The following is a 48,170-nucleotide window of genomic DNA, read 5'->3' as shown; positions in this document are numbered from 1 at the left end:
GCCCTTCGCCGTGTCCGGGCCCGCGGCACGCGGGAGGTCATCGGGCGCGCGGCGCCCGTGCGGGTCTAGCGTGGGCCGCAGGAGGCCCCCATGGAGTTCGGCCAGATCATCACCCGAGCCGGCGAGGTCATCGACGTCATCGGTGTCATCGCGATCGTCGTCGGCGTGCTCTACGCGATGATCGACGCCGCGATCCGGCGGGTGCGGAACACCGGCCCGGTCTACGAACGCTTCCGGCGAGTGCTCGGGCGCGGCATCCTCATCGGCCTGGAACTCCTCGTCGCCGCGGACATCATCCGCACGGTCGCCGTGACCCCGACGCTCGAGTCGGTCGGCGTGCTCGGCATCATCGTCCTGATCCGGACGTTCCTGAGCTGGTCGCTCGCGGTGGAGATCACGGGGCGGTGGCCGTGGCAGCGCCATGGCGCGACCGTCGACGGCGAGGCCGCCGACGGTGGCGCCGAACGGGTCCCGGTACCGGGGCGATAGCGCCGCTCGTCGCCGTCGCCGTCACCGCCGCCGCCGCGCCCGGCAGCAGCCCGGTTAGACTCGCCGGATGGCGCGCTTCGTGGTCGTGCTGCCGCTCTCGCCGCTCACCGTCGGCGACGAGTTCACGGTCGCGCAGTGGCCGTTGCACGTGACCCTGGTCGAACCGTTCGAGACCGAGCTCGACGCCGACGTGCTCGGCACGGCGCTCGCCGCCGTCGCGGGCTCACCGGGTGCCCGCGCGATCACGGTCGCGGTCGGCGACGACGCGATGTTCGGGCCCCGCCGCGACATCCTCGTGTCGCTCGTGCGCGACGGCGGCGCCATCGCGGCGCTGCGGGCCGCCGCGATCTCGGCGCTGCGCGGACAGGGGATCGATCTCGTCCGGATGCGCCAGGACTTCCGTCCGCACGTGACGGCGAAGCGGCACGGGCGCGTGGACCGCGGCGACCGCCTGCAGCTCGGCAGCCTCGCGCTCGTGCGGCTCCGCCCGCCGGAGACCTCGCACCACGGCCGGATCGTCGGATCCTGGCCGCTCGGCGAGGGCACGGCGGGCGGAGGCTGAGCGAATGCGCCTTCAGTCGGCCGTGTGCGGGTCGTCGAGGTGGCCGATGACGCGCAGCACGGCGGCCGGCGCGTAGCGGAACTCGACGGTGCCGCTCGCGCCCGGCTCGGCCGGGCCGACCCAGGTGCTCGACCCCTCGTGCAGACGCACCCAGCCGTCCTCGAAGAGCACATCGGTGCCGATGACGAAGGCCATCGCCGGGGTCTCGCCCTGCCGCACGGCGATCGATCCCTCGAACACCTGCGTCGCCTGCGCGTCGACGTCGGCGCGCGCCTGCACACCGACGAGCGGACGCGCGATGGGCGTCGCGAACCCGGGAGCCTGGAAGGGGCTCTGCTTGGCCGCGTCGGCCACGATGCCGAAGTTCACGCTCGTCGAGACGAGGCTGAGCGACGCCTGGCCGTCGAGCACGAGTCGGCTCGACACGCTGAAGCGGTAGAAGAGCCGGCCCGATTCGCGGGCGGGCGGCAGCACCGCGGCACTGGCCCAGTTGCGCGACCAGGCGAGGGGCTCGCCGTGGCGGTTCGGCGGGTCGTAGAGGCTCGCCGTGAGACGCACCGACCCGTCGGGGCGGGCGGGTGCGGCCTTGAGCGAGCTGCGGCCGCGGTCGTCGTCGGGCATGACGTCGCGCACGGGGGTGAAGGCCGGGAGTTCGAGCGGCTCCCAGTGGCGCAGCCAGCCCTGGACGGCCGATTGCACGCGGTCGAACGAACTGCCGAGGCCGGTGCGGCGGATCGTGGGGCCGTCGGTCGCGACCTCGGGCAGGTCGTCGATGAGGCCGACGGGAATCCCGTCGAACGGGTCGAGGTCGCGCGCGGTGGGCACGGTCGCGATGGTCATGGTGGGTCCTCCAGGGGGCGTGGGCTCAGGGCATCCGCTATCGGATGCGATGACTCCACGCTAGGAAGACGATCGCCGTCGTCCATCCGAGCAGGCACTGAGGTTCGCTCGGGATACCCCTGAACCGGCCGGGATGCCTCGGGGCCGCGCCGCGCCCGCCGAGGCAGCCGAGACGTGCCTCAGACGAGCAGCTGGTGCTCGGCCAGCTCGCGGTACAGCGGCACGGTCGCGACGAGCTCGGTGTGGGTGCCCTCGCCGACGACCCGCCCGTCGTCGAGCACGACGATGCGGTCGGAGTCGATCACGGTCGAGAGCCGATGCGCGATCACGATGAGCGTGCGCCCGGCCGCGACGGCATCGATCGCCTCGCGCATCATCCGCTCGTTCACGCCGTCGAGCGACGAGGTCGACTCGTCGAGCAGCAGGATCGGCGGCGCCGCGAGCAACGCGCGGGCGATCGCGAGGCGCTGCCGCTCGCCTCCTGAGAGCATGATGCCGTCGTCGCCCACGGCGGCCCCCAGGCCGGCGGGGTCGCGGTCGAGCACCGTGCCGAGGTTGACCGCGCGCAGCACGTGCTCGCACTCGGCGTCGGTCGCGTCGGGCGAGCCGAGCAGCAGGTTGTCGCGCAGCGTTCCGGCGAGCACGGGGGCGTCCTGTTCGACGTACCCGATCTGCGCGCGCAGCTCGGTGCGGTCGATCGACCGGAGGTCGAGCCCGCCCATGCGCACGGCGCCGACCGACGGGTCGTAGAACCGCTCGATGAGGGCGAGGATGGTCGACTTGCCGGCCCCCGACGGCCCCACGAGCGCGATGCGCTGACCGCGAGGCACGTCGAACGACACGCCTCTCAGCACGGGCTGCCGCTCGGTGACGTCGGGCTCGGGAAGGTGCTCGTCAGGGGAGTCGTTGGCCGGGTCGGCCGGGTCCTGCCGGGTCGCGGCGTAGGCGAAGTGCACGTCGTCGAAGGCGACGGCGGGGGCGTCGGGGAGGAGGCCCTCGTTCGCGTCGCCGACGATGAGGGCGCGCGGGGCGAGCTCGCGGTCGTGCTCGTCCTCGTCGGGCAGGTCGAGGATCTCCTGGATCCGGCCCAGCGCGCCGAGCGCGAGGTTGACCGACGTGATCGCCCCGAACGCCTGCCCGAGCGGCAGGATCATCATGAAGAGGAACAGGATGAACGCGACGAGGTTCGCGACCGTGATCGCCCCCGAGGCGACGCGGTATCCGCCCACGCCGAGCACGACGAGGAACGACACCTGCATGGCGATGCCGGCGATCGGCACGATGAGCGCCGAGATCTTCGCGACGGCGACGCCCATGCGCCATGCTCCCTCGGCCTCGCCTTCGACGGCGGCGATCTCGCGCTCGGTGGCGCCGGCGGCGCGGATCGTGCGCACGGCGCCGATCGCCCGCTCGACGCTCGCCGCGACATCCCCGACCTTCGCCTGCGCGGCGTGCGACGCCTCGCGCACCCGCTGCGACAGCAGGGTCACGGTCGTGATCGCGATGGCGACGACGAGCACGGTGAGCCCGAGCAGCACGGGATCGATCACGAGCATGAAGATGAGCGCGCCGAAGAACGTCACGGTGCCGCCGATCGCCTCGACGAGCCCCTGGGTGAGCACGGCGCGAAGCATGGTCGTGTCGCTGCCGACGCGGGAGACGAGGTCGCCCGTGCGGCGGGTGTCGAACTCGGCGATCGGCAGGTGCAGCAGCTTCGCGATGAGCTTCTTGCGGCTCGAGAGCACGACGCCCTCGCCGGTACGCTGCAGCAGGTAGTGCTGGTAGCCCGAGATGACGCCGCTGACGACGACGAGGGCGACGAGGGCCCAGACGATCCAGCCGAGCGAGTCTCCGGCCTCGACGACCGTGATCACGCGGCTGACGAGCAGCGGCTGCGCGAGGCTCGCCAGTGCGCCGACGACCGAGAGCACGGCGACCCAGATGAGCACCGGCCGGTGCTCGAAGATGAACGGCAGCAGCTGCCGGAACGTCGCGCGCGGACCCGGTGGCTGCTCGCCGCGCCGCCCGAACGGCGAGGTGCGGGCGGGGCGTTCGGCTGCGCCGTCGGCCTGGTCGCGAGTGCGTGCCGGTCGTGGGGTGCGCCGGCGCGCTTCGCGCTCGGCTCGGCGGGTGGGGGTCTCGCTCGTGCTCATCTTCACTCTCTGGTCGCTGGCAGCCTGACGACGGTGGCGATCGGATGCCTCGCGCCCCCGTCGCTCGCGTCGTCGCCGCATTGCAGCCTACGCGCCCCGGCTGCGCCGGGCTCCCAGCCCTGTCGGCGGGAGGGCCCGTCCGGGCGCGCTCAGGAACGGCCGTACTTCTTGTGCACCGCCTGCTTCGAGACCTCGAGCGCGAGGGCGATGAGCTGCCAGCTCGACCCGCCGGCGCGCGCGCGGCGCACCGCAACGGCTTCGGCTCGGTCGAGCTCGCGGTTGAGCTCGATGCGCACGTGGTGCAGCTCGCGCAGGGCGCGGTAGGGGTCGTCGCCGTCGGCCGCGGCGATCGCGGTGCGGAGGGTGCGGTCGTCCATGTCGTCAACCGTAGTTGACGTGAGTCCTGCTCGTCAACGTGAGTTGACGATCCGCTGCGGAAGGTCCGTTCGGCTCAGCCGGCGGTGCCCGGGGCGGTGATCACCCGGGCGGCGACGCCGTGCCCGCCGAGCACCGCATCGCCGGTCGGTCGCCCGGCGAGGCGCGCCGCGAGGAACCCCGCCGCGAATGCGTCTCCCGCGCCGGTGAGATCGCGCGCGCCGGGAACCGGTGCGACCGGGACCTCGGCGACGAGGGTGCCGCCCTCGAACACCTGCGTCGGCTCGGGTCCGTGCTTCACGACGATCGTTGGGGTGATCGACCCGGACCCGGGCCCGGGCCCGAGCCCGAGCAGGGCCGCCTCGGTCTCGTTCGCGAAGAGCACGTCGGGGGCGAGCGAGGCGAACAGGTCGAGCACCTTCGGCACCCCGAGTCCGGTGAGCAGGCCCGTCGACGACGCGTCGATCGAGACGCCGGCTCCGTGCCGACGTGCCTCGCCGATGAGCGCGAGCACCGCCGAGCGTGCCGGCTCGAGCTCGAAACCGTAGCTCGGCACATGCAGCCATGAGACGCCGTCGAGCCAGGCGGGGTCGACCGTCTCGAGCAGGGCCGACGCCCCGCGATCGGGGAACATCGTGCGTTCGCCCGCCGGATCGACGATGACGACGACGGCGCCCGTCGTGCCGTGTCGCTGCACCCGGACCTCGGCGCCGCACCCCTCGAGTGCTGCGACCAGCGCGTCGCCCGCGGCGTCGGGCCCGACGCAGCCGATGAACCGGGTCGGCACGAGCGGTGCGGCGAGTGCGGCGACGTTCGCGGCGCTGCCGCCACGAGTGCGGAACACCCGTGCCGCCGTGTCGGTGCCGTGCCGCACCGGCTCGGAGGTCCAGACGACGATGTCCTCGACGAGGTCGCCGACGACCGCGAGGAGCGGCGGGGCCGAGGCATCCGCCCGCTCAGCCGGCGAGCTCACGCGCGATCTCCGCCCCGAGGGCGACGTTCGCCCGATACAGCTCGAGGTTGACCTCGAGGCTCTCTCCGCCGGTCGCCCGCTGGAACCGGTCGAGCAGGAACGGCGTCGTGTCGTGGCCCGTCACTCCTGCGGCCTCGGCTGCCGCGAGCGCCTCGCCGAGCACCCGGTCGTGCAGCGCCGGATCGAGCTGCCGGTCGGCCGAGATCGGGTTCGCGACGAGCACGGCCGCCCGCTGCCCGAACTCGTCGCGCGCCCGGGCGAGCGCTGCGGCCTCCGCGGGGGAGTCGACCCGGTAGTCGAGGGCGAATCCCGAGTCGGCGACGGTGAAGGCCGGAAACCGCGTGGTGCGGTAGCCGACGACCGGCACGCCGAGCGTCTCGAGCCGTTCGAGCGTCGCGCCGATGTCGAGGATCGACTTCACTCCGGCGCTCACGAGCGTGATCGGCGTCTCGGCGAGCACGGGCAGGTCGGCCGACTCGTCGAAGCTCTCGGCGGCGCCGCGGTGCACGCCGCCGAGTCCGCCGGTCGACATCACCCGGATGCCGGCACGGTGCGCGAGCCAGGCCGTCGCTGCGACCGTCGTGCCCGCGTCGAGCCCCTTCGCCCGAGCGATCGGCAGGTCGCGCACGCTCGCCTTCACCACCTCGGCGGCCGTGCAGAGCCGCTCGATCTCGCCGCGGGAGAGGCCGACGACCGCGACGCCTTCGACGACGCCGATGGTCGCCGGCACGACGCCGGCGGCGCGCACCTCGGCCTCGCTCCGCAACCCGACCTCGAGGTTGCGCGGCTGCGGCAGGCCGTGGGTGAGGATGGTCGACTCGAGGGCGAGCACCGGCCTCCCCTCGTCGAGGGCGGCGCGCACCTCGTCGGACACGCGGATCGCGGCGGGCAGGGTGGGGTGCACGTCGGCGGGCATGCCGCAATGCTAGGCGCGGCGCCCGATCCGGCGGGGATGCCTCGCCCGGGGCGCACGCTCGGCTCTGTTGCCGGGTGTGACGGCCCGCCGGGACATCCGCACCCGCCGCGCGTATCGTCGCCTGCACGAACCGACCACGAGGAGCCCTCATGTCGCACCGCGAGCCGCACGCCGTCACCGAGCCCCGCACGGGCGCGGTCATGGGCATGCGCGGCTGCGAGCGGGCGCACGAGTGCTCGAGCGACCGCCCGGGCCATGGGCTGCACGCGATGCAGCTCCGCCTCTCGACGGCGACGCCCTCGAAGTGGGTCGACGCGATCGTCACGGCAGTCGACGGCGACGGGTTCGCGACGCTCGCCGCGATCGACGGCGGCGGAACGCGTCGCGTCTGGCACCACGACGCGTTCGCCGGCACGCTGCGGCTCGGCGACCCGGTCGCCGTGCACGCGGTGTACGGCGTGCTCGCGGCGGGCGGGCAGCGCTTCAGCGTCGCGGAGTAGCGCAGGGGTTCCGAGGGCTCGCTGCGCTCGCCCCCTTCGACCGCAGGGGGTCACGCCATGGGCATCGCCCCGCTCATCGAACTCATCATCTTCTCCATCGCCGCGACGCACTGATCGCATGCCATCGCGCACATGCGGCAGTGCTCGCTCATGTCGGCGTGCTGCATGCACTCGGCCGAGCAGGCGCGGCACATCAACACGGTCGTCTGCATCATCGACGTCATCACCTGCAGGTCCATGCCGCGCATCCGCAGCATCATGCGCATCATCGTGTCGCAGACGTCGGCGCAGTTCGCGCACATGCCGGCGCACCGGCCCATGCCCTCGCCCGCGTCGGCATCGGCGCACATGAGGCACGCCTGCATGCACGCGGAGAGGGCCTCCATACACTCCTGCATCATCGCGGCGTCCATGCCCTGCATCGGCATCTCCGTCGACGACATCGCGTCCTTCATCATGTCCATCGTCATGTTCACCTGCGCACCCGTCCGCCCCGGGCGGCCGAGCGCCGACGGTGCCGGCTGGAGCGGTTCGGCGGCCCTGATGCGGGCCATGCTACGCCGGGCGCCACCCTGCCAGAAGGGGCCGGGCGTGACGTTCTCGTGACGCTCGCGTGACGGTGTCCGAGTACGACGGAGGGCGGACGGCCCTGCCCGCGCGCGGCGAGGGGAGCGGCATCCGCCCTTCGGCGACCGAGGTGCCTACAGCACCGCCGACGACTCGAGCCCGGCCTCGTCGAAGTCGACGTCGCGGGTCTCCTTCGAGACCAGCAGCGCGACGAGCGTGAGCACGCCCATGACCGAGAGGTAGACGCCGACCCAGAACGGGCTGCCGCCGCCGGCGCCCCAGAGCGCGGTGCCGATGAACGGCGCGACGGCGGCGCCCAGGATCGACGACACGTTGTACGAGATCCCCGAGCCGGTGTAGCGGACGTTCGTCGGGAACAGCTCGGGCAGCAGGGCGCCCATCGGGCCGAAGGTCATGCCCATGAGCGCGAAGCCGATGATGAGCCATCCCATGACGCCCGCGAAGCCGGCCGAGAGCAGCGGCACCCAGAGCAGCCCGAAGACGATGATCGCCGACGTGACCCAGATGAGCGTCTTGCGACGGCCCCAGCGGTCGGCCCACGGGCCCGAGAGCATCGTGAAGATGCCGAAGAACACGACGCCGCCGATGAGCATGAGCACGAAGGTGTTGTACGCGTAGCCGAGACCGGGCACGGGGGCGTCGCCGGGCTTCGTGCCGTAGCCGAGCGAGAAGGTCGTCATCAGGTAGAAGAGCACGTAGGTCGCGAGCATGAAGAACGTGCCGAGGATGAGCTCCTTCCAGTAGCTCTTGAACACGCTCGCGAGCGGCAGCCGCTGGAGCTTGCCGCGCTTGGAGGCGTTGGCGAACGCCGTCGACTCGACGAGGCGGAGCCGCACCCACAGGCCGACGATCACCATCACGGCCGAGAAGAGGAAGGGGATGCGCCAGCCCCATTCGAGGAACTCGGTCGACGGCAGGGCGGAGTTCGGGTCGTCCGACGGCAGCAGCGCCGCGATGATGAGGAACAGGCCGTTCGCGATGATGAAGCCGATCGGCGCGCCGAGCTGCGGGAAGGTGCCGTACCAGGCGCGCTTGCCCTTCGGGGCGTTCTCGGTCGCGACGAGCGCCGCCCCCGACCATTCGCCGCCGAGCGCGAAGCCCTGTGCGAGGCGCAGGATCACGAGGAGGAGCGGTGCGAACCAGCCGACCGCGGCGTAGGTCGGCAGCACGCCGATGAGGAACGTCGCGATGCCCATCGTGAGCAGTGCGCCGACGAGCGTCGCCTTGCGACCGACCCGGTCGCCGAGGTGGCCGAAGAAGACGGCGCCGAGCGGGCGGGCGACCATGGCCGCGCCGAACACGGCGAACGACGCGAGCAGCGCCGTCGTCGGGTCGCCTGCCGGGAAGAACAGGTAGGGGAAGACGAGCACGGCCGCGGTCGCGTAGACGTAGAAATCGTAGAACTCGATCGTCGTGCCGATGAGGCTGGCGAGGACCACGCGACTGCGTGGATTGGCGGGTGCTGCTGCTGCGGCCGTGGCCGCTGACGATGACGACATCGTTGCGAAGACTCCAAGGGTGATGCGGGTGACGCTGCACTCGGGCACGTCGGTCTGGCGCTCAGCCTGGGGCAGTGATGGAATCGTCGCTTGTGGCAACCCGGATACGATACGGCAGGGGTGCCTCGCCACCCCGCGATCGGGGGTGATCGGGGCCCCTCGCTGCGACGAACGGCGGTGATCGTGCGACGAACGGCGTCGGTCGGTCGGCCGAGGAGGGCCGAAGCGTCGGGTCCGAAGCCACCGCCCCGAGCCATCCGCCTCAACCGAAGGATCGACGCGTTGGGAGCCTCGGCCTCGTTAGGCTGAGCCCATGGATACCCTCTTCAGCGTTCTGCACGTCACCGCGGCCGTCTTCATCGTGGGCCCGATGGCCATCCTGCCGATGACGGCGATGCGCGCGGTGCGCGCCGGAAACGGCGCACAGGTCGCCACGCTCGCGAAGTCGACGATGATCTTCAGCTGGCTGTCGCTCGCCGTCTTCGTGTTCGGCTTCGGCGCGATGAGCATGGCGCCCGACGAGTACGACCTGTCGGTGACCACGCCGTGGATCCTCTGGTCGATCATCCTCTACGTCGTGGCCTTCGGCCTCAGCCTCTTCGTCGTCGTGCCCGCCATGAACAAGGCCGCCGCGGCGCTGCAGCCGAGCGGTGCGGATGCCTCGGGCGCGGCGACCGCCGAGGGCAAGGGCTACCCGGCGATCGCGGCGGGCAGCGGCATCGTCTCGCTGCTGCTCGTCGCGGTCGTCGTGCTCATGGTCTGGAAGCCGTAGGCCTCAGAGCGCGCGCAGCGCCCTCGCCGTCGCGATGGCGGCCTCGGCCGCCTCGCGGCCCTTGTCCTCCTTCGAGCCGGGGAGACCTGCGCGATCGAGCCCCTGCTGCTCGTCGTCGAGGGTGAGCACGCCGAAGCCGACCGGCTTGCCCGTGTCGATGGCGACGCGGGTGAGCCCGTCGGTCGCGGCCGACGACACGTACTCGAAGTGCGGCGTCCCGCCGCGGATGATCACGCCGAGCGCGACCACGGCGTCGGCGCCGGCCTCGAGCGCCGCCTTCGAGACGACCGGAAGCTCGAAGCTGCCCGGCACCCGTACGAGCGAGTAGTCGGCGCCGGCGCCCTCGAGCGTGCGCGTCGCACCGGCGATGAGGCCGTCGGTGATCTCGTCGTGCCAGCTGCCGGCGACGATCACGACCTTCAGGCCGCTGCCGTCGATGTCGAGGATCGGGGATCCCTGTCCGCTCATGATGCGTGTCCTTCCAGGAGGGCTTCAGCCGCGGCATCCGCGAGCTGCTGGTCGTCGATGGCGTGGCCCATGCGGGACGCCTTGGTCTCGAGGTACCCCTGGTTCACCGCGCCGACGCCGACGACGAGCGGCAGTCGCTCGGTCACGTCGATGCCGTGCGCGGTGAGCTGGCGCACCTTCTCGGGGTTGTTGGTGAGCAGGCGCACCCGCTCGATGCCGAGGTCCGTGAGGATCGCGGTCGCGGACGAGTAGTCGCGGGCGTCGATCGGCAGGCCGAGCGCGACGTTCGCGTCGAGCGTGTCGAGGCCCTGCTCCTGCAGCCGGTAGGCGCGCAGCTTGTTAATGAGGCCGATGCCGCGGCCCTCGTGCCCGCGCAGGTACACGACGACGCCGCCGCCCTGCCGGATGGTCTGCAGCGCCGCGTCGAGCTGCGGGCCGCACTCGCACTTCAGCGATCCGAATGCCTCGCCGGTCAGGCACTCCGAGTGCACGCGCACGATCGCGCCGGCCGGATCGGCGGCGGGGTCGCCCGCGATGATGGCGACGTGGTCGGCGCCGGTGCCGCGGTCGCGGTACGCCCGCACGCGGAAGTCGCCGTGCACGGTCGGCAGCGTCGTCTCGACCTCGAAGGCGACGGGCGAGGACTCGGGCACGGCGGCCGCGGCCGCCGAGTCGAGGTCGTCGCCGTCGTGCCACTCCCGCAACCAGTCGATGAGCGCGGCGACCGTCGTCACGGGAAGCCCCTCGCGCTCGCCGAGCGCGATGAGGGCGGGCAGGCGCATCATCTCGCCGTCGTCCTCGACGAGTTCGCCGATGACGCCGACGGGGGAGAGGCCGGCGAGGCGCATGAGGTCGACCGCGGCCTCCGTGTGACCGGCGCGCTCGCGCACGCCGCCGTCGACGGCACGCAGCGGAAGGATGTGGCCGGGACGGACGAGCCCCTCGGGGATCGACGACGGGTCGGCGAGCACTCGCAGGGTGTGCGCGCGCTCGGCCGCCGAGATGCCCGTCGAGTTGCGGTCGGCGGCGTCGACGGAGACCGTGTACGCGGTGCCGCGCAGGTCCTCGTTGCGCTCGACCATGAGGGGCAGCGACAGCCGGTCGGCGACGGAGTTCGGCATCGGCGCGCACAGGTAGCCGCTCGTGTGCCGCACCATCCACGCGATCCACTCCTGGGTCGCGAACTCGGCGGCCATGATGGCGTCGCCCTCGTTCTCGCGGGCCTCGTCGTCGGCGACGATGACGGGCTTGCCGGCGCGCAGCGCGTCGAGCACTTCGGGGATCGTGGCGAGGCTCATGCCGCACCTCCTTCGCGGGTCGGTGCGGACTCGGGCGTCCGAGCGGGTTGAGGATCACCGGGCCGCGTCTCGAAGCCCACCGACGAGGGCAGGGTGCGGTGGTCGCCGAACCGCAGCATGCGCGCCACCTGCCGCGCCACGATGTCGGTCTCGATGTTGACGAGGTCGCCGACCTCGCGCTCGCCGAGCGTGGTGGCGGTGAGCGTCTCGGGGATGAGCGAGACCTCGAACCAGTCGCCGTCGGCGTCGGCGCCGACGCTCGACACGGTGAGCGAGACCCCGTCGACCGCGATCGATCCCTTGTCGACGACGAGCGGCGCGTGCTCGGGGTCGAGCGAGAACCGCACGTAGCGCCACGCCTCACCGGGGCGGACCTCGAGCACCCGTGCGGTGCCGTCGATGTGCCCCTGCACGATGTGCCCGCCGAGGCGGTCGCCGACGCGTGCGGCGCGCTCGAGGTTGACCGCGAGGCCCTCGTGCGCGCCGTCGAGGGTCGACATCGCGAGCGTCTGCGCCATCACGTCGGCCGTGAAGCCCTCGTCGTCGAAGTCGACGACCGTGAGGCAGACGCCCGACACCGAGATCGAGTCGCCGTGGGCCACGCCCTCGACCGCGAGCGGGCCGCGAACGGTGAGGCGGGCGGCGTCGTCGGTGCGTTCGATGCGCGTGATGCGGCCGAGCTCCTCGATGATTCCGGTGAACATGTCAGTTCCCTCCAGGGTGGGTGGTCGGGTGGGCGACGAGCAGCACGTCGTCGCCGAGCCGCTCGACGGCGGCGAAGCGGAAGCGCCTGGCGTCGGCGATGGTGGGGATGCCGAGATCGCCGACGGCGAGCCGCGGGCCGCCGAGCAGCGCCGGCGCGACGTAGACGAGAAGCTCGTCGACGAGGTCGGCGGCGAGGAGCGCGCTCGCGAGCGTCGGCCCGCCTTCGACGAACAGGGAGCGGATGCCTCGGCGCTGCAGCTCCTCGAGGTCGGCGGCGAGATCGTCGCCGGTCGGGAAGATCGGCGGGTTGGGGTGCCGACGCACGGCGGCGTCGGCGGGGACCGTGCGGTGCCCGAAGACGACCGGCACGGGCTGCGCCTCGAGGAGGTGCCCGCGGTCGTCCCGCGCCGTGAGCGACGGGTCGTCGGCGAGCACCGTGCCGGTGCCGACCGCGATCGCGTCGGCCGCGGAACGACGTCGGTGCACGTCGGCGCGGGCGCCGGCACCCGTGATCCACTGGCTCGTGCCGTCGGCCGCCGCGGCCCGGCCGTCGAGGCTCGCGGCCCACTTCACGATCACGCGGGGGCGATGGCGGCGGGCGGCGAAGAGCCAATCGTCGAGCATGGCCTCGACCTCGTCGGCGAGCACGCCGGGCACGACCTCGACGCCGGCCGCGCGGAGCCGGTCGGCACCGCCTGAGGAGTGGTCGCCGGGGTCGGCGACCGCGTAGACGACACGTGCCACGCCGGCCTCGACGAGGGCGACCGCGCAGGGGCCGGTGCGCCCGGTGTGGTTGCAGGGCTCGAGCGTCACGACGGCTGTCGCGCCACGTGCGGCGCCGGGCGCGAGCTTCGAGAGCGCGTCGACCTCGGCGTGCGCGGTGCCTGCGCCGCGGTGCCAGCCCTCGGCGAGGATCTCGCCGGCGGGGGAGAGGACGACGCAACCCACCCGGGGGTTCACGCCCCTGGCCGGGCCGAGCTCGGCGAGCTCGAGGGCGCGGCGCATCGCCGAGGCATCCGCCCCGTGCTGTTCATCGACCGTCGTCATTCCCTCGTCCTGTCCGAGGCTCCGGGAATGCTCGGGTCGCCGCGGTGCGATCACCGCGGAGCCGGCCGCGCGCACGGCGCCGCCGACACGTGCCGCCTCCCATCCGGACTTTCACCGTCGGTACCGGATTTCCACCGGTTCAACCGTTCGCGTCGACCTCTCGATCGAACGCGCCCGGCTCGCGGACTGTCACCGCCGGCTCGGAATTGCACCGACCCCGGAGCACGTTTCTCGTGTTCGATCATAGGTCAACGCCCGCGGGCCCGGACTATTCCCGCTCCTCAGCCCGCGGTCGGCTCCACCAGCGCCCGCGCCGTGCCCTCGTCGACGATGAGGTCGGTGATGAGCCCGGCGGCGAGCGCGCCGCGCAGGCTCGCGAGCTTCGCGCGGCCGGCGACCACGCAGATGCGACGGGGGGCGTGCCGCAACACCGAGAAGTCGGGGCCGGTCGCACGTTCGTTCAGCGCGATTCCGTCGGTCGAGCCGTCGGCACGGTAGAAGACCGTCGCCACGTCGCCGACGGCGCCGTCGCGGCTCAGCCCCTCGTAGTCGGCCCGCTCGAGGTAGCCGCCCTGGTAGACGTGGCTCGGCACCTCGGCGAACGGCGAGCCGATGCCGAAGAGCGCGAGGTCGAGCCGGCCCTGGAGCTCGAGCAGGCGCCGCGTCGAGCGCTCGCGCCAGAACGCCTGCTTCGTCGCGGGGTCGTCGAAGAAGGCCGGCACCGGGAACTGCTGCACGCGGGCGCCGAACGCGTCGCCGAAGCGGCGCAGCAGCTCGCTCGCGTAGACGATGCCGGTCGTGCGCACGTTGCCGGCGCCGTTGAGCTGCACGATCTCGGTGTTGTGGGTGGCCTTCGGCACGAGGTGGCGGCTCATCGCCCCCATCGTCGAGCCCCAGGCGACGCCGACGAGCTGGTTCGAGTCGACGAAGCGGCCGAGAATCCGTGCAGCCGAGAGCGCGACGCGGTCGAGGCGGTCGACGTCGCTCGCATGGTCGGGCACCGGGATGACGTGGGCCGAGACCTCGAAGCGCTCGAGGATCTCCTGTTCGATGCGGCTCGGAAGGTCGAGCGGCGAGTGGATCGAGATCTCGACGAGCCCGCTCGCCCTGGCGTGGCTGAGCAGGCGGGAGACCGAGGATCGCGAGGTGTGCAGCTCGTGCGCGATCGCATCCATCGTGAGGTCCTGCATGTAGTACAGGTGCGCCGCGCGCAGCGCGTCCCGGGTCTTGCCGGGCACGGCCTCGTCGGCGTCCACCGTCGCGAGGAGTTCCTTGTCGATCATCCGTCCACCTTGCACATATGTTCACGCGGCTTGCAAGTTCGTGCTGCCGTGTTCACGATGTATTCATCCACACCCGGCAGGCTCGTGCAAGCCCGCCGTTCGCTCCCGAGAGGACAGTGATGTCAGCGCAATCGATGAACCGGAACCGCCGGCAGCCCGCACCCGCAGGTGCCGTCTCGGCCCGCGAAGCGGTCGCACGCCTGCGCGAGCGCCCGCAGGCCGCGGTGCTCGTGATCGGCGGCGGCATCAACGGCATCGCGACGTTCCGCGATCTCGCACTGCAGGGCGTCGACGTCGTGCTCGTCGAACGCGGCGACTTCGTCTCGGGGGCGTCGTCGGCGTCGTCGCACATGATCCACGGCGGCATCCGCTACCTCGAGAACGGCGAGTTCCGACTCGTCAAGGAGTCGGTCGAAGAGCGCAACGGACTCATCCGCATCGCCCCGCACTACGTCAAGCCGCTCGAGACGACGGTGCCGATCTTCTCGACCTTCTCGGGCGTCCTCTCGGCCCCGCTGCGCTTCCTGACCCACAAGTCGGGCAAGCCCACCGAGCGCGGGGCCGCCCTCATCAAGACCGGCCTCACGATCTACGACGCGTTCTCGCGCGACGGCGGCGCGGTGCCGCGGCACCGGTTCCACGGTGCGAAGCGCTCGCTCGCGGAGCTGCCGGCGCTGAACCCCGGCGTGAAGTACACCGCGACGTACTACGACGCGAGCATGCACGACCCCGAGCGGCTCGCCCTCGACGTGCTGTTCGACGGCCTCGCCGCGGGCCCCCTCGCCCGGGCGGTGAACTACGTCGAAGCGATCGGCCACGACGGGGCGGGCGTGCGCCTGCGCGACACCACGACGGGCGAGGAGTTCTCGGTCGCGGCCGACGTCGTCGTCAACACGTCGGGTCCGTGGACCGACCTCACGAACGCCGACCTCGGCGAGGAGACCCGGTTCATGGGCGGCACGAAGGGCTCGCACATCGTGCTCGACCACCCAGAGCTCCTCGCCGCGACCGCCGGCCGCGAGATCTTCTTCGAGCACGAGGACGGCCGCATCGTGCTCATCTACCCGCTCAAGGGCCGGGTGATGGTCGGCACGACCGACCTCGAGCACGACATGCGCGAACCCGCGATCTGCACCGAGGAGGAAGTCGACTACTTCTTCGACCTCATCGCGCACGTTTTCCCAGCGATCCGAGTCGACCGGTCGCAGATCGTCTACCGGTTCTCGGGCGTGCGCCCGCTGCCCCGGCACGACGACACGCAGCCCGGGTTCGTCTCGCGCGACTACCGCATCGAACGGGCGGATGCCTCCGGCCGGCCGGGCACGACCGTGCTCAGCCTCGTCGGCGGCAAGTGGACGACCTTCCGGGCGCTCGCCGAGCACCTCTCGGGCGAGGTGCTCGCGCTCCTCGGCGGCGAGCGGGTCGTGTCGACGAAGGGACTCGCGATCGGCGGCGGCGCGGGATACCCGGCGACCGACGACGCGCGACGCGTCTGGCTCGTCTCGCACGGCGACGAGGTCGGCCGCGCCCGTGCCGAGGAACTGCTCGAGCGCTACGGCACCCGGGCTGCGGCCTATCTCGCCGACATCGAGGGCGAGCCCGAGACGCCCCTGGCGCACCACGACGGCTACAGCCGGAACGAGATCGCCTGGCTCGCCCGAAACGAGCGAGTCGTGCGTCTGCAGGACGTCGTGCTGCGGCGCACGAGCCTGGCCTTCACGGGTTCGCTCACCGCGCCGCTGCTCGACGAACTCGCCGCGGTCGTCGGCGCCGAACTCGGATGGCCGGCCGGGCGCATCGCGGCGGAGGTCGCAGCGACCGCGTCGCTGCTCGCCGAGCGCCACGGGGTGGAGCTGGGGGTCCCGGCGCCGGTCGAGTAGGCGCACAGCGCCGTGTCGAGACGACGGCGACGTGGTCTCGATACGCGCTCTCCTCCGTCGAACGCTCCTCGACCGACGGGTGCCGGAATCTGCACGGATGTGCACGCGGAAACGCCTCGCACCGGCCATTCCGGCGGGTACGTTTCATCGGGGCCGAATGCGGCCCGTTGCTCGGAACGGGCGGATGAGGCATCCGCCCCGCCTCTTGAAAGAAGGTCAACGTGGACAATCTCGGTCTCGTCTTCCTCTCGGAAGTCGTCGGCACCGCACTGCTCGTGCTGCTCGGCTGCGGCGTCGTCGCCAACGTCGCGCTCGCGAAGAACAAGGGTCACAACGGCGGCTTCCTGATGGTGAACATCGGCTGGGGCCTCGCCGTCTTCGCCGGCGTCATCGTCTCGTACGCCTCGGGCGCGCAGCTCAACCCCGCCGTCACGCTCGGGCTCGTGGCGAACGGCGCCCAGGAGTTCGGCTCGGGCGTGCCGGTCAACGTCGTCTCGGTGCTCACCTACATCGGCGCCCAGATGGTCGGCGCGTTCATCGGCGCGGTGTTCTGCTGGCTCGCGTACAAGCAGCACTTCGACGCCGAGCCCGAGGCCGGCAACAAGCTCGGCGTGTTCTCGACCGGCCCGGCGATCCGCTCGTACGGCTGGAACCTCGTGACCGAGATCATCGGCACCTTCGTGCTGGTGTTCGTCATCATCGGCTTCACGAACGGCGGAACCCCGGCGGAGCTCGGGGCGATCCCCGTGGCGTTCCTCGTCATCGGCATCGGCGCCTCGCTCGGCGGCCCGACCGGCTACGCGATCAACCCGGCCCGCGACCTCGGCCCGCGCATCGCGCACGCCCTGCTCCCGATCAAGGGCAAGGGCGGATCGGACTGGTCCTACTCGTGGGTGCCGGTCGTCGGCCCGATCATCGGCGGCATGCTCGCCGGGTGGGCCGCGCTCGTGCTGCTCCCCGTCCTCGGCTGACGCCGAGGCCTCCGCACCCACCAACATCACCACCATTCACTGACAGCAACGGAGTTCTCAGATGGCTGACTACGTCCTCGCGATCGACCAGGGCACCACCTCGTCGCGCGCGATCATCTTCGACAAGGCCGGATCGATCGTCTCGACCGGGCAGCTCGAGCACGAGCAGATCTTCCCCCGCGCGGGCTGGGTCGAGCACGACCCGGCCGAGATCTGGCGCAACACCGGCGAGGTGATCGGCCAGGCGCTCGGCAAGGTCAACCTGACCCGGCATGACATCGCCGCGGTCGGCATCACGAACCAGCGCGAGACCACGGTCGTCTGGGACCGGACGACCGGCGAGCCTGTCTACAACGCGATCGTCTGGCAGGACACCCGGACGCAGCCCATCGTGGACCGGCTCGCCGCCGACGGCGGCGTCGAGCGGTTCAAGGCGAAGGTCGGCCTGCCGCTCGCGACCTACTTCTCGGGCACGAAGGTCGTCTGGATCCTCGACAACGTCCCAGGGGCTCGCGAGAAGGCCGAGGCGGGCGACCTGCTGTTCGGTACGACCGACACCTGGGTGCTGTGGAACCTCACCGGCGGCGTCGACGGCGGCGTGCACGCGACCGATGTCACGAACGCGAGCCGCACGATGTTCATGGACCTCGAGACGCTGCAGTGGGACGACGAGATCCTCGCCGCCTTCGGCGTACCGCGCTCGATGCTGCCCGAGATCAAGAGCTCGTCCGAGGTGTACGGCGTCGCGAACGAGCACTCGCTGCTCCGCGAAACCCCGATCGCGGGCATCCTCGGCGACCAGCAGGCGGCCACCTTCGGCCAGGCCGCGTTCGCGACCGGCGAGGCGAAGAACACCTACGGCACGGGCAACTTCCTGATCTTCAACACGGGCGAGGAGATCGTCCACTCGAAGAACGGCCTGCTCACGACGGTGGGCTACAAGCTCGGCGACGCGCCGGTGCACTACGCCCTCGAAGGCTCGATCGCGGTGACCGGTTCACTGATCCAGTGGCTGCGCGACAACCTCGGCCTCATCTCGTCGGCCGCCGAGGTCGAAGAACTCGCGAAGTCGGTCGAGGACAACGGCGGCGCCTACTTCGTGCCCGCGTTCTCGGGCCTGTTCGCCCCGTACTGGCGACCCGACGCGCGCGGTGCACTCGTCGGCCTCACCAGGTTCGTCAACAAGGGCCACGTCGCACGGGCCGCCCTCGAGGCGATCGCGTTCCAGACCCGCGACGTCATCGAGGCGGTCAACGCCGACGCCGGCGTCGACCTCACCGAGCTCCGCGTCGACGGAGGCGCAACGGCGAACGACACGCTGCTGCAGTTCCAGGCCGACATCCTGGGCGTGCCCGTGGTGCGTCCGGTCGTCGCCGAGACGACCGCCCTCGGCGCGGCCTACGCGGCCGGTCTCGCCGTCGGATTCTGGTCGAGCCTCGACGAGCTCGCGCAGAACTGGCAGGAGGACAAGCGCTGGACGCCGTCGATGGACGACGCCGAGCGCGAGCGCCTCGACCGCAACTGGAAGAAGGCCGTCTCGAAGACCCTCGACTGGGTCGACGACGACGTCATCTGACGTCGAATGCCCCCACCGCAGGTTACGGTGGGTTCTCGGGCCGAGCGCATGGGGGTGCGCTCGGCCCTCTCTCGTACACGCGCGCGAGGGTCGCGAGCGCCGCCCGCCGGAACGGGGGATCAGTCGACGGCGGGGTCGAGCCGCGCGCCGAGCACGGGCGCGAGCTCGTCGAGCGATGCGATCTCGATGACGCCGGCATCGGCAGCGGCCTCAGCGTCGGCGGCATCGGGCCGCGCACCGGTGCGATTGAGCCAGACGCCGACGAGCCCGGCACGGGCGGCACCGATCGCGTCGGTGACGAGGCGGTCGCCGACGTACGCGGCGCGGCCGACCGGGCCCGCCTCGCCGAACCGGGCAACCGCGAGTTCGAAGATCGCGGGATCGGGCTTCGCGACGCCGACGTCGCCGGAGGCGATCACGAGCTCGAAGCGCTCGCGCAGCCCGAGCCGGTCGAGCTTCGTCAGCTGCAGGTCGAGCTCGCCGTTGGTGATGACACCGAGTCGGACTCGGGGCAGGGCGGTCGCGACGGCGTCGAGCGCCGGCAGTGCGTCGTCGTGCAGCGACCAGGATTCGCGGTAGCGCTCGAAGTACCGCTCGAACCAGGCGCTCGCCGCCAGGTCGTCGAGCTCGTCGTCATGGGCGAGGGCGAAGTCGCGTGCCCGTGCCCTGCGTTGCCCCTCGTAGGTCGCCCGACCGGCGAGGTATTCGTGATAGTGCTGCTCTTCGAGTTCGTGCCAGAGGCGTTGCGCCGAGACGTGGTCGCCCGTGTATGCCCGCTCGCGCATGTGCAACACGATCGCCATGGCGACCGCCTCGCGATGCGCCATGAGCGTGTCGTCGAGGTCGAACAGCACGAGCGGTGCGGCCCCGGTTCGCGGAGCCGTGCTCGGGTCGTCGATCGAGGTCATGCCCCGTCGCCGAGGAGCGGCGCCCAGCTCGAGGGCGCGTCGGCCTCGGGTGTCGGACCGCGCTCGCCAGACCAGCCCGGCAGGTCGACGCCGTCGCGGCCGGGCACGGTCGTCGACCCGGTCGTGGTGTTGCGGAACCCGGCGGCCCTCGCGACCATCGCCGAGGCGACGTTGCCCCGGTTCGCGCGCCACGTGACGGGGTCGGTGCCGGCGAGTCCGACGAACGCCCAGTCGCAGACGGCGATCAGGGCTTCGGTCATGTACGCCGAACCGCGGTGGTCGGCACCGAGCCAGAAGCCGATCTCGCGCGCCTTCGTGCGGAGACCGATCACACCCATCAGCGGGCCACCCGACTCGGTGCGGATGGCCCAGGTCAGCTCGGTGCCGGCCTGCCACGCCTCGGGTACATACTCGTCGAGGAATCCACGGGCGTGCGACTCGGTGTACGGCCAGGGCGTCGTGAGGAACTGCTCGAAGATCGGGTCTTGGCAGTAGCGGGCGACACGCTCGGCGTCGGCCGGCACGGGCAGGTCGAGCACGAGCCGGGGAGTCTGCAGCGTGACGGGGCGCACGTCAGCCCTTTCGCACGAAGCCGACGCGGTCGTAGACCTCGCGCAGCACCTTCTGAGCGCGTTCGGCTGCCCGGTCGGCGCCGATCGCCAGCAGGCGATCGAGCTCGGCCGGGTCTTCGAGGAGCTCGAGCGTGCGGGCGCGGATCGGCGTGAGCCGGTCGACGACGATCTCCGCGAGGTCCTTCTTCAGGTCGCCGTAGCCGCGCCCGGCATACCGGTTCTCGATCGCGGCGATCGACTCGCCCGAGATCGCGGCGTAGATGTCGAGCAGGTTCGAGATACCGGGCTTCGCCTGCGGGTCGTAGCGGATCTCGCGCTCGGCGTCGGTGACCGCGCTCTTGAACTTCTTCGCGGTGACCGCTGGGTCGTCCATGAGCTTCACGAGCCCGGCCTCGGAAGCCGCGGACTTCGACATCTTCGCCGTCGGGTCCTGCAGGTCGTAGATGCGCGCCGACTCCTTCGGGATGAACGCCTCGGGCACGACGAAGGTCTCGCCGTAGCGCGAGTTGAAGCGGCCGGCGAGGTCGCGGGTCAGCTCGAGGTGCTGGCGCTGGTCGTCGCCGACGGGCACGAACTGCGTGTCGTAGAGCAGGATGTCGGCGGCCATCAGCACCGGGTAGGTGAAGAGCCCGACCGTCGTGGCGTCGGCGCCGTACCGGCTCGACTTGTCTTTGAACTGCGTCATGCGGCTCGCCTCGCCGAAGCCGGTCATGGTGCCGAGCACCCAGGCCAGCTCGGTGTGCGCGGGCACGTGCGACTGCACGAAGAGCGTCGAGCGCTCGACGTCGACGCCGGCGGCGAGGTACTGGGCGGCGGTGCGGCGCACGTTGTCGTGGAGCGCCTTCGGGTCCTGCTGCACGGTGATCGCGTGCAGGTCGACGACGCAGTAGATCGGGTCGTACTCGTCTTGCATCGCGACCCAGTTGACGAGCGCACCCAGGTAGTTGCCGAGGTGGAGCGAATCGCTCGAGGGCTGCATGCCCGAGAAGACGATGGGGCGGGCGGAGTTCATGTATCGGTCCTCAGAGAAGAAAAGTCAGATGGCGTAGTCGACGACGACGGGAGCGTGGTCGGACCATCGCTCGTCGTAGGCGGCCGCACGGTCGACGACGTACGCGGCGACGGTGTCGGCGAGCGCCGGGGTCGCGAGGTGGTAGTCGATGCGCCAGCCGGTGTCGGTGTCGAAGGCCTTGCCGCGCTGCGACCACCACGTGTACGGACCGGGCACCTCGCCCGCGTCGCGGCGGCCGACGTCGACCCAGCCGAGCCCGGCGCCGGCGTTGTACGCATCGTCGCCCTCGGCGCCGATGAACCGGTCGAAGTAGGCGCGCTCGGTGGGCAGGAAGCCGGCCTTCTTCACGTTGCCCTTCCAGTTCTTGATGTCGAGCGTGCGGTGGCCGACGTTGAGGTCGCCGACGACGACGGCGAGCTCGGAGTGGGCGGCGAGCTCGGGCAGGCGCTGCTCCATCGCATCGAGGAACTTGTACTTCTCGACCTGCTTCGGGGTGCCGTCTTCGCCCGAGTGCACGTAGGCGCTCACGACCGTGATCACGCGGTCGCCGACCTCGTAGTCGGCCTCGAGCCAGCGGCCGGCGCTGTCGAAGTCGGCGGCACCGAGCTCGACGCGGTGGATGTGGGCCGGGCGACGGCTCGCGATCGCCACACCGGCCCGGCCCTTCGCGGTCGCGGGGTCGTGCAGGATGTCCCATTCGTCGCCGAGCAGGCCCTGCAGGTCTTCGGTCGAGGCGCGCACCTCTTGGAGCGCGAGGATGTCGACGTCGCGACCGGCGAGCCAGTCGCCCATGCCCTTGCGGAATGCGGCACGCACTCCGTTCACGTTGACGCTGGCGAGACGGAGGGGCTTCGCAGAGGGCATGTCCTCGATCCTACGGGAGCCCTCCGACGTGCTTCGTCGTCGGTGCGCCGTCGTCCATCGCCTCGAGGTCGGCGAGGTCCTGCTCGGCACGCGCGAGCCGGCGCTTGGCGCCGAACTGCTCGAACCAGTTCGCCGAGGCCGTCTCGTTGCGGGCCTCGCGCACGCGGACGCGCGCCGCCGTGAGCAGCGCTTCGCGCTCGCGCTGGCGCGCCTCGGCTGCGAGCTGCTCGGCCGACACCACCCGCAGGCTCTCGTTCGCGTCGGAGGCCTCGACCGCGATCCAGCTCGCGGCGACGAGGATCACGATGCTCGTGAGGTGGAACCAGAGCAGGAGGCCGACGAAGACGGCGAAGGTCGCGAGGAGGGGATTGCTCGTGACACCAGACACGAGGAGACCGCTCAGCATCTGCATCGCCGACAGGGCGGCCGAGCCGAGCAGCGAACCGACCCACATGCGCTTCCACGGCATCGCGGCGCCCGACAGGAATCGGAACATGACGGCGAGGGCGAAGGTGTCGATGGCGAACACGACGAGGAGCGTGCCGAGCTGCACGCTGAACGCCTCCCAACCGTCGGCGTAGGGCAGGTTCAGCGCGTCGAAGACGGAGCTGATGAACGACGTCGTCGCGACCGAGAGCACCGATGCGAAGATCAGGATCGCCCCGAACGCGAGGCCGGCGAGCAGGTCGCGCGCCTTCAGCAGCACGTAGGCCCTGGTGTCCTTCGGCAGGCCGAAGATGCTGCGCACCGCAGTGCGCGCGTACGTGATCCACCCGATGGCGGTCCAGATGAGGCCGATGACGGCGATCGCACCCGTCCACCCGAGCACACCGCTCGACTGCTCGACGATCGCGTTGAGGTCGTCGCTGGAGATCACGCCGGTCGTGTCAGCGTCGCCGATCAGGCCCGGTGCATAGGTGTTGACGAGCTTGACGAGCGCGGCGAGCGTGTCGGGGTTGCTCGTGAGCCAGAGCCCCGCGACGGCGAAGAGCACGTAGACCGCGGCGAACACCGCGAACAGCGCCTGGTAGCTGAGGCCGGCGGAGAGCAGGAACCCGTTGCGGGCGAGGAAGTGCCGCCACACGCGTACCGGGAAGAGCGCCATCGTCTTCCGGGTGAGCGTCGACACCGTGCTGATCGGCTCTTCGAAGCGGTCGAGGATCGGCTGGCTGATCGCGTCGAACCGCTCCTTCGCGCTGGGCCCAGCATCGGAGGTCGCTCCCGGCTCGGCGGCGTCCGCCAGCTCGTCGCTCGGACCGGCGGCGGCCCCGCCCTTCGGCGTCGTCCTGCCGCGACGTCGGGGGGTTCGCTCACTCACGGTCCCAACGATAGCGAGCCGCACGCCCGCGGCCTCGCACGGCTCGTCCGACACGGTGGACGCCTCGGCCGAGGCCGCTCAGGGACTGCACTGAGGCGGCCTCCGCGTGTACCCCGAAATCGCCACATTCTGTACCCCGACTTCGGGGGGTCAGACGTGAGGATCCCTTGAAAACGGGGGACAGGCCGAGGAACATCGGCCGGGCCGACCCGAAGGCCGAGCCGGTCGAACCAGCACGAGATGAGCGAAGTCATGCAACAACGCAGGAGAACCCGACCCGAGCACCGTAGGGGTGTTCGGGGGACAGCGAAGCGGAACCTCGGCGGCCTCGTCGCCGTCGTCGTGACCGGTGCGCTCGTGTTCGCCGGAGTCCCGGTGATCGCCTCAGCCGACGAGCCCGTCGCTCCCACTGCCGCGGCGAACGACGCGGGCATCGAGGCGGCCGTCGCCGCTGCCGGCGATTCCGCCGCAGACCAGGCGGGGACCGACACGAGCGACCCGGCCCCCGACCCGTCGGCGGAGCCGTCGCCGGCCGCGCCCGCGGACCCGGGATCCGCGCCGGCCGGAGGACCCGAGCCGGCACCGGAACCCGAGACGGCGCCCGGGCCGTCGCCCGCGGAAGAGCCGGAACCGGCGCCGGAACCCGCTCCGGCCCCCGGTGCGGAATCGCCGCCCGGTACCGCGCCGCCCGCCGTCGAGACGCCGTCCCCGGCCGAGGCGACGACCACGCCGCGGGCGAAGGCGGCCACGCCGGCCGACTGCGCGTCGATCCCGATCGCGAACGACGACCGCAGCGCGCGCGACGACTGCCTCGCGAAGCAGCCCGGTCTCCGCGCCGCCGCAGCGGCTCTGGCCGCCACGGCGACGAACCCCGACCTCCAGCCGAGCTGCGGCATCGACATCGCGCTCGTGCTCGACAAGTCGGGATCGATCGGCGGCGACGGCATCGCGAACCTCACGTCGGCCGCCGACGCGTTCACGACGGCGCTCGTCGACACCGGCTCGCAGGTGTCGGTCACCGCGTTCGACCAGGACGCCACGGTGCTCCTCGGCGCGACCGACCTGACGAGCGCGAACCTCGCGGCGGTCCAGGGGTCGTACGCAGGCCTCACGAGCGACGGCTGGACGAACTGGAAGCGCGGCCTCGAGGTCGCCCACGGCACGTTCGGCGGCTTCGACGATGCCGTCGAGCTGACCGTGGTGATCACCGACGGCAACCCGAACACGGTGGACCCGTCGATCGGCGGCGAGTTCCCCGACGGCTCGGCCGCGGCGCTCGACCCCGCGATCGCCGAGGCGAACTCGATCAAGGCCGCACCGTCGCACCTCTTCGGCATCGCCGTGGGCAGCGACCTCGACCTCGACCCGATCCGTGCGATCACGGGCGACGACGGCTACGCCGGCGACCTCGCGAGCGCCGACCACGTCGTGACCGCCGACTACGGCACGCTCGGCGCGCAGCTCAAGCAGATCGCGTTCGAACTCTGCGGCGGTTCGGTCTTCGTGCACAAGGAGATCGCCGGTCAACCGACCGCCGGCTGGGAGTTCTCGACCGGCGACGCCGCGGTGGCGCCGTCGTCGCAGACGACCGACGGCAGCGGGGCGACCGCCGCGTTCGAGGTCACCGGCTTCACGAGCGACGCGCGCACGGTCGAGTTCTCCGAGGAGGACCGGCCCTTCCACCACCGCACGAGCGTGGTGTGCCAGGACGCCGACGGGCCGCTGCCGGTCACCCTCGTCGGCGACCTCGGCTGGCGGGTCGAGGTCGGCATCGAGGCGATCGTGCACTGCAACGTGGTGAACGAGCTCGAGGCGCCGGTCTGGCGCGTCACGAAGAGCGCCGACCCGCCGAGCGGAACGGCCGTGGAGCCGGGCGACGAGATCGAGTACACGCTCGCGATCGAGCACGTCTCCGGTCCCGCCGCGACCGACCTCGAGATCTTCGACGACGTGTCGCAGCTGGCGCCGTACGTCGACTTCGACGGGTTCGTCGGTGCACCGCCCGTCGTCGAGTCGAGCTGGAACGTGCTGCACCCGGGGCGCCTCTTCCTGAAGCTCGCCTCGCTCGAGCCCGGTGAGACGCTGCAGGTCGCGTATCGCGTCGTCGTGTCCGACGACACGGCGCCGGGAGCGGTGCTGCGCAACCACGTCCTCACGAACTGCCCGGGCGGGGGGCCGGTCATCGTCGGTCCCGACGAGCCAGATCCCGTGGCCGACGAGTGCGTGACCGAGCATCCGACGCCCGGATTCGTGCTGTGGAAGACGAGCGATCCCGCCGACGGGCTCGTCGAACCCGGCGAGACGATCGAGTACACGCTGCACGCGTGGAACTTCTCGCAGGCCGAGGTGGAGGGCGCGACCGCGGTCGACGACCTCGCCGACGTGCTCGACGACGCGGCGCTCACCGAGCCGCTCGACCCGTCGCTGACGCTCGACGGCACGAGCCTCGAGTGGGCGGTGCCGACGCTGGCGGTCGGCTCCGGCGAGGCCACGGTGTCGTTCGAGGTCACCGTCGACGAGGATGCCTGGAACGCCGACCTCGTCAACGTCGTGACCCCCGAGGCACCGGGCATCTGCCCGACGGAGGGCGAGGGCGGAGCACCGCCGGTCCTCGTCGAGCGGCTGGACGGCTCGTCGTCGCGCTCGCCCGAGGCATCCGTCGCCGCCGTGCCGGAGGTGACCGACTGCACGACCGGGCACCGCACGCCGAACGTCGACCTCGCGGTCGCGAAGACCGCGACGACGGCCGACGGCGACGCGGTCGACTCGGGCTCGACGCCGCCCGACGTCGTCTCGTACGAGGTGGTCGTCGAGAACCTCGGCGACGATCCCGCGTACGGCGTCGAGGTGACGGACGCGCTGCCCGAGGGCGTGGTGTTCTCGGCCGGGTCCGAGGTCGTGGCGACGGCGCCGCCGGGGGAGGAGGCCGACTGGACGATCGACGACTCGATCGACGGCGAGCTGACCTTCCGGTACGCCGGCCCCTTCGCGCCCGGCGACACGGCGACGATCACGTTCGACGTCGAGGTCGGCGAGCTCGAGCAGCCCGACCCGACCGTGCCGATCCCCGATCTCGTGAACACGGTCTGCGTGTTCAGCGGTCCGGTGCCGGCACCCGAGCCGCCGGCACTCGTCGCCGCGCTCGACGTCGTCGGCCCCGGGGCCGATGGGCCGAGCCGCGATGCGAACCCCGAGAACGACTGCGACGACGCCTCGACACCGGTCAAGTCGATCGCGCTCGACGGCGCCGCGCAGTGCGTGAACGACACGCCCTGGTTCGAGTACTCGGTCACGCCGGTGAACGTCGACGCGCCCGAGGTCGTCCTCATCTGGTGGACGGCCGACGCCTTCGCGGCGCACGACCCGTCGATCGACGCGGGCGACGAGGCGGCGATCCTCGCCGACGGGGCGTCGCAGGTCGACGACCTCGAGGTGCCCGACGACTGGGCGCCGGGCGACGCCATCGAAGGCCGGCAGCTCTGGCCGGGTGCGGCGATCGACGAGAACGGCGACCCGATCGCCTGGCCGGGCTGGACCGAGCTGGCCGACGGCTCGTGGGTGCTCGACCCGGAGGCGCCGTTCTACGACCTCCGAGACGAGGCCGTCGTCGAGATCCGCATCAACCCGTCGACCGACGTGATCACGGTGTACCCGCCGGCCACGCCGAACTGCACCGCGGCCCCGCCCGAGAACGAGGCGCCGCCCGTGAGCCCCGAGCAGCCGTCGACCCCGTCGTCGATGGCCGCGACCGGTATCGACCCTGCGGGCCTGGCGTCGGGCGCCCTCGCCCTGCTCGTGCTCGGCGCGCTCGGCGCCGCTGCCGCGCGGGTGCGATCGCGCGGGGCGGACGGCGCGTGAGCGCCGCCTGATCGGGCAGGGGATGCCTCGGTGCGACGCGCGCCGAGGCATCCCCCTCTTCAGGGCACAAAAGCTGAGGAATCCTTGTCGGTGATGCGACGGGCGGCGCACACTGGCAGTGCTGACCCGTAACCCGAGCCGGCTCCGTACCCGATGTCAGGAGCTGTCATGTACCGTCATCCGCCTGCCCACCGATCAGCCCGACCCGGAGGCGGGGGCGTGCGCGCCGCGCTCGCCGCCGTCACCGTGGGCGCACTCGTGATCTTCGGCGCCCCCATGATGGCCGCCGCCGACGAGGCGCCCCCAGCAGAGCAGACCGTCGCGACCGCGACCGAGGCGCCCGCCGCCGAGCCCGCCGCCGAACCCGCACCGGCCCCAGAGGCGGAGGCGCCCGCCCCGGCGCCCGAGGTGGAAGCGCCTGCGCCGGCCGAGGAGCCGGTCGCCGAGCCGGCGCCCGAACCCGCACCGGAACCCGCGCCGGAACCCGCGCCGGTCGCCGAACCCGAGGCGGCGGCGCCGGTCGTCGACGCCCCGGCCGAGGAGGCACCCGCGGCCACGGCTCCCTCTGGCGACGCGCCCGCGGCGCGCTCGCTCGCGCCGGCCGCCGACGACGAGAACGGCGGACCGCCGGTCACGACGATCCCCGAGTGGAACGACCACGTCGCGATCTGCCATGCGACCGCGAGCGAGTCGAACCCCTACGTGTTCATCAGCCCGAGCGTCCGGTCGATCATCGACCCGAACGGCGACCCGAGCGATCCGTACTCGGGAGGTCACGCGCACTCGACCCATCAGGAGCTGCAGGACATCATCCCGGTGTTCGACTACTACGACGATGACGACGTGCTGCAGCACTTCCCCGGCCTCAACACCACGAAGACCGAGCTGACCGAGGAGGACTGCAACCCGGCCCCGCCGACGATCCAGCTCTTCGCCGAGGTGTGCACCGAGGTCGGCGGCACGCCGCCGGCGCTGAAGGTCGCGCTGCTCGGCCTGCTGCTGAACTTCGACTACACGATCACGGTGTTCGTGTCCGGCACCGACGACGTCGTCGCGACGTTCGACTTCACCGACCCCGACGGCGCCCTCGACCACGACTTCCAGCTCCCACCGGGAACGTACGACGTGGTGCTGCATCGCGAAGGCGACGACCCCGAGAACGACCTGCAGAAGACGGTCACCGTGAACCCCTGCCCGACGGCGCCCGTGCCGCACTGGCTCCTCCAGAAGTGGTCCGAGCCGGTCGACGGGGCGACGGTCGAGCCCGGTGACGTCATCACCTACACCCTCCAGGCCTACAACGACTCGGATGCCGTCGTGACCGGGGCGCAGGCGTTCGACGACGTCTCGGACGTGCTCGACAACGGCACGCTCGGCGTCCTGCCCGCTGGGCTCACCGGACCGGTCGGCGATGTGCTGACCTGGAACATCCCCGACCTCGAACCGGGGGCGACCGCGACCGTGTCGTACACGGTGATCGTCGGCGCTGATTCCGCAGGCACGCTGCTGCACAACGTCGTCACGCCCGGGCCCGGCGGCGAGTGCCCGACCGACGACTCGATCGTCGTCGACGACGACCCGTGCGTCGTCGACCACCCGGTGATCGACATCGACCTCGTCCTCGTCAAGGACGAGGCGACCGAGAACGACGAACCCGTCGACTCGGGCGAGGACGACGTCATCACCTACACGCTGACGATCACCAACGAGGGGGATGACCCGGCGTACCGCAGCCTCGTCACCGACACGCTGCCCGACGGCGTCACGTACGTCGACGGTTCGGCCGTCATCGCGCCCAACCCGGGCGAGTGGGACCCGGTCGAGGTGGCGGACGGCGTGCTCACCGTCCAGCACAACGGCTGGATCAACCCGGGCGACGTCATCACGATCACGTTCGAGGTCACCGTCGGGGAGCTCTCTCAGCCCGCGTCCGACCAGCCGATCCCCGATCTCGTGAACGGCGCGTGCGTCGCGAGCGAGCAGTACCCCGACCCCGAGGTGCCCGAGATCGCCGCAGCCGAGGCCGAGGCATCCGAACCCGGATTCGACTCGAACCCCGACAACAACTGCGACGACGCCGAGACGCCCGTGAAGTCGATCGGCCTCGTCGGGCTCGCCCAGTGCGTGAACGACACCCCGTGGTTCACGTACGAGATCACGCCGTTCAACATCGACGACCCGAGCGCGAACCCGATCTCGCTGATCTGGTGGACCCCGGAGGCGTTCGCGAGCCGTGATCCGTCGATCCCCGCCGACGACGTCGCGGCACTCCTCGCCGACGGCGCCTCGCAGGTCGATCCGATCGCCTATCCCGACGGGTGGGTGAGCGGCGAGACGATCTCCGGACAGCAGCTCTGGCCGGGCGCGGCGATCGACGAGAACGGCGACCCGATCGCCTGGCCGGGCTGGACGCAGCTCGCCGACGGCACCTGGGTGCTCGATCCGAGCGCACCGTTCTACGACCTGCGGTCGCTGGCGGTCGCCGAGATCCGCATCAACCCGTCGAACGACGCCGACGTGGTCTACCCGCCGCCGACGCCGAACTGCAACGCGGCGCCCGACCAGCCGACGCCGCCGACGCCCCCGTCGACCCCGTCGTCGACCCCGCAGGGGCTCGCCGAGACCGGCGTCGAGACCGGCCTGATGCTGCCGTTCGCGGTGCTGCTGACGGCGATCGGGGCCGCGGCGATCGCGCGCGGCCTGCGCCGTCGTCGCGAGAGCTGAACCACTGGGTGCGGATGCCTCGTCGGGAGCGATCCCGGCGAGGCATCCGTCGTTCGTGCAACGACCGGATTCGGGGGACAGGCCGTTCCGGGTGCGACCTGTCGCGGGCGAATCATCCGGATGCATCGAATATGTACCCCGTTTCGAGGAATTCCGGCCGAAATCTGTACCCCAAAGGTGAGGATCCCCCCGTTTTGGTGCCAGCGCGGCCCTTCACGCCGCTGGTCCGCGCTGCGAGGATGAGCGCGAGTCCGCACCCACGGGCTCGCTGGTCCGCTTTCAGCGGACTTCGGGGTTCGTACCCGCGAACTCCGGAAAGGCTCGGTCGCCCGGGCCGGAATACAGCCGGAAGTGCCCACTTCCGAAACCCGAAGGCTGATGATGAACGTCAAGCGATCTCTGCGCACCCGTTCCACCGACCCGGCGACCGGCCCTCGGGCCCTGCGCCTCCAGATGAGGAGGGCGAGGCAGCGGCTGATCAGTGCGCTCGCGATCGCCGGCCTCGTCGCGACCGGCGGTGCCGTGTTCGTGGCGGTCGCGCCGGCGCAGTCGGCGGCTGCCGCCACGTTGTCGAACGGCATCCAGACGTCGTTCGAGATCGACGGCAACACCGCGGGGGCGAACGACTGGATCGGCGTCGTCGGGTCGACGCCGAAGCCCGCGTACACCACGGCTTCGGGACATCAGTCGTCCGGCATCCTCCAGGCGCAGCGCACGGCGGACAGCGGGGCGACCTACGGCACGCCGGGCACGTGCGGCGCGTCGGAGACGCTGAGCGTGTTCCCCGGCGGTGCGAAGGTCGACGACGATCCGTGGAAGACGCTCATCAGCAACTCGGCGAACGCCAAGGGCGATGCCTGTACGGGTGGGTCGGCGTACGAGGTCGTCACCGTCAACGGCGTCGCTCACACGATCTTCTACGCCTACTGGACCCGCCTCTCGGGCAACGGCGACATGACGTCGTACGAGATCTTCCAGGGTCCGCAGGCCGGCCGCTCCGACGACTACCTCATCGAGTTCAACTACGATCCGGCCGGCAACCCGACCACGTCGGTTCGCGTGCTCTCGTGGGACGGCAACAGCTGGGAGCCGATCGGCAACCCGATCGTGTACCAGGCGGCCGTCGGCGGGAACACCGACACGAACACGAGCGGCACCGACGCCACGTTCGGCGAGATGGCCGTCGACCTCACCGCGTCCGGCCTGCTGCCGTCCGACGGCTCGTGCCGCTCGTTCCTCGATGCGGGCTTCATCACGCGCACCGGCAACAGCGACACGGCCACCCTCCAGGACATGCTCGTCTCGCAGAACCCCATCACGCTCTCGAACTGCGGCAACCTCGTCGTGAAGAAGATCGGCACCGCCGGGGGACCCGACGCGACGTTCAACTACACCGTCAACCGCACGGGCGGCGGCCTGGTGCACGACGGCACGCTGACCGGTCCGACCGACACGGTCGCCGGCAACAACGGCCTCGGCGCGGCGATCAAGATCGGCGACACCCACAACTGGGGCAACGTCTTCGCCGGCAACGACTACAAGCTCACCGAGGCGGCACCGCCGGCCCCGTGGGCGTTCAAGCAGACCTCGTGCTCGGTGACCAACCCGACGACGAACCAGGTCGAGTCGACGACCGACGGCAGCTTCAAGATGTACGTCGGCGCCACGACGACCTGCACCGTCGAGAACGTCACGTCGGGCGTCAAGATCACGAAGGTCGCGCAGGGCGATGCGGCCACGTTCGACTTCACGATCACCGGGCAGCAGGGCAACGTCCAGGTTCCCGGCAACTCGAGCTCGCAGGTGTTCTACTACACGCCGGGCTCGGTCGTCGACATCAAGGAGATCGCCGAGCCGGGCGACCCGAAGTGGAAGCTCCAGACGATCGCGTGCACCCCGCAGGGCGGCGCCTACCAGACCGATGTGCCGACCGCGTCCGCGTCGGTGCAGACCGTCGCCGGCCAGGTCATCGACTGCACGTTCACGAACCGCCAGGACGGTCAGATCAAGATCATCAAGAAGGTCCAGGGCGACAGCGGCGAGTTCGACTTCGAGGGCAACTGGACCGGCGGCTCGTCGTTCTCGCTGACCCCGGGTGAGAACGGCACCGCTGAGACGCTGTACGCGAGCGTCACGCCCGGTCAGTACAGCGTCAAGGAACTGACCCCGGCCCCCGAGTACGACGTGACCGCGCTCACCTGCGCCGGTGACGTCGCCGACGACACCTCGAGCGGCGACGTCGCGACCGGCGTCGGCACGATCGACCTCGACCCGGGCGAACTCGTCACCTGCACCTACACGAACACGCAGCGCGGCGACCTGACGGTCATCAAGCAGACCATTCCCGACGGCGCGACGCAGGTGTTCGACTTCACGGTCGAGGGTCAGCCGGACTTCTCGCTGCAGGACGACGCGCAGAAGGTGTTCGACAACATCAAGCCCGACACCTACACGCTCGAAGAGGTGAACCTGCCCGACGGCTGGAAGGTCGACAACATCTCGTGCGCGGTCGACGGCGGCGTTCCGTCGCAGACGACCTCGGCGACGCGCGACGTGGTGGTCGGCATCGGCCAGAGCGTCGTCTGCACCGTCACGAACGAGGCGACCAAGGGCAAGCTCGTCGTCGAGAAGCACGTCGAGAACGTGCCCGACGGCGTCGAGTGGGGCCCCTTCTCGCTGAGCCTCAGCGACGCCCCGGCGAGCGAGCAGAACCCGCAGACGGTCGACAGCGACGACCCGACCGCCGAGTGGGACAACCTGGTCGTGGGCAAGACCTACACGATCACCGAGACGGTGCCCGACGGGTGGACGCTCAAGAGCTTCACCTGCAACGTGACCGACCAGGACGGCGACGCGACCAACGCGTCGGTGACGTTCACGGTGACGCCCGGCCTCGTCGTCGAGTGCGACATCACGAACACGGCGAAGGCCGGCGAGGTGACGCTCGAGAAGACGGTGTCGGGGGTGGCCCCGGGCTTCGCATGGTCGTTCGACTTCACGATCGACCCGTCGGCCGGGGTGACGCCGTCGGCGACGCAGACCGTCTCGGGCACGGGCAACTCCACCGAGAGCATCACGTGGAAGAACCTCACGATCGGTGAGACGTACACGATCACCGAGACCGCGAAGCCCGGTTGGGAGTCGAGCCCGGTCGACTGCGGCATCGAGGATGCCGACCCGAACACGGCCGGCGACCAGTTCACGGTGACACCGGGATTCACCCTCACCTGCGAGGCGACGAACCGGGCCGTGCCCGCGACGGCGAAGGTCACCAAGACCGCGATCGGTGCGGCCGGCACCTTCACCTTCGTACTCGACCCGATCGCTCCCGACGGAGCGCCGATCGAGCAGTCGGTGAGCGTGGCCGCCGGCGGGTCGGACTCCACCACGTTCACGAACCTCGTGCCGGGCACGAAGTACTCGATCGCCGAGAAGGCACCCGGCGGCGGGTGGACGGCGGGCGCCCTCATCTGCAAGGTGAAGGCGGTCGGCTCCGACACGTGGACCGACATCGACGAGACCGGGTTCACGGTGCAGCCGGGCGACACGTTCGAATGCACCATCACGAACACGGCGAAGGCCACCATCGTGATCGTCAAGAACATCGACGGTGACGACGCGACGTTCAACTTCACCGGTGACTGGGCGGGGTCGGGTCCGTTCTCGATCTCGACCGACCAGGGCACCGGCTCGACGACGTACAACGACGTGCTTCCCGGCACCTACCACGTGACCGAGATCCTCACGAACGCGCACGTCGGCACCCTGCAGTGCGCCGACCCCGACCAGGGTTCGAGCGTCGACGGCCTCGTCGGCACGATCGACCTCGACCCGGGTGAGACCGTCGTCTGCACCTACTCGAACACGCAGCTCGGCAAGATCATCGTCGACAAGGTCGTGCCGGGTGTCGACTCGATCCCCGGTGGCGCGACGCAGGAGTTCGACTTCGAGTTCGGCGACGACTCGTTCGCACTGACCGACGGCGACGACCCCTGGGAGTCGGCGCTGCTCGTGCCCGGTGAGTACACCGTCGAGGAGCTCGCCGAGGCGAACTGGCACCTCACCGGTCTCCAGTGCACGATCGGCGAGGGCGACACGTCGACCGTCGAGTACGACGACGCGCTCGCGACCATCGACCTCGCCGCCGGCGACGTCGTGCACTGCACCTACACGAACGCGCCAGACACCGGCGACCTGACGGTGCGCAAGACCGTCGACGGCGTGCCCGACGGGTACGACTTCGAGTTCGAGATCTTCCTGACGCCCGGTGACCCGGCGTCGCAGACGGTGACCGACGAAGACCCGAGCGTCAGCTGGAGCGACCTCGAGGTCGGCCAGACCTACACCCTCACCGAGGGCGACGAGTCCGGCTGGAACGAGGGCGACTTCGTCTGCAACAGCGGCCAGCTCGAGGATGCCGACGCGAATGCCGACGGCTTCCAGTTCCTGGTGACGCCCGGCCTCTCGATCAGCTGCACGATCGAGAACGCCGCGGTGCCCGGCAAGGTGACGGTCGAGAAGAGCGTCTCGGGCGTGCCCGATGAGTTCGAGTGGTCGTTCCAGCTCGCGATCAGCCCGACCGCCGGCGTCGTGGGCGACAGCCCGCAGACCGTCAGCGGGACGGGCGACACGACCGACACCGCGACCTGGTCGAACCTCGCGATCGGCGAGCAGTACGTCATCACCGAGCTGCCCGTGCCCGACGGGTGGACGGGCGGCGAGATCACCTGCTCGGTCGGCGGCGACCTGCTGACCGACGAGAACGGCGACGACGCCGGCTTCGCCTTCACGGCGACGCCGGGCCTCGAGGTCGAGTGCGGGCTCACGAACAAGGTGATCCCGCCGACCGGCGTCATCACCAAGGAGCTCACGTCGATCGCCCAGGCGACCGACGGAACGTGGGACCTCGAGTACGAGGTGACGGTGACGAACCAGAGCCCGGTGGCTCCGCTGGTCTACGACCTGACCGACGAACCGCAGTTCGGCGCCGGCGTCGTGATCAACGACGCCGAGGCATCCGGCCCGGCCGACAGCTCGGCCGCGACGTGGAACCCGATCGGCGACCCGCCGAGCTTCGTGCTCGCCGACGACACCTCGGTGCCCGCATCGCAGACCGACACCTACGTGATCACGATCAATGCGACGGTGCCGGCCGAGGTCTACGAGACCGGTCAGGACCAGTGCCAGGAGGGCGACAACGGCGGATTCCGCAACACCGCCTGGCTCACCGTCGGCCACGGCGAGCCGCAGGAGGCCACCGACTGCGACGTTCCCGGCCGCACGACCGTCACCAAGACGCTCGTCGAGAGCACCGAGGAGAGCCCGAACCCGTCGCGCGACGCCGTCACCGGCGACTGGACGGTCCGGTACGAAGTGGTCGTCACGAACCTCAGTGACGTCCGCGACCAGTACTACGACCTGAACGACGACCTCGGCTTCCCCGCCGGTGTCGAGATCGTCTCGGCCACGGCGACGACCGACGCGCCCGACACGGGCTCCGTCGACGTCGCCGACTGGAACGGCGACACCGTGACCGCGCTCGCCGACGACGCCCCGATCGAGAAGTCGGCCGTGCACACTTACGAGATCACCGTGGTGGCCGACGTCGACGAGATCACGGACATCGATGAGGCGACGTGCGTCGAGTCGACGAGCGGCAAGGGCTTCTTCAACGCCGCGACGCTCGACAACGGCACGATCGTCACCGACGTCGATGACTGCGCCAACATCCCGGTCGGTCAGATCACGCTGGCCAAGCACGTCGACCTGAGCGCGTTCGAGGGCATCGACCTCAGCGACCTCGGGCTCGGCGACGGCCAGCTGCTCCTGGCTGCGAAGGACTGGTGGCTCAAGGCCGCAGGCAGCGCCCACACGCTGCAGGTGCTCGGCCAGGCGGGCACCGTGTTCACGGTTCCCACGGGCGACTACGGGCTCACCGAGCAGGTGACCGCCGAGGCATCCGCGCACCCGCTGCTGAAGTACTTCTTCGCGAAGCTGTGGAGCTGCACGATCGGCGACGGCGATCCCGTCGAAGGCGCGCTCGCCACGGTCGAGGTGGGCAAGCTCACGAGCTGCGACATCACCAACAAGGCCGAGCTCGTCGACGTCGGCATCGAGAAGGCGTACGACCTCGGCGACGATCCCGACGGGTACATCGAGCAGGGCGACACCTTCGACTTCGTGCTGACGGTGACGAACCACTCGAGCATTCCGGTCGAGGGGCTCGACGTCACCGACGTGATCGACCCCGAGCTCGTGGTCGCCGGTGCGCCGACGTTCGAGGGCCCGGGCACCTGGGCGGAGACGGGCACGGCGGGCGACAACGAGTTCGCCGCCCACGGTGACGGGCCGTTCGCGCCGGGCGACGTGATCACGATCACGATCCCGGTGACGCTGCCCGCGGCGCCCGTCGAGACGCCCGACGCCGTCGGGCCGGACGACCCCGCCCCGACCGTCGAGCCGGTCGACCTCGACGACGTGCCGAACGAGGCGTGCGTGGCGATCACCGCCGGCGAGGGCGTCTTGCCCGACCTCATCGAGCGCAACAACTGCGACTCGGTCGAGGTGCCGAAGAAGGCGATCGACGCCGGCGCGTACGTGCGCTGCGTCGCCGATGTGCCGTGGCTCTACTTCGACATCGAGGTGTCCGACGGCGTCGAGCCGGGCGACATCACGGTGACCTGGACGAGTGCCGACGGCACGCTCACGAAGACGCAGACCGTCCCGTGGGACGAGCGCGACGGCAAGCTGCTCTGGCCGGGGGCCGCGGTCGACGAGAACGGCGTCCCGTACGAGTTCCCGGGCTGGCGTCCGATCACCGAGGAGGACCTCACGAACCCGCCCACCCCGGGCACGAGGTTCGGCGACCTGATCCTCGACGAGACCGTGCCGACGTACCCGTGGCGCGACATGGAGAACCCCGCGACGATCACGTTCTCGATCAACCCGTCGCAGTCGGTCCTCGCGGTCTACCCGCAGGCGCTCCCGACGTGCGCGATCGACCGTGAGCCCGAGGTGAGCATCGTGAAGGAGGCGAGCGTCACCCAGGCGAAGCCGGGCACCGACTTCGAGTACACGCTCTCCGTCAGCGCGACCGGCACCGGCGCGGCCGACCCGGTGGAGATCTTCGACGAGATCCCGTCGGAGCTGCGGGTCGACGACATCACGACCGCCGGCTCGCCGACCTTCCCGCGCTGGGAGGACTGCGAGGTCACGGGTCAGGACAGCGACGGCTACGGCGGCCTGCTGCACTGCGACCTGCTCGGGGTGCTCGGGCCCGACTACCCGGAGGCGCCGGACATCGTGCTCGACGTGCACGTCGATCCCGACACGACGTCGACCGAGGTCGAGAACATCGGCGAGGTCTGCTGGCAGAACGCCGACGACACGTCCGAGGACCCGGCCGTGGTCTGCGACGACGACTCGGTGACGGTGACGATCCCGCAGCCCAAGCCCGCGATCGCCGAGACCGGCTTCGCCGGTCAGCCGTTCATCTGGGGCGCTGCCGGGCTCGTCATCCTGGGCGGCATGCTGGTCGCCGCGGGCGTGGTGATCCGTCGGCGCAAGCAGCACGGGGCACCGCAGGCATAGCTCCGCACTCACCTTCCGGGGGTCGGGCCAGTAGGCCCGGCCCCCGGTTGTCTTGTCCCCCGATCAGTAGAATTCGAGTACCCCGCTTTCGGGTGACAAGAATTTCGTAAGTCCTGATCAGCGCGTATTCGAAACCTGTTCTGTCCCCCGTTTTGGTGCCAGCTGTACCCTGTTGTGTCCCCCGAATTCTCTGATTGACTCAGCGCAACTGCGCGACCTCCGAATGCCGCGGCATACCCGATCAGAAGGTTCGACGACCATGGACAGCTTGTTCGACCCGTTCCGCTCAGCCTCGAATCCCGACGGCCGTCGTGCGCGCCGCCGCCGCGCCGAGCGCCGGTCCCGATCGGTCCGCGCGACGATCGCGGCGATCACCGCGGGCGCCATGCTCGCGATCGGCCTGCCGACGATGGCGTTCGCCGCGGCCGGCGGCGTCGACGCGTCGGACGCCTCGTCGACGGCGTCGTCGCAGACGCCCGAGCAGCTCGCGGCGGACGCATCCGAATCGGAGCCGAGCGCGGGGGACGGCTCAGGCGAGGGGGCGGACGCCCGGGAGACGGGCTCGGATTCGGCCGCGACGCCGAGCGAGGCGCCCGCCGACGAGCCGACGACCGAGCAGCCGCCGGCCGAGCCCCAGTCCGGTGACGAGCCGCCCGCCGCCACGGAGACGCCCGACGTCGAGGCGCCCGAGGCGAGCGACCCGCCGAGCTCCGAGCCGAAGGCGACATCGGGCACCGACCCGCCGGCGGACCGGCAGCAGCAGGCGGCCGCGATCGCGCCGCTCGCGGCGTTCCCTGCGGACACGGCCGACTGCACGAGCAACTGCTCGGACCTGACGATGCGCATCGAGGTCGTCGGCGGGTCCGCGACGGCGGACGCCTGGACGCTGCACGCGATCCGCGCGAACGCCGCGCAGGACAACTACGACTTCGACGACGACGAGGAGCGCCCGGTACCGCGCAACTCGACGTACACGCTGTACGCCGACGGCGGCGCCGCCGGGTACTCGCTCACCGGGTTCGACTGCGACGTCAGCAGCCAGCAGGGTGCCGATCCGAGCTTCGACGCCGATGACCGCACGGTGACCTTCCCCAACTCCAACGGCCGCTGGGCCGACTGCACGTTCACGTTCACGCTCGTCGAGCCCGCCACCATCGCGGTCCGCGTCGGCGGCGACCGCACCGGCCCCGCGAGCGTCTCCGGACTCGCCGGCGTGCAGCTCGAACTGCGGGCCGACAGCGCAGGCACCCCCGGTGCGCTCATCGGCCAGCCGTGGTCGACCTGCACGTCGAACGCCTCGGGCGTCTGCACCTTCACCGTGCCGACCCCCGACGGCAGCCGCTACTGGGTCGTGCAGCGCGTCGCGCCGGACGACGTTCCGGCCGGCTGGTTCTCGAACGACACGCTCGCCATCGGTTCGACGCCCGGCTCGCAGGCGTACCGCTTCCGCACACCCGCCGTCGGCAGCGGTGACGACCTCGCCTCGAGCGCCGATTTCATGATCGCCTCGGGCAACGACAACAACCAGGCGTCGGGCGGCATCTGGCAGAACTCCCGCGTCAACCCGGTGGCTCCGCAGCAGTGCGGCATCGACGTCGCCCTCGTCATCGACCTGTCGGGCTCGGTGGCACCGTACGAGACGCAGCTGAAGAACGCCGCGAAGGACTTCGTGGACGCGCTCACCGGCACCCCCTCGCAGATCGGCATCTACACGTTCAACAACGTCGCACCGGCCTCGGCCGGATCGAACCTGTCGATGACCCCCGTCTCGACGGCCGCCGGCGCCGAGACCGTCAAGGAGCACATCGACGACTTCGGCACCCCGACCGAGGCGACGAACTGGGATCGCGGCATCAGCCAGGTCGCCGCGAGCGGCATCGACTACGACCTCGCCGTCATCCTCACCGACGGCAACCCGACGGTGTACTCGAACGACGAGGGGCCGGGCAACCGCACGCGTTTCCGCGAGGTCGAGAACGGCGTGTTCTCCGCGAACGCGGTGAAGGCGCTCGGTATCCGCATGGTCGCGGTCGGCGTCGGCGACGGCATCGACGGCTCGCCCGACAACCTCGTCGCGATCTCCGGCCCCGATGCGGGCTCCGACTACTTCCAGACCGAGAACTACGAGGCGGCAGGCGAGACCCTGCGCGAGCTCGCGCTCGGCGACTGCGAAGGGTCGGTCTCCGTCGTCAAGCAGGTGGTCGACGAGGGAACGACCGGTGAGCAGAAGACCGGTGCGATCCCGACAGCGGGCTGGGAGTTCGCGGTCGACTCGAACGACCCCGAGATCACGCCCGCGACGCAGAGCGGCACGACGCAGGACGGCACCGGCGCGGTCAACTTCCCGCTCGAGTTCGACAACGCGTCGTCGGCGGGGTCGGTGACCGTCACCGAGTCGCAGCAGTCCGGCTACTCGCTCGTCACGACCGGCGGCAAGAACGCGGTCTGCACCGAGGTCGAGTCGGGTGACCCGGTCGCCGTCGTGAACGACGGTGCGGTCGGCTTCACGATCGACGTCGGCCCGACCGTCGCCGTCACCTGCACGGTCTGGAACCGCCCGCCCGAGCCGCAGGCCGACGTCCGGATCGACAAGACGTGGATCGTGAACGGGCAGACCGTCACCAACGGCAACCAGCCCGCCGGACTCACCGCGCAGCTGAAGCTCGACGGCGCGAACAAGCCGTTCGGGGTCGTGCAGACGGGATACACCGCGGGCGACGAAGTCGCGATCTCCGAGACGACCGGCGTCGGCGACCGCGACCTGTGCCGCGTGACGAAGAGCACGGTCACGCTCGCGAACGGTGAGGTCGTCGACGAGACGCTGCCGTTCTCGCCGACCCTCGAATCCGGCGGCAACACGTTCACGCTCACGAACGTCGTCACCTGCACCGCGGAGCTCACGCTCGTGAAGAGCGTCGCGAACGGCGACGCGCAGCCGGCCGACTGGACGCTCGACGCCGTCGCCCCCGTCGGCGCGCTCGCCGGCCCGAACGGCACGAGCGGTGCGACCGCACCGGTCACCCCGGCGGTGCGCTATCCCCTTACCGAGGACGGCGATCCGCGGTACGTCCAGACGATCCTTCCGGGCGGCATCCCGACCCCGCCCGCGACCGGCAGCTGGAACTGCGTGCAGGTCGACGAGGAGGGAACCACGATCCCCGGGTTCGCCGACGGGATCAACGGCGGCGTCACCGTGCCCCTCGGCTTCCGGGTCAGGTGCACCGCGGTCAACCAGACGGCGTCGCTGACGCTCGTCAAGAACGTCGTCAACGATCTCGACATCGACGCCGACCCCGCCGACTGGACCCTGGTCGCGACGCCCGAGGCGCCGGCGCCCGCCGGCCTGGACCCCGTCGAGGCGACCTCGGGCGACACGGTCTTCGTGCGCCCCGGCCAGACCTACACGATCTCCGAGACCGGCGGCCCCGACGGCTGGGAGCAGACGTCGATCATGTGCCGCACGACGCCGAACGGCCAGTTCGTCGAGACGAACGAGATCACGGTGGCGGCCCTCGGGCAGGGCACGTGCGTCGTGCACAACGACCCGATCGCCCCGACGCTCGAACTCACGAAGATCGTGACCGGTGATGTCGCGCCCGCGGACGGCTGGACGCTCAGCGCGAGCCGTTCCGACGACCACCAGGTCGTGGCCCAGGGCCCGGGTGGCACGGGTGGCCCGGTCACCGTGCCGGCGGGCGTCGCGTTCGAACTCGCCGAGACCACCGACCTCGCGGACGCCGACCAGTTCGCCGCCGGCGTCTGGAGCTGTTCGCTGAACGACGGGCCGGGCGTTCCCGGTGCGGCCGTGCCCGCCCTCGGCGCCGGCGACGAGGTGTCGTGCACGGTCACGAACACGCTGAAGCCGATCACCCCGTCGATCACGAAGACGGCGGCGGTGCCCGTGCCGAACGCCGACGGCAGCTGGACCGTCACCTACGACGTCGTGGTGACGAACCCGAGCGCCTTCCAGCCGCTCGGCTACATCCTCTCCGACGAGCTGCACTTCGGCTCCGACGTCACGGTGAACAGTGCCAGCTACCAGCGCGTGCTGCCGCTGCCGGCCGGGTCGAGCCAGCCGTGGACGGTCGCGTTCGACCAGATCCAGCCGTTCGACGGCGAGCCCGCGCTCGCCGCGGGCACCTCGCACACCTGGCGGGTGACCGTCAACGCGACCGTCGACGACGGCGCCGACTTCGACGGCACGACCGCTCCGGCGTGCGATGAGCTCGAGCCGGGCACCGTCGGCTTCCTCAACACGGCGACGATGTACGTCGGACAGACCCCGTACGAGGCATCCGACTGCGCCCTGCCGGTGAAGCCGACGATCGCCAAGACCGGCGGCACGGCGGTCGACAACGGCGACGGGACGTGGACCCTGCCGTACACCATCACCGTCACGAACCCGTCGGCCACGACGAGCGTCGTCTACGACCTCGTCGACGAGCTCGACCTGCCGGCCGGCGCGGTCCCGACGGGTCCCGCGACGGTGGTCGCACAGCCCGTGCCGACCGTGGCCTCGTGGACGGGCTTCGCGCCGAACACCCTGCTCGCCGACGACGTGACGCTGCCGGGCACGGCCGGCCTCGACGAGCACGTCTACGAGGTGCAGGTCGTCGTGGAGATCGGCGCCGACCAGGCGGGCTTCCGCTGCCCGGGCGACGGCGGCCTCGACAACACCGCCACGCTCGAGTCCGGCAACCAGACCGACGGTGCCACGGGGTGCGTGACCCTCACGCCGCCGACCATGGCGATCGACAAGCAGGTCGCCGCCGGCTCGGTGGCCCAGCACTCCGACGGCCTCTGGAGCATCGCCTACGACCTGGTCGTGACGAACACCGGCGCGGCCGGCGGCACCTACTCGCTCGCCGACGCGCTGAGGTTCGGCGCGGGCGTCGACCTCTCGGCGGCCTCCTACGCCATCACGAAGGACGGCTCTCCGTTCCCGAGCGCGTGGGCCGGATCGGGCGCGATCGCGAGCGACGTCTACCTCGCGGCGGGCGACCCCGATCCGAAGCACACGTACCGGATCACCGTGACGGGCATCGCGCTCGACGGGCCCGCGCTGACGGACGCGCAGGCGCTCTGCCCGCAGGATGGCGCGAACGGCGGGTTCAACAACCTCGCGACGCTGACCGCCGGTGGGGCGATCCTCACCGACACCGCCTGCGACGCGCCGAGCGCGCCGACGGTCGAGAAGACGGGGGCGACGGCGGCGCAGCAGCCGGATGCCTCGTGGAACGTGAGCTACACCGTCACGGTCGACAATTCGGCCCCGGGCGCCAAGCCCGCCCACTACTCGCTGGCCGACGCGCCCGCCTACCCGGGCGGCGTCGCCTTCAACACCGTGAGCATCAACGGCGGTCCCGCACAGCCGTACGCGGGCGGTGCGATCACCCTCGCGACGGACGCCCCGATCCTCGGCGGCGACCTGGCGGTCTACACCCTCGTGTTCAACGTCGACGCGCCGGCCGGCGCGGTGACGGCCGACGACCGGCAGTGCACCGAGAACGGCACACCGGGCAGGGGCTTCCTGAACACGGCGACGGTCACGAGCGGGGCGATCACCGACTCCGACTGGGACTGCACGCCCGTGCGGGAGGGCGGTCGCCCGACGATCGCGAAGTCGGACCCGACGGTGACGCAGGCCGGAGACGGCACGTGGACCGCGGTCTACGAGATCACGGTGACCGGCAACCCCGACTACGTGTCGACCTACACGCTCGACGACACGCTGCACGTCGGCGGCGCGATCGACATCGAGTCGGCCACGTGGTCGGGCGGGGGCGACGACGGCACCTGGGGCGCCGACCCGCAGACCGGCGACACCGCGACGATCGTCGGCCCGACGCCGAAGCCGATCGCCGAGGGGGCCACCCACACCTACACGGTGACGGTCACGGCGAAGGCGGACGAGGCGGCGTTCGCCGACCCGACGACCACGACCTGCGCGCCGACCGAGGAGTCGCCGAACGTCGGCTTCCTCAACCGGGCGACGCTCACGTCGGGCGGCGTGCCGCAGTCGGACGACGGCTGCGCCGTGCCGGCCCGGCCGGTGATCGCGAAGACCCCGATCGGCAGCGAGGCCGTGAAGTCGGGAGACCACTGGGAGGTGTCGTACGAGCTCACGGTGACGAACTCGAGCGCTACGCAGGGGCTCGTCTACGATCTCGCCGACACCCCCGACCTCGCCGGCGGCGTCACGATCACCGACCGCTCGGTCGAGAGCACCGACGTCACGGTCGACCCCGACTGGAACGGAGCCGACCCGGCCACCGACGTGATCGCCCTGGACCAGGCGCTCGCCGGGGGAGCGATGCACACCTACACGGTGACCGTCTCGTTCACGGTCGACGCCGACGCCGAGGGTCCGGCGCTCCGCTGCGGCGGCGACGACGGCCAGGGCCTCCTCAACCGGGCGGTCGTCACCTCGGGCGGCGAGTGGAGCGATGACGGCTGCGTCGACGTTCCCGTCGTCGTCATCGTCGACAAGACCTGGGTCATCGACGGCGGCGATCCGATCGCCTGGGACGGCGACGACCTGCCCGCAGGGTTCGGCGCTCAGGGTCGGCTCGACGGCTCCGACGTCGACTGGGGTGCCGAGAGCGGTCCGTATGCGATCGGCGACGAGGTCGCGATCGGCGAGACCGACGTGGTCGTCCCGATCGGGTGCGAGATCGTCGACGCGGTCTCGAACGGCACGGGCGAACACCGGCTGGATGCCTCGGTGTCGACGTTCCTCGTCACGAACGAAGTCGAGTGCGTGCAGACGGTGAACCTCGAGAAGCACGTGATGAACGCCCACGGCGGCGACGCGGTCGCGTCCGACTGGACGGTCTCGGCGACCGGCCCGGACGACGGATTCGGCGGCCCGGCCACGGCGAGCGGGGCGGTCGACCTCGACGTCGCGTACACGCTCGGCGAGGTGTCGCCCGCCTGGGAGGACGGCGTCGACTACGAGGTCTCTGCCACGTGGAGCTGCAGCTCGGAGCAGGGCGATGACGCGTTCACGCTCGTCTCCGACGACGGCGCGGCGACGGCGCAGCTGACCGTCGACGAGCTCGGCGCCACCGTCGACTGCGTGATCGAGAACACCGACATCGCACCCACCCTCACGCTCGTGAAGGACGTAGCGCCCGATTCGGTCGAGGCGGAGTTCCCGCCGACGCTGTGGACGGTCTCCGCCACCGAGGAGGGCGAGTCCGCGATCGTCGCCGGCGCGGGCACCGCCACCGGTGAGGTCGAGGCGAACGTCGACTACGTGCTGGGCGAGCTCGCGAGCGACTTCGACGGCGTCGACGAGTTCGACGCCGGCGCATGGAGCTGCGACGCGCCGGGCGTCCTCGACGACGACACCGTGAACCTCGAACCGGGCGACGACGTCACCTGCACGATCGTGAACACGGCGCAGCCCGCGGAGTACTCCCTCGACAAGCAGGTCATCGGCGTCGAACAACTCGACGACGGCACCTGGAGCATCGAGTACCGGGTCACGGTGTTCAACGAGAGCCACGTGTCGGCCGTCACGTACGACCTGGTCGACTCGCTCGCCGGGTTCGGCGATGGCATCGACATCGATGAGGCCGTGTGGACCGGACCGGACGGTGCCGAGGGCGAATGGGAGGACCCGGCCGGCGAGCCCGTCGAGGAGCTCGCGAACGACGTGGTCCTGCCCGCCTCGGCGGGGAGCCACGAGTACGTCGTGACCGTGCAGGCGACCGTCGCCGCCGATGCGGTGTGGGACGACCCGGCGACCGAGGAGGTCGAGGGATCGACGAGCTGCGTGCCGGGCGAGCAGGGCGGCTTCGCGAACACCGCCGTGCTCACCGTGGCCGGGGTGCCGTCGGGTGCCGACGCCTGCGACGAGCCCGGCCGCACCACGGCGACGAAGGTCGCGCACCCGGCGACGAGCCTCGGACTCGGCGACTGGGAGGTGACCTACGACATCACCGTCGGCACGGTCGGCGATCACGATCTCGTCTACGACCTCGACGACGCGCTCGCCTTCCCCGACGGCGTGACCATCGAGTCGGCGACCGCCGAGGATCCCGACGGCGATGAGGTGGCGGGGTGGAACGGGCAGGACGCCACGACCCTCGCGACCGCGCAGCCGATCACCGCGGGCGACACGCACGTGTGGACCGTCACGGTGCGCGCGAACGTCGCGTCGATCACCTCGATCGACCTCGCGACGTGCGAGGCGAGCGAGACCGGCGGCGGGTTCCTGAACACCGCCGAGCTGCGGAACGGCATGCTCGTTACCGAGCTCGAAGGCTGCACGGAGATTCCGGTCGGCAAGCTGAAGCTGTCGAAGACCGTCGACAACTCGGCGCTCCTCGACCTCGGGATCGATCCCTCCGAGCTGCTCGTCGCCGCCGACTGGAACCTCAGCGGCGACTCCGGATCGCTCCTCGCGCAGTTCCTGAACGGCGGCGGCGTCGAGCTCGTCGTGCCGACCGGTTCGTACCTGCTCGCCGAGCAGCTGGCCGCCACGCATGCGGGCAACCCCTTCGCCGCCTATTACCACCCAGAGGCCTGGCTCTGCGGCGACGCCGCGGTCACGCACGCGCTGGTGGCGACCGGCGGCACCACGGCGTGCACCCTGAACAACGTCGCCGACTCGCTCGACGTCGGCATCGGGAAGGACGTCCTGCTGCCCGAGGGGACGACGGCCGTCCAGGCCGGCGACGCCTTCGAGTACTCCCTGACCGTGACGAACCACGGCACCCTCGACGCGCAGGGGCTCGAGGTCGGCGACGTGCTGCCCGACGACCTGATCGTCACCGGAGCGGCGACCTTCGAAGCCGCCGATTCGCCGGCGCAGCCGGGAACGTGGGCGCAGACCTCGGGCGTCACCGAGAACGCGTTCGCGGCGACCTATACGGGGACGTACCCGGCCGGTGCGGTGACGACGATCACCATCCCGGTGCAGGTGGCCGTGCCCGCGCCGCTGCCGCCGGTTCCGCCGGTCGGACCCGACGACCCGGCACCCGAGCTGCCGACCGTCGACCTCGGAGACATCCACAACGAGGCGTGCGTGGCGATCGTCGCAGGGCAGGAGCCCGAGCTCGCCCGGGTCATGCCCGTGGCCGAGGACGGGGTCATCCCCGACATGGTGCCCGAGAACGACTGCGACGACGTCGACGTGCCGACCAAGGCGATCGACTCGGCGGCGTACACCCGCTGCGTCAACGACGTGCCGTACCTCTATTACGACGTCGCGATCTCCGACGACGTCGAGCCAGGTCCGATCACGGTGACCTGGACACCCGAGCCGAGCGTCTACCCCGACGCCGAGCCGATCGTCACCGAGATCCCGTGGAGCGAGCGCGCGGGGCGCCTGCTCTGGCCGTACGGCGTCGTGGACGACGACGGCATCTCGATCGGGTGGCCCGGGTGGCGCCTCGTGGAGGAGGGCGACGTCGTCGGCGAGAACGGCATCGTCGCCGCGTGGGAGAACATGGTCAAGGACTCGAAGCTCGAGAGCTACGCGTTCGCGGACCAGGTGAACCCGATGACGATCACCTTCTCGGTCAACCCGAGCGAGTCGATCCTCGCGGTCTACCCGCAGGCGACGCCCGCGTGCGAGGTCGTGCGCGATCCGTCGGTCGAGATCGTGAAGACGGCGAGCGTCGACGAGGTGAAGCCGGGCGGCGCGTTCGACTACACCCTCTCGGTGACCAACTCGGGCCTCGGCGCGATCGAGAACATGGAGCTCTTCGACGAGATCCCGTCCGACCTGAAGGTCACGGCCATCACGACCGACGAGGCGCCCGCGTTCCCGCGCTGGGACGACTGCGCGGTGAACGACGCGGATGCCGACGGCTACGGCGGCACGCTGCACTGCGTGCTCACCGGCATGATCGGAGGAACCGAGCCGGATGCCCCGGACGTCGTGCTCTCCGTGGTGCTCGATCCCGAGTCGAGCGTCGGTCGCGTCGACAACACCGGCGAGGTCTGCTGGAACGACCCCGACGATGCACCGGTCGAACCGGAGGCCGAGGACGACGCGACGGGCGGAGACGGTGTCGCCCCGACCTCGGCGGTCGATCCCGAGCTTCCCGTGCTGTGCGACGACTCGACCGTCACGGTCACCGTCGTGACGGACCCGTCGCCGACCCCGAACCCGACCCCGGGCATCGCGTCGACCGGGTTCGCAGGGAGCCCCTTCCTGTGGGGAGCTGCCGGGCTGCTGCTGACCGGCGCGCTGCTGGTCGCGGTGACGATCGTCCGTCGCCGCCGGCCGGGGGAGCGGCGCACCGAGTAGCGCCCGACGGAACGGCCGCCGCCGCCCGAAGCCCCCCAGCGCGGGCGGCGGCGACCCGACAGGTCGGAGGTCGGCGCAGCGGGTGCGGTGGACCTCGGCGAGCGGGCCGGCGGACGTGAGCAACGCGCACCGGGGCCACCACCCCGACCCCGCCGTGCAGCACCT

The 48,170-nt window shown here is 71.1% G+C and carries 28 protein-coding genes and 1 riboswitch; of the genes, 11 read left to right on the top strand and 17 right to left on the bottom strand.

Annotated features, from left to right (window positions below; genetic code table 11):
• Positions 1 to 90: 90 nt before the first annotated feature.
• Positions 91 to 489, top strand: coding sequence for a DUF1622 domain-containing protein (locus tag ACWGPE_RS14775; RefSeq protein ID WP_231431667.1), 399 nt, complete (start codon positions 91 to 93; stop codon positions 487 to 489).
• 67 nt (positions 490 to 556) lie between these two features.
• Positions 557 to 1,051 (top strand): 2'-5' RNA ligase family protein, encoded by a 495-nt coding sequence (locus ACWGPE_RS14770; protein WP_452048985.1) that lies wholly within the window; start codon positions 557 to 559, stop codon positions 1,049 to 1,051.
• A 12-nt stretch (positions 1,052 to 1,063) separates the two neighbouring features.
• Here ACWGPE_RS14770 and ACWGPE_RS14765 read toward each other — a convergent pair whose 3' ends face one another.
• The 5 genes from ACWGPE_RS14765 to ACWGPE_RS14745 form a co-directional block, all read right to left on the bottom strand.
• Positions 1,064 to 1,891, bottom strand: coding sequence for a hypothetical protein (locus tag ACWGPE_RS14765; RefSeq protein ID WP_376931197.1), 828 nt, complete (start codon positions 1,889 to 1,891; stop codon positions 1,064 to 1,066).
• Positions 1,892 to 2,070: 179 nt separating this feature from the next.
• On the bottom strand, positions 2,071 to 4,044 hold the full coding sequence (locus ACWGPE_RS14760) for an ABC transporter ATP-binding protein (RefSeq protein WP_231431664.1): 1,974 nt from the start codon (positions 4,042 to 4,044) through the stop codon (positions 2,071 to 2,073).
• Between the two features lie 149 nt (positions 4,045 to 4,193).
• Positions 4,194 to 4,421 (bottom strand): hypothetical protein, encoded by a 228-nt coding sequence (locus ACWGPE_RS14755; RefSeq protein WP_231431663.1) that lies wholly within the window; start codon positions 4,419 to 4,421, stop codon positions 4,194 to 4,196.
• 74 nt (positions 4,422 to 4,495) lie between these two features.
• Complete coding sequence (locus ACWGPE_RS14750) at positions 4,496 to 5,392, bottom strand: carbohydrate kinase family protein (RefSeq protein ID WP_452048984.1); 897 nt, start codon at positions 5,390 to 5,392, stop codon at positions 4,496 to 4,498.
• The gene (locus tag ACWGPE_RS14745) at positions 5,376 to 6,308 is read right to left on the bottom strand and encodes a pseudouridine-5'-phosphate glycosidase (protein WP_275506541.1); all 933 of its coding nucleotides are present in this window, start codon (positions 6,306 to 6,308) and stop codon (positions 5,376 to 5,378) included. Before ACWGPE_RS14745 ends, ACWGPE_RS14750 begins: the two co-directional genes overlap by 17 nt.
• A 149-nt stretch (positions 6,309 to 6,457) precedes the next feature.
• Between ACWGPE_RS14745 and ACWGPE_RS14740 the strand changes: the two genes are divergently transcribed.
• The gene (locus ACWGPE_RS14740) at positions 6,458 to 6,808 is read left to right on the top strand and encodes a hypothetical protein (RefSeq protein WP_231431660.1); all 351 of its coding nucleotides are present in this window, start codon (positions 6,458 to 6,460) and stop codon (positions 6,806 to 6,808) included.
• Positions 6,809 to 6,858: 50 nt separating this feature from the next.
• On the opposite strand, the gene ACWGPE_RS14735 is transcribed toward ACWGPE_RS14740, so the two are convergent.
• On the bottom strand, positions 6,859 to 7,266 hold the full coding sequence (locus tag ACWGPE_RS14735; protein ID WP_452048983.1) for a hypothetical protein: 408 nt from the start codon (positions 7,264 to 7,266) through the stop codon (positions 6,859 to 6,861).
• Between the two features lie 243 nt (positions 7,267 to 7,509).
• The gene (locus tag ACWGPE_RS14730) at positions 7,510 to 8,895 is read right to left on the bottom strand and encodes an MFS transporter (RefSeq protein ID WP_231431658.1); all 1,386 of its coding nucleotides are present in this window, start codon (positions 8,893 to 8,895) and stop codon (positions 7,510 to 7,512) included.
• Positions 8,896 to 9,208: 313 nt separating this feature from the next.
• On the opposite strand from ACWGPE_RS14730, the gene ACWGPE_RS14725 reads away from it, so the two are divergent.
• Positions 9,209 to 9,667 carry a DUF2269 family protein gene (locus tag ACWGPE_RS14725; RefSeq protein WP_231431657.1) on the top strand — a complete coding sequence of 153 codons (459 nt, stop codon included), beginning with the start codon at positions 9,209 to 9,211 and terminating at the stop codon, positions 9,665 to 9,667.
• A 3-nt stretch (positions 9,668 to 9,670) separates the two neighbouring features.
• Here ACWGPE_RS14725 and ribH read toward each other — a convergent pair whose 3' ends face one another.
• The 5 genes from ribH to ACWGPE_RS14700 form a co-directional block, all read right to left on the bottom strand.
• Positions 9,671 to 10,135: a 6,7-dimethyl-8-ribityllumazine synthase gene (gene ribH, locus ACWGPE_RS14720; RefSeq protein WP_452048982.1), complete on the bottom strand. Its 465-nt coding sequence runs from the start codon at positions 10,133 to 10,135 to the stop codon at positions 9,671 to 9,673.
• Positions 10,132 to 11,433, bottom strand: coding sequence for a GTP cyclohydrolase II (ribA, locus tag ACWGPE_RS14715; RefSeq protein WP_275506545.1), 1,302 nt, complete (start codon positions 11,431 to 11,433; stop codon positions 10,132 to 10,134). The genes ribH and ribA overlap by 4 nt, the downstream gene beginning before the upstream one ends.
• A complete protein-coding gene (locus ACWGPE_RS14710; RefSeq protein ID WP_231431654.1) occupies positions 11,430 to 12,137 on the bottom strand; it encodes a riboflavin synthase in 708 nt (235 codons plus the stop codon). Before ACWGPE_RS14710 ends, ribA begins: the two co-directional genes overlap by 4 nt.
• A gap of 1 nt (position 12,138) precedes the next feature.
• Complete coding sequence (gene ribD, locus ACWGPE_RS14705) at positions 12,139 to 13,185, bottom strand: bifunctional diaminohydroxyphosphoribosylaminopyrimidine deaminase/5-amino-6-(5-phosphoribosylamino)uracil reductase RibD (protein WP_231431653.1); 1,047 nt, start codon at positions 13,183 to 13,185, stop codon at positions 12,139 to 12,141.
• Between the two features lie 85 nt (positions 13,186 to 13,270).
• A riboswitch (FMN riboswitch) is annotated at positions 13,271 to 13,415 on the bottom strand.
• Between the two features lie 51 nt (positions 13,416 to 13,466).
• Entirely contained in the window at positions 13,467 to 14,468 is a 1,002-nt protein-coding gene (locus ACWGPE_RS14700; protein ID WP_231431652.1) for a sugar-binding transcriptional regulator, read from the bottom strand.
• Positions 14,469 to 14,602: 134 nt separating this feature from the next.
• Here ACWGPE_RS14700 and ACWGPE_RS14695 point away from each other — a divergent pair, with 134 nt between their 5' ends.
• The 3 genes from ACWGPE_RS14695 (at position 14,603) to glpK (ending at position 18,895) form a co-directional block, all read left to right on the top strand.
• A complete protein-coding gene (locus ACWGPE_RS14695; protein WP_376931258.1) occupies positions 14,603 to 16,348 on the top strand; it encodes a glycerol-3-phosphate dehydrogenase/oxidase in 1,746 nt (581 codons plus the stop codon).
• 221 nt (positions 16,349 to 16,569) lie between these two features.
• On the top strand, positions 16,570 to 17,319 hold the full coding sequence (locus ACWGPE_RS14690) for an MIP/aquaporin family protein (RefSeq protein ID WP_231431651.1): 750 nt from the start codon (positions 16,570 to 16,572) through the stop codon (positions 17,317 to 17,319).
• Positions 17,320 to 17,380: 61 nt separating this feature from the next.
• Positions 17,381 to 18,895, top strand: coding sequence for a glycerol kinase GlpK (gene glpK / locus ACWGPE_RS14685; RefSeq protein WP_231431650.1), 1,515 nt, complete (start codon positions 17,381 to 17,383; stop codon positions 18,893 to 18,895).
• Positions 18,896 to 19,014: 119 nt separating this feature from the next.
• On the opposite strand, the gene ACWGPE_RS14680 is transcribed toward glpK, so the two are convergent.
• From ACWGPE_RS14680 to ACWGPE_RS14660, 5 genes are read right to left on the bottom strand one after another with little or no spacing between them, the layout of a single operon-like run.
• Positions 19,015 to 19,803 (bottom strand): HAD family hydrolase, encoded by a 789-nt coding sequence (locus ACWGPE_RS14680; RefSeq protein WP_231431649.1) that lies wholly within the window; start codon positions 19,801 to 19,803, stop codon positions 19,015 to 19,017.
• Entirely contained in the window at positions 19,800 to 20,375 is a 576-nt protein-coding gene (locus tag ACWGPE_RS14675) for a GNAT family N-acetyltransferase (RefSeq protein WP_452048981.1), read from the bottom strand. The genes ACWGPE_RS14680 and ACWGPE_RS14675 overlap by 4 nt, the downstream gene beginning before the upstream one ends.
• A 1-nt stretch (position 20,376) precedes the next feature.
• Positions 20,377 to 21,387, bottom strand: a complete 1,011-nt coding sequence (gene trpS, locus ACWGPE_RS14670) for a tryptophan--tRNA ligase (RefSeq protein WP_231431647.1) — start codon at positions 21,385 to 21,387, stop codon at positions 20,377 to 20,379.
• A gap of 24 nt (positions 21,388 to 21,411) precedes the next feature.
• Entirely contained in the window at positions 21,412 to 22,251 is an 840-nt protein-coding gene (locus ACWGPE_RS14665; protein WP_452048980.1) for an exodeoxyribonuclease III, read from the bottom strand.
• Between the two features lie 10 nt (positions 22,252 to 22,261).
• Positions 22,262 to 23,569, bottom strand: a complete 1,308-nt coding sequence (locus ACWGPE_RS14660; RefSeq protein WP_452048979.1) for a YihY/virulence factor BrkB family protein — start codon at positions 23,567 to 23,569, stop codon at positions 22,262 to 22,264.
• 342 nt (positions 23,570 to 23,911) lie between these two features.
• On the opposite strand from ACWGPE_RS14660, the gene ACWGPE_RS14655 reads away from it, so the two are divergent.
• The 4 genes from ACWGPE_RS14655 to ACWGPE_RS14640 all read left to right on the top strand — a co-directional run bounded on the left by ACWGPE_RS14655 (position 23,912) and on the right by ACWGPE_RS14640 (position 48,005).
• Positions 23,912 to 27,427 (top strand): DUF7927 domain-containing protein, encoded by a 3,516-nt coding sequence (locus ACWGPE_RS14655; RefSeq protein WP_452048978.1) that lies wholly within the window; start codon positions 23,912 to 23,914, stop codon positions 27,425 to 27,427.
• Positions 27,428 to 27,646: 219 nt separating this feature from the next.
• A complete protein-coding gene (locus ACWGPE_RS14650) occupies positions 27,647 to 30,151 on the top strand; it encodes a DUF7927 domain-containing protein (RefSeq protein WP_452048977.1) in 2,505 nt (834 codons plus the stop codon).
• A 381-nt stretch (positions 30,152 to 30,532) separates the two neighbouring features.
• Entirely contained in the window at positions 30,533 to 37,741 is a 7,209-nt protein-coding gene (locus tag ACWGPE_RS14645; RefSeq protein WP_452048976.1) for an MSCRAMM family protein, read from the top strand.
• A gap of 259 nt (positions 37,742 to 38,000) precedes the next feature.
• On the top strand, positions 38,001 to 48,005 hold the full coding sequence (locus ACWGPE_RS14640) for a hypothetical protein (protein WP_452048975.1): 10,005 nt from the start codon (positions 38,001 to 38,003) through the stop codon (positions 48,003 to 48,005).
• Positions 48,006 to 48,170: the final 165 nt, after the last annotated feature.

The organism is Agromyces sp. NPDC055658 (genome assembly GCF_053618155.1).
This window is presented reverse-complemented; position numbering and strand designations above follow the sequence as displayed.

Coding starts and splice junctions, on each gene's coding strand:
- ACWGPE_RS14695 (WP_376931258.1), top strand. CDS start 14,603: ATGAACCGGAACCGCCGGCAGCCCGCACCCGCAGGTGCCGTCTCGGCC.
- ACWGPE_RS14680 (WP_231431649.1), bottom strand. CDS start 19,803: ATGACCTCGATCGACGACCCGAGCACGGCTCCGCGAACCGGGGCCGCA.
- ACWGPE_RS14745 (WP_275506541.1), bottom strand. CDS start 6,308: ATGCCCGCCGACGTGCACCCCACCCTGCCCGCCGCGATCCGCGTGTCC.
- ACWGPE_RS14725 (WP_231431657.1), top strand. CDS start 9,209: ATGGATACCCTCTTCAGCGTTCTGCACGTCACCGCGGCCGTCTTCATC.
- ribD (WP_231431653.1), bottom strand. CDS start 13,185: ATGACGACGGTCGATGAACAGCACGGGGCGGATGCCTCGGCGATGCGC.
- ACWGPE_RS14770 (WP_452048985.1), top strand. CDS start 557: ATGGCGCGCTTCGTGGTCGTGCTGCCGCTCTCGCCGCTCACCGTCGGC.
- ribA (WP_275506545.1), bottom strand. CDS start 11,433: ATGAGCCTCGCCACGATCCCCGAAGTGCTCGACGCGCTGCGCGCCGGC.
- ACWGPE_RS14755 (WP_231431663.1), bottom strand. CDS start 4,421: ATGGACGACCGCACCCTCCGCACCGCGATCGCCGCGGCCGACGGCGAC.
- ACWGPE_RS14665 (WP_452048980.1), bottom strand. CDS start 22,251: ATGCCCTCTGCGAAGCCCCTCCGTCTCGCCAGCGTCAACGTGAACGGA.
- ACWGPE_RS14710 (WP_231431654.1), bottom strand. CDS start 12,137: ATGTTCACCGGAATCATCGAGGAGCTCGGCCGCATCACGCGCATCGAA.
- ACWGPE_RS14735 (WP_452048983.1), bottom strand. CDS start 7,266: ATGATGAAGGACGCGATGTCGTCGACGGAGATGCCGATGCAGGGCATG.
- ACWGPE_RS14740 (WP_231431660.1), top strand. CDS start 6,458: ATGTCGCACCGCGAGCCGCACGCCGTCACCGAGCCCCGCACGGGCGCG.
- ACWGPE_RS14775 (WP_231431667.1), top strand. CDS start 91: ATGGAGTTCGGCCAGATCATCACCCGAGCCGGCGAGGTCATCGACGTC.
- ACWGPE_RS14645 (WP_452048976.1), top strand. CDS start 30,533: ATGAACGTCAAGCGATCTCTGCGCACCCGTTCCACCGACCCGGCGACC.
- ACWGPE_RS14700 (WP_231431652.1), bottom strand. CDS start 14,468: ATGATCGACAAGGAACTCCTCGCGACGGTGGACGCCGACGAGGCCGTG.
- trpS (WP_231431647.1), bottom strand. CDS start 21,387: ATGAACTCCGCCCGCCCCATCGTCTTCTCGGGCATGCAGCCCTCGAGC.
- ACWGPE_RS14760 (WP_231431664.1), bottom strand. CDS start 4,044: ATGAGCACGAGCGAGACCCCCACCCGCCGAGCCGAGCGCGAAGCGCGC.
- ACWGPE_RS14730 (WP_231431658.1), bottom strand. CDS start 8,895: ATGTCGTCATCGTCAGCGGCCACGGCCGCAGCAGCAGCACCCGCCAAT.
- ACWGPE_RS14640 (WP_452048975.1), top strand. CDS start 38,001: ATGGACAGCTTGTTCGACCCGTTCCGCTCAGCCTCGAATCCCGACGGC.
- ACWGPE_RS14765 (WP_376931197.1), bottom strand. CDS start 1,891: ATGACCATCGCGACCGTGCCCACCGCGCGCGACCTCGACCCGTTCGAC.
- ribH (WP_452048982.1), bottom strand. CDS start 10,135: ATGAGCGGACAGGGATCCCCGATCCTCGACATCGACGGCAGCGGCCTG.
- glpK (WP_231431650.1), top strand. CDS start 17,381: ATGGCTGACTACGTCCTCGCGATCGACCAGGGCACCACCTCGTCGCGC.